The organism is Actinoplanes sp. NPDC051537, from assembly GCF_055586105.1.
On record NZ_JBVJIU010000005.1, the window covers coordinates 228,847 to 284,990 of the forward strand.

Here is a 56,144-nt window from a genome sequence, read left to right on the forward strand (position 1 = left end):
CCGCCCCGTGCCTCCCGCCCCGTGCCTCCCGCCCCGCGCGCCGCACCCGCGCCACTCCGCCCTACGCCCTGGCGCCCCACGCCCTGGCGCCCCACGCCCGAGCTTGCGTCCGCGATCCTCGCCCTTCCCCCCGCCCGCGATCCTCGCCCATCCCCGCGCCCCGCGATTCTCACCCGCCGCACCTTGCGATCATCGCCCGCCGAGTGGATAGTGTAACTATCTGAAGCGGATAGTGCTGCTATCCACATTTCTCCGGGGGGCAAGAGATGTCGAAGGTCGTTCCGGGCTACATCACCGCCGAGATCGAGGGCGACTTCGTGGTCTTCCTGATCGGCATGCGCGTCAACAAGTGGTGGAAGCTGCACAAATGGGTCCCCGTCGCCCGCGCGATGGGGCCGATGCTGCGGGAGCTGATGCGGCGCAAGGAGCTGGGCCTGCTGCACTTCACCACGTGGGTGGGACCGCGCGGCCCGATTCTGGTGCAGTACTGGCGGTCGGTCGAGCAGCTGGAGGACTTCGCCAAGGACGCCCGCCTGCCGCACCGCCCGGCGTGGAAACGCTGGAACAAGGCGGTCGGCGACAGCGGCGACGTCGGCGTCTGGCACGAGACCTACGTCGTCCGCGAGGGCACGTTCGAGGCCCTCTACGGCAACATGCCCACGTTCGGCCTGGCGGCGGCGGGCAAGCCGGCCACGTTGAGCCGCTCCACCCGTACCGCCGCCGGCCGCCGCGCCACGAACGCCGCGTGAGGTTCTCTCGGAGCTGGCCTACCCGGTCGTCGGAATTTCGCCGGCCGCCGGCTCCGAAGGGGCCCGCCGGAGCGTCACCACCCACGCCGCCGCGCCCAGCACCAGGCCCAGGACGGTGAGCTGAAGCAACATCCAGGGCGTCGCGTACGTCCAATAGGGCGTCGCGTTGAGCGCACTGTGCACGGTGTTGACGATGTCGCCGCTCGCCCCCAGCACCCGCATCACGTTCACCCAGAACGCCAGCGCCGGCACCGCCAGCGCCACGATCGACGCGGTCGCGAGCCCGGCCGCGACCCGCCGCCGCCCGCCCGGCAGCGCCCGCACCCGATAGGCCCCCGCCGCCGCGATCAGCCACCCCCCGACGAGCCCGATCACCGCCCCCACGATCACCGCCGGCCGCAACACCCCCGTGTCGTCCGGCCACAGCATGATCGACACAGTCCCGTGCTCGGCCGAGACATATCCGGTGACCCGCATGAGAAGCCCGTCCCGGGTGGCGTCGAACGCACTGCCCCGCAACGGAATCCGCACCATGCCGCCGGAGTCGTCCGACCCGTAGGCGGCACCGCTCCGGTCCTGAATGTCCGCGACCCGCCACCCATCGGCCGCAAGCCGGCCGCGAGCCGCTTCCGGCGACCACCCCGGCGAGTCCATCACGCCCAGCACGGTCTCGGTCGACCAGGGCGAGCCCGACCGATCGAACGAGTAGTCCTTCCCCTCGCCGCCCGCCACCTGCCGCGTGAGCGCCGCCACCCGGTCGTTGCCCGGCAGATCGGTGAAGCTCTGCTCCGCCGCCCACGACCCCGCCGCCGCCCCGAACGCCCCACCGATCACCGTGACCAGCACCGCCGCGACGAGGGCCAGCGGCCGCCGCCCCGGAAGCCGGAACCGCTGCTTGATCCCGCTGACGACCAGATGCCAGGTATCGCTGACCCCCGGCCGGGTCTGCCCGTCGCCGGCCATCTCCATGAGGGTCGTCACAATCTCGACCCCGTGCCCGCGCCGATAACGCCCCGGATAAGCGAGAAGAAGCCGCCGATAGCGCCGCTCAAGCGTCAGATCGCGCCCCGCCCAAGCGACGCCGCTCACGCCGCACCACCCGGCATTGCCACGCCGAAGGAGAGCCCCGGCACGATGCCGCCGTCGCCGCGCCGGCGCAGTTGGCGTTCGGCGGCCGAGGCGTTCCGGCGAAGGCGATCGACCTCGGCCGACAGCGCCCCCGCGCCGCTGTCGGTCAGCCGGTAGTACCGCCGCAACCGCCCATCGACGGCCTCCTCCCGATCGACCTCGATGAGCCCCTGCTCGGAGAGCCGATCGAGCGCGCCATAGAGCGTCCCGGCGCGCAACTTCACCTCGCCGCCGGAGAGCTCGGCGACCGACTGGATCACGCCGTATCCATGCAGCGGCTGATCGGCCAGCGCCGCCAGGATCAGAAATGTAGGTTCCTGCATGCCCGGCACTGTACTGCCTCCGATATATATCGGCAACCGAGCTATGGGCGTAGGTGCGGATGCGGGTCGCGGCGGGAGGGGGCGGGCCCGGGTTGGGTGCGCGGAGAGCGACGCCCGGGGGTGAGGGGCGGTGCGAGACGCCGGCTGGAGGTGTCAGGCGCGGCACAGCGCAGGTGCCCACGAGGTCGCGCGATCGGAACGGAGACCGCGGCGCGGGGCGGATCGCGCGGCAAGGCGAGGTCACGCGGCAAGGCGGTGTTGCGCGGCGCGGGGCCGGGCCGGGCGGAGGCATGCCACGGCCGCTCCGGCTGCCTGGGCGGGCAAGCGCCGGAACGGCCGCGGACCAGGGGTGAAAGGCGGCGCGCCGGCATGGCCCGGCGCGCCGCCCGGGAGGAAGGTCTAGGCCACCGACGTCGACCACATGGCGGTGAAGGCGGCCGCCTCGCCGGTCAGCCAGCTCTCGATGTCGGAGGGCTTCACGCCGGGGTCGATGCGGTGGGTGACGCCCCGGCGGAGGTCGACCAGGACCGGCTCGGCGTTGGGCAGGATCTGGTCCATGTGGCCGGCCATCAGGTGCAGCGTGGCGGTCACGGCCTCGGCGGTCGGCGGGGCCTCGTCGAAGTGCAGGCGGACGGCCTCGCGGCGGCCGTTCTCGTAGCGCAGTCCGAAGTGGGGGTTGATTTTCACGGCCAGCGGACCGACCGAGGCCAGGGCGTCGCGCGTCTGGGCGAGGCTGACCTGCTCGGGGTCGCCCAGCGAGGCGAGATAGGTCAGGGCGCCGGCGCTGACCGCCTCGTACAGCGGCTTCCACCGATCTTTGACGAGATCGGTCACGCCGTTGAGATAGCTCCCGCCGGTGCGGAACGCGATGTCGGCCTTGAGCGCCTTCACCAGCTGGCCGTGCGGGTTGAAGCCGGAACGGCGCTCGCGGGCGCGCCGCAGACCGCCGACGAACGTGGCCTTCGCGGGGCCGGTGCGGGTCACGTAGCGGGTGAAGCCGAGCATGGTCGCGTACGGCGGGATCATGGGCAGAGATTCCGACAAAACAGGCGTGGTCACGATGATCTCCTCGCAGGTCACGGCCCCTTTTAGTACACACATTCTAATCGACGGATACGACATTCCCAAGCCGTCGGGGAACCGGAGAGCAGGTTCGAAACGATGATGTTGTCGTGGACCGGGAATCGAGCGACGCCGAACTGCTGACCGCGACCGCGGCCGGCGACCGGGCGGCGTTCGAGGCCCTCTACCGCCGCTACGGACCGTGGCTGGCGACCCGCCTGCGCTACCGCTGCCCGGACCCGTCGCTGGTGGACGACGTGGTTCAGGAGACGTTCCTGGCGATCTGGCGCGGCACGGCCCGCTACCGGGAACGCGGCGACGTCGCCGGCTGGCTCTGGCAGATCGGGTTCCGCCGGCTGGTCGACGCGATCCGCGGCCAGCGCGCCCGGGACCGGCTGCTGCACGCCCTGGCCGGTCGCCGCGGACGCACCGAGCCGAGCGCCGAGGAGGAGTTGCTGCTCGGCGTCGAGCACGGCGATCTGGCCGGCGCGCTGGCCCGCCTCTCGCCGGAGCTGCGCGCGGTGATGCAGGCGACGGTGCTGGACGGCCTGAGCACGCGGGAGGCCGCCGCCCTGCTGGGCATCCCGGTGGGCACGGTCAAGACCCGGGCCATGCGGGCCCGGCGGCAACTGCGCGGGGATCTGACGTGACAACCCCGGGAGGTGGGCGATGAGCGACTGGCACGTCGCGGAGGACGATCTTCGGGCGTACGCCGATGGCGCCGCCCAGCCGCCGTGGAGGTGGTCGACCGAGGCCCACCTGGCCTCCTGCCCGTCCTGCCGGGACCGGCTCGGCCGCCATGCCGCCGTCGACGAGGCCTGGGCCCGCCTCGACGCCGAGCTCGACGCCCCCCGTCCCGGCCCGGTCGAGGCGCTGCTCGTACGGCTGCGTCTGCCCCCGCACACCGCCCGCCTGCTCGCCTGCACCCCCGCCCTGCGCCGGTCCTGGCTCGCCGCGGTCGGCCTCACCCTCGTCATCGCCATCGCCGCCGCCCACCTGGGCCGGCCCACCTCGGCGCCGATCCCGCTGCTCGCGATCGCCCCACTGCTCCCGCTGATCGGCGTGGCGATCTCGTTCGGCCCGGGCGTCGACCCCAGCCACGAGCTGGCCGTCGTCGCGCCGCTGCACACGTTCCGGCTGCTGTTGCTGCGCTGCGCCGCCGTGCTGTCCGCGACCACCGTGCTGACCGGCCTGGCGAGCCTCGCCCTGCCGGAGTACGGCGCGGTCGTGCTCGGCTGGCTCGCGCCCGCGCTGGCGCTGACCCTGGTCAGCCTGGCGCTCACTCCCCGGCTCGGCCCGATCCGCGCCGCCTTGACCGTCGGCCTCGGCTGGGTCGCCCTGCTGGCGACCACGGTGCACGACCTGACCGGCCGACCGGTCGTCTTCACCGCCCCGGGCCAGATCACCGCCGCCGCCTGCGCCGCCGCCGCGGCGCTCGCCCTGTGGAGGGCACGCGCGGCCTTCGACACGACCACGAGGAGGACGATGTGACGACCGTACGGGCCGAGGGGCTCTCGCTGCGGTTCGGGCGCACGACGGCCCTGGACGACGTGACCTTCGCCCTCGACGACGGCGTCACCGGGCTGCTCGGACCGAACGGCGCCGGCAAGACCACGCTGCTGCGCATCCTGGCCACCGCGATCCACCCCGACGCCGGCCGCCTGCGCATTCTCGGCGAGGACCCGCGCGCCGCCGCCGGCCGGCTGGCGGTCCGCCGGCGGCTCGGCTACCTGCCGCAGAATCCCGGCTTCCACCCGCACTTCACGGCGTTCGAGTTCGTCGACTACATCGCGATCCTCAAGGAGATCGTCACCGGCCGGCACGCCGAGGTGCGCCGGGTGCTGCACGCGGCCGGCCTCGACGACCAGCGCGGCAAGAAGATCAAGGCGCTCTCCGGCGGCATGCGCCAGCGCGTCGGCCTGGCCGCGGCGCTGCTCGGCGACCCCGCGCTGGTCATCCTCGACGAGCCCACCGTCGGCCTCGACCCCGAGCAGCGGTTGCGGTTCCGGGAGTTGGTGGCGCACATCGGCGAGGACCGTACGGTGCTGCTCTCCACGCATCAGACCGAGGACGTCGCCACGGTCTGCCGGCGCGTGATCGTGCTCGACCACGGCCACATCCGGTTCGAGGGCGAGCCGCGGGCGCTGGCCGGGGTGGCCCGGGGCCGGGTGTGGACGAGCGAGGCGCGGGCCGAGGGCGTGCTCGCCGCCTGGCGGACCGGCGACGGCGACTACCGCAACATCGGGGAGCCGCCGCCGGGCGCGCGGCTGGTCGGTCCGACCATCGAGGACGGTTACCTCACGCTGGTCTCGGCGACCCTGGCGGACGCGGCGTGACCGCGGTGCTGGCGCCGGTGCGGCGACTTCCGGCCACCGGGGCCCTGGCCCGGCTGGAGACCGTACGCCTGGTACGCCATCCCGTGACGATGGCGGCGACCCTGCTGCTGGTCGCCACCTGGGTGTCGTCCTGGTTCGCGCTCGGCACCGGCCGCTTCCCGGTCCTGCAGGAGCTCGACCGCGACAGCGCGATCGCCGTGCTGGTGCTGCTCGGCGGCGCCGCCCTGATCGGCGGCAACCTGGCCGTGCTGCGCGCCCACCGCGACGGCACGACCGGCCTGAGCCAGGTGCTCCTGCTGCCGGAGCGGGCGCGTACGGTCGCCCACCTGGTCGCCCCGATCCCGCTGGCCCTGCTCGGCGCCGTCCTGCTCGCCGCCCGGATGGCGGTCCTGGCGATCGCCACACCCGCCGCCGGCCGCCCGAACCCGTTCGAGCTCGCCACCGGCCCCGCCGCCGTCCTGCTGCTCGGCGCCCTCGGTGTCCTGCTGGGCCGCGTGACCCGGTCGGCCGTCGCCGCGCCGCTGGCGTTGCTGGTGCTGCTCGCCGGCCTGGTCGCGCTCCAGCCGCTCACCGGCGGCGGCAAGCTCATGTGGCTGGCGCCGCAGGGCGGGCCGGCCCTCGCGATGCCCGTCCCGGTGTCGCTCCTGGGCCGCCCGGCCGCCGCCCATCTCGCGTACGTGCTGGGGCTTGCCGCCTTGGTCGCCGTTGCCGCCCTGAGAAGTGCGGGTGCCCGCCTGCTCGTGGCCGGCTCGCTGGCGCTGGCCTGCACCCTGGCCGCCGGCGTCGCCCAGCTGACCGCGCCGGGCCGGGAGACCGCCCGGGCCGATGCCATGAACCACCCGTCGCACTACCAGACCTGCCGGTCGCTGAGCGGCGTCCGGTATTGCGCCTACGAGGGGTTCGACCGCTGGATCCCGGCCTGGGACGAGGTCGTGCGGGCCGTCACCGCGCCGGCGCCGACCACCGTGGAGCTGACCGTCCGGCAGCGGTTCGTGTTCGCCGGGCTGACCGGCCAGGGCCGGGGGCCCGGTCCGGGCCGGGGGCCCGGTCAGGTGCTCGACGCCTGGCGGGCGGACGACGCCGAGGCGGTCGGCGTCGGCACCCGGTGGGGCGACCAGACCACCGCGCTCGCGCTGGCCGGCCAGGTCGCCTACCGGTTGGTCACCGGGCGCACCGCCGAGGCACACGTCGAGCGGGGCGCCGAACTGGCCGCCGAGACCGCGTGCGGCGGCCCCGGCGTGCTCGTCGCCTGGCTCGCCGGGCAGGCCGTCACGGGGGCGGCCCTGCACGGCGAGGTCTCGTTCGACCCGAACGAGCTGATCCCCGGCGTCGCGGTGCCCGAGCCCGAGGTGGCGGTGGCGGCCGCCGCCCTGGACCGCCCGCACGACGACATCGCCGCCCGGGTCCGTAGTTCATGGGCGACCCTGACCGCACCGACCACCACCACGGCCCGGGCGGCCCGGATCCTCGGCGTGCCCGCCCCCGCCGCCGAGGGCTGCCGATGACCGCCCGGACCCTGTTCCTGCTGCTGCGGCCCACCGCGCACGCCGTCCGGTGGCGCCCGCTCGCGGCCGGCGCGGTGCTCGGTCTCGCGGTCGTGCTGGTGCCGGCGGCGCTGACCACGCGACTCACCGAGGCCCAGCTGACGACCCTGACCCGCATCGCCGCGATCTGCCTGGCGGTCGGCGCCGCGTTCCTGCTCGACGACCCGGCCACGCGCAGCACGGTCGCGGTGCCGACGCCGCGGCTCGCCCGGAACCTGGTGCGGGTCGCCCTGGCCGTTCCGCCGGTGACCCTGTGGTGGGCCCTCACGATGAGCCGGGCCGGCGATCTGCCCGTCGCCGCCCTGACCCTGGAGACCGCGACCCTGATCGCCGCCGCGCTGGCCCTCTCCGCCGTCGCCCAGCGCCGAACCGCCGACGGCAACACCAGCGTGGTCGCGGCCCCCGCGCTGCTGGTGCTGGCCGGGGTGGCCTGGCTGCTGCCGCACCCGGTGGAACTGGTCCTGCGCCCGGCCGACCCCGGCTGGGCGGCGTCCCACCGCCACTGGGCGGCGGCGTTGGCGATCGCGCTGGTCGCGTTCCTGTGGGGCGGCCACGAGCGCGCCAACTAAAGTCTCGCGGGTGGAACGCCAGGATCCGATCGAGATCATCCCGTACGACGAGAGCTGGCCCGCGGCGTTCGAGCACCAGCGTCCGAGGGTCGCCGCGGCGCTCGGCAGGTGGCTGAGCGGCCCGGTCGAGCACATCGGCAGCACCGCGGTCCCCGGGCTGGCGGCCAAGCCGATCATCGACATGCTCGCGCGGATCCCCGATCACCACGCGGGCGACATCGCCGGGGCCATGGCCGCGATCGGATGGGTGCACGCGCCCGAGCCCGGCGACGACGAGACCCGCAAGTGGTCGTTCTGCTTTCCCGGCATCGCCCGCCGGTCACACCACCTGCACATCTACGAGTCGGGTGACGACCGCTGGCCGCCCCTGCTGTCCTTCCGCGACCACCTGCGCGACCACCCGGCGGACGCCGCCGCGTACGCGCGCGTCAAGCGGGAACTGGCCGCCGCCGACGCCCATGACCGTCCGCGTTACCGGGCCGGCAAGGCGCCGTTCATCGAGAGCCGGTCGCGGTGATTCGCGTGCGGCGGGGCGACGACCTCGACGGCTGTGTCGCCGCTCTGCGGGTCATCACCCGGCGGTACGTGCGCGGGCCGTGGTGCACGTGGACGCAGGCCGTGGAGACGACCTAGCGGCTGGTCAAGCTGATCGAGGCCGGCGCCTTCCCGTTCGACGGGACGAACACCGGCTTCCGGCCCGACCCGGAGTGGCCGCTAACGACCCTCCAGACGGAACTCCCAGCCCTCCGGCCGCCAGGTGAACTCGGCGGCGAGCAGGTCGGCCACGGTCACCGCGGTCGTGGCCAGCACCAAGGCCCGGTACGTCGCCAGGTGGCCGATCAGCATGACCCGGCGGCCGGCCCAGCGGCTCGGCAGGTCGGCCAGCATCCCGCCGACCCGGGCGATCGCCTGCCGGTGACTCTCGCCGCCGGGGTAGGGACTGTCCAGATAGCTCAGCCGGTTGCCCCGCACGTCGGCCGCCGCCGCGCCGTTCAGGGTGCCGAAATCGCACTCGCGCAGCCGCCAGTCGTACAGGATCGGGATCTCGCTCGTGCCGAAGGCGATCTCCGTGGTCTCCACCGATCGGCGCAGGTCGGAGCTGAACACCGCCGCGATGCCGTCCGCCCGCCGGCGCCGGCCCATCTCGGCCGCGTTGGCGCGCCCCAGCGCGGAGAGCCGCCCGGGCAGCCACCCGGTGGCGACGCCCTGCTCGTTGTCCTCGGTCAGCGCGTGGGTCTCGAAGACGATCTCGATCGGCATGGCCCCACGTTATTCGAAGCGCGCCGGGTCGAGCCGGGTCGCGGTGTCCAGGAGGTCCCGCGCGAGCTGGGCCGGCGTGCGGTAGACCGGCGGTGTGCCGAGTTCGGGAGCGATGGACGAGACTGGGCCGATGGCCATGATCCGGGTTAGCTTTTCGTCCGAGACGCTCGAGCTGGACACCGCGCTGACGGTGGTGCTGCCGGAGGAGGGTGACGGGCCGCCGCCGGTGCTCTACCTGCTGCACGGGCTCACCGACGACGACACGGCCTGGACGCGGTTCACGTCGATCGAGCGGTATGCGACCCGGCACCGGCTGGCCGTGGTCATGCCGCAGGTGCACCGCAGTTTCTACGCCAACGAGGCGTCCGGCATGCGGTTCTGGGACTTCCTGTCGAGCGAGCTGCCGGCCACGGTCGAGCGGTTCTTCCGGGTCTCCACGCGGCGGGCGGACACGTACGTCGCCGGACTGTCCATGGGCGGGTACGGGGCGCTGAAGTGGGCGCTGCGGCAGCCCGACAGGTTTGCGGCGGCCGCCAGCTTGTCCGGGGCGCTTGATCTCGCGTACATCCAGGAATTCGATCTGAGGCCGCACATGCGCGCATTGGTCTCGCGAGTGTTCGCGGACCGCAAGGTCGCGGGTGGCGAGGAAGATCTGCTGCACCTGATCAAGAAGGCGGACCCGGCCCGGCTGCCGCGGCTGATGCTGCGCTGCGGCACCGGGGACCACCTGGTCAAGCAGAACGAGCGGTTCGTGGCGGCGTGCGCGAGCGCGGGGGTGGCGCTCGATTCGGGCTTCGGGCCGGGCGAGCATGAGTGGGGCTACTGGGACGCGCAGATCCAAGTAGCCCTCGACTTCATGCTTCTTTGAAAATCAGGAGTCGTCGCGGGTCTGGTCGGCGAGGAAACGCTCGAGCTCGGCGCCCAGCTCGTCGGCCGTCGGCAGCGGGGTGTCGCCCTCGGCCAGCAGGTTGTTCTCGCGGCCGCGCAGGAACGCGTCGTACTGCTGCTCGAGCGACTCGACCAGGCGGGCGGCCTGCTCGTCCTCGGCGATCTGCTTGTCCACGTCGGCGCGGACCAGCTCGGCGGCCTTGCGCAGCTCGCCCGTCGGCAGGGCCAGGCCGGTGCTCGACGAGACCGAGTCGACCAGCAGCTCGGCGGCGGCCGGGAAGGTGGTCTGGGCCAGATAGTGGGGGACGTGCGCCGCGTACCCCATGGCGTTCTTGCCGGCCTCGCCCAGCCGGAACTCCAGCAGGTTGCCGACGCTGGCCGGCACCTGGACGCGCTGCAGCCACGACTCCCGGTCGCCGAGCAGGCTCTGGTCGGTGGCGTGCGCGGTGACGCTGACCGGCCGGGTGTGCGGCACGGCCATCGGGATCGCGTTGAGGCCGACGGTGAGCTTCACGCCGAGCCGCTCGATCAGGCCGGTGACAGCCGCGATGAACCGCTCCCACTGCAGGTCGGGCTCGGGGCCGGCGAGCATGTAGAACTGGGTGCCGAGCTGGTCGCGCAGCAGGTGCAGGGCCAGGCTGGGCTGCTCGTAGCTCTCCCAGTGGTCCTCCACGAAGATCATCGGGGGCCGGCGGGAGCGGTAGTCGAGAAGCTGGTCGAGGTCGAAGGTCGCGACGACGCGGCCCTCCAGGCTGTCCAGCAGATTTTCGCGGAACAGCTGGATCGCGCTGCCCGCGTCGACGAACCCGGTGAGGGCCTGGACGAGAACGGGCTCGTCCAGGGCCGGCAGGTCGTCGACCAGCTCGTAGAGCTCGTGTGGATCGAGCACGTCGAGGACCTCCTGTGCAGAAAAACGGGTAACTCCTGGAAACAACGGCGGCCCGCGGTTCATTCCGGTTCACGATCTTGCCAGAAGCGATCTAGGTCTCAGCCTGGACACAACCGATCTTCACCCCTCGCGTGCACGTGCATGTGCACGCCACAATGAGCGAGGATCCTTCACATCCCCCCAGGAGTGATCTGGTGAACGAAACCGCCATCCCCGTCACCGAAACACTCGCCCCGCCCGGCCCATTGTGGTCGCGCATGAAGTCCGACCCGCAGTACGCCCCCGAGCACCTCGCCCTGGAGGCCGTGCGCCGGCTCGGGCCCGAGGCCGCCCAGTGGGTCGAGCGCTGTCGCACGCAGAACCCCGGCATCACCTGTGACAGCCTCGCCGAGCTCGCCGTCAAGCGGTTCACCACGCTCGCCCGCATCTCCGGTTCCTTGTCGGGCGCGCCCGACCTGCCCGGAACGGTCCTCGACGTCGGCGTCCTGGCCTGGACGCAGTCCCGGATGGTGCTGCACGTCGCCGCCGCGTACGGCCACGACCCGGTGGCTCCCGAGCGCGCGACCGAGCTGCTGGTCCTGCAGCGCGTGCACAAGGCGGTCGAGCCCGCACGGGTGGCGCTCGGCGTCGCGGCCGGGCGCGATCGGGCGAGCCGGCTCTTCACCGAGACCGCGGCGCGGCCTCTCACCGGCGTGATGCTCAAGCTGGCCGTCCGGTTGCGGCACATGGCGGGCGTACGCGCGGCGCGCCGTGCCTGGGTGCACTCGGCGGCGACCCGCGACCTCGCCGTGCGCTCCCGCATCTGGTTCCGCACCGCCTAAGGCCCCGTTTGCTCCGGCCGATCTGATCCCCGAGAAACGCCGGATCGATACGGGGAGGCGGGCCGGTGCGCCGTCGTTGGCTGGGCATGTTGATCCTCGCGCCGCTGGCGCTGGGTGGTTGCGGCAAGGCGGCCGCGGTAGCGACCGCGATCCCGACCCCGAGCGGCTCGCCGTGGGTGGTCACGTCCCAGGGCAGCGCGACGCCGTCGCCGTCCCCGAGCGGCGTGACCGTGACGCCGAGCACGTTCCCCACCGGCTTCCTGCCGCTGCCGTCGGGCGGCACGACCCCCACCCCGGCCCCGACCGGGTCGTCCTGCGTGCCGGACGCCGCGCACGGCATCAACGCCGCCTCGGTGGTTCCCGGCCCGACCAGCGCCGCGGTGACGTTCTACAACCCCGGCGGGCTCTACCTGGTCGAGTACCGGATCACCGCGATCTCCCAGGACGTGCTCGTGGGCGCGCAACGCGACGTCGGCTGGACGGTCCTTACTCCGGGCTCCACCTGCGGTTACCTGACGGCGACCGTGACCGGCCTCGACCCGCTGACCCACTACGTCTTCTCGGTCGACGCCGTCACCACGGTCCTCGGCCGGGACGGGACGCAGGCCTCGACGGTGGCCCGATCGGGCGTGGTCCAGACGACGTGACCGGTCGCCAGCCGGCGCTCCTGGCCTTGGCGATGTCCAGCACCATCCCGTCGGTGACCTGGTCGACGCCGTACCGGGTGAGCGTGCCGCCCGGCAGCCGCGCGATCGCCCGGGCGAGCCCGACCGGCACGTGCCGCACCGGGACGCCGAGCACGGTCTCGATGGTCGCGTCCCGCCGGTAGACCCGGTCGTCGGCGATGTTGTAGGCGCCCGGCGGCCACGTCCGGCTCAGCGCGGCCAGGCAGGCGTCGGCGAGGTTCCCCACGGCGGTCAGGCTCAGCGGCACGTCCGGCCCCGGGAGCCAGGCGCGGCCGCCGCGGACGATTCGCCGCAGGCGCGGCACGAGGTGCGGGTCGCCGTCGCCGTAGACCGCGCGGGGCCGGAGCACGACGGCGCCGGCGGCGAGGGCGATACGCTCACCGGCGGATTTCGTACGGCCGTAAGCGGTCCGTTGCCGGTCGGCCGGGTGATCCTCTCTTACTGCCGCCGGATACGGGCCCGGCCGATAGACGCTGGCGCTGCTGACCCAGACGATCGGCTTGCCCGCCGCCGCCTCGAGGAGCCGCTGGGCGCCGTCCACGTTGACGCCGCGGAAGGCCGCTTCGGTTTTCGCCCCCGGCCGCGGGTCACCGACCGCCGCGGCGAGGTGCACCACCGCGTCCATTCCCGACAAATCGGGAATTTCGGTTTTTGTGGCGTCCCATTCGAGGTGCTGCCCGACCGGACCGGGGCGACGGCCCAGGCAGACGACCTCGTAGTCGTTCGCGGCGGCCAGCCGGGCGACCGCCCCGCCGCAGAAGCCGCCGCCCCCCGTGATCGCGATTCTCATGCGCCGCCCCGGTCGATCAGCGTGCGCCGACCCGGCAGTGCCGAGTCGCGTCTCATGCGCCGGCCCGGGGCGGTCAGCGTGCGCCGGCCCGGCAGTGCCGAGTCGCGTCTCATGCGCCGGCCCGGAGCGGTCAGCGTGCGCCGGCCCGGCGGCGCCGAGTCGCGTCTCATGCGCCGGCCCGGACGATCAGCGTGCGCCAGCCCGGCAGTGCCGAGTCGCGGTCCGGCCTGGCCCGCACCACGACCGGACGATGCGGGGCGAGGGCCGCGAGCAGGTCGCCGAGCTGCCGCCGGGCCAGCCGAGCCCCCGGACAGGCGTGCGGCCCGGCGCCGAAGACGAGCTGAGCGGTCCGGGCCGGCGCCGGCCGAACCGGGTCGGGATCCCGCCGATGCGCGTCGACGGCGTGCCGCGTGACCAGCAGCATCCGGTCGCCCGCGCGCACCGGGCACCCGCCGGCAAGCTGACCATCGGCGGCGGCCACGCGAGGCATCAGCGGCGTCGGCGAGGTGACCCGGAACAGCTCGTCGACCAGCAGGGGGTCCTGCGCGTACGCCCAGAGCCGGTCCCCGCACATCCAGGCCGCCGCGCGCGGCAGGGCAGCGATCGTCGTGTTGACCGCCGCGACGGCCAGCGTGGCGGCGAGGCCGGCGTTCGCCCGTCGGTCGTCGTTACTGTTCCCCACCCCGTTACTGGGTGGGGCGAGACTAGGCGAGGGGTACGACATTTCCGGGGCGGCCGTCCACAGCCCTCCGCCAACCAGGGCGACCAGCCTCTCCGCCGCCGCTTCCGCCCGCCCCGCCGCCGCCCGCCGCCGCAACCCGGGCAGATGAGCCCGCGCCGCCGTAACCCCCGCCTCCCGGGCCGCGCCCGCCAACTCCATCGGATCCACCCGCAGGTCGAGCAGCGCCGCCGCCGTGGCCCCCGCCATCTCCACCGCGAGCGGCACCAGATCCACCGAACCTCCACCCGCGAGCGGCGCCAGCCGTTCCTCCAGCAGGCCGGTCCACACCGGCCGCAACCGCTCGACCCCCGCCGCACCGAGCCGGTCCGCGAGGTCGCGGCGCGCCCGCTTGTGCGCCTCACCCTGCTGGTCGAAGAGCCCGCCCGCCCCGGCCAGCCGGTCGACCGCGCCGCCCGTCGTTCCCTCGGCGGTTCGGTCCAGCGGGATCCGGGTGAGCGCCGACAGCACCGCCTCGCGGTCGTTGACGATCAGGGTGCCGCCGAGGCGCTGGGCCGGTCGCGCCCGCAACGCCGCCAGCAGGGCGAACAGCACCGGGTGACTGCGCAGGTAAACGCGCCGATCCAAGGACCGGGCCGTCATGCGGACGCCGCCAGGCGAGCGGTCGCGGCGCGGTCCGGTTTCCGGGAACGGCCCGCCAGCGGGATCCGGGCGAAGACCACCGCGTCCGGTCGCGCCGCGCCCATCCGGTCCAGCGGACCCGTCAGCGCCGAGCGCACCGCGGCCGGGTCGGCGCCCGCGGCCGGCTGCACGACCGCGACCACGCGCTCGTCCCCGTCCCCGGCCGGCACCCCGACGAGCAGCGCCAGCTCGACGCCGGGCACGTGCAGGGAAGGCTCGTACAGGCCCGGATAGATGTTCTCGGCCCGGCGCAGAATCATGTCCTTCATCCGGCCGCCGAGGATCACACGGCCGGCGACGACCCGGCCCAGGTCGCCGGTCGCCACCCGGGTGAACGGCGGCTCGCCCAGATAGCGGTCGGCCGCCGCCGGGCCGCTCAGCAGCAACTGCCCGTCCGCGTCGGTCGCCGCCGACACCCCGGGCAGCAGCGAGCCGACCAGGTCGCCCTCGCCGGGAAAGCCGGCCTTCTCCGACGACTCGACCGCGGCCGCCGGGAAGATCTCGGTCAGGGCGTACACGCCCCACGCCTCCCGCGCCCCGGCCGCGCGCACCGCGCCGAGCAGGGCCGCGCTCACCGGTGCCGAGCCGCTGTAGACGCGGCCGGTGAACCGGACCTCCGAAGCCAGCGCGGCCCGCAACTGCGGTGGCGTCAAATACGTGGCTTGAGGCGTAAATTTCCGTATTTGCCCGGCCAGGGCGCGAGAAGGCAGCGCGACCGGCGCGCCCGCGGCCAGCGACGGTAACAGGACGAAGAAGGTCCCGCCGATGACCGGCAAACCCGGCTGAGGCCGGACCAGAGCGTGCACCGCGGACATCCCGGCCGACAGCGAGCGCCGCGTGTGCACGACCGCCCGCGGCCGGCTGGTCGTGCCGGAGGTGAAGACGATCACCGCGTCGCCGTCGCCGTCGCCGTCGAAAGCGGGCGGGGGCGGGCCGTCGAGAGGGCGCAGCGACGGCGGGGAGAAGGGCAGGCGGCGACCCACGGTGACGACCGGCGCCAGCGAGCCGAGCGCGGGCAGGGCGAGGTGGGCGCGGCGGGCGAGGGGCGCGAGCCATCCGGACACCGCCTGCGCGGCGGCGTCGGCCAGGATCAGGCGGGGCGGGGCGAGGGCGAGACGGGCCGAGAGAACGTCGGGGCCGGCGGTCGGGTCCAGCACGGCGATCCGGAGACCGAGGTGGTACGCGGCCAGCATCGTCGCCAGGGAGCGAGGCCCCGGGCGTACGGCCAATCCGATGGTCTCCCCGGCGACCAGCCCGCGCCGATGCAGCGCCCTCGCGTAGCCGAACGTGAGGCGGCCGAGCTCACCGCGCGTGACCTGCCCGATGAGTGCCGGCTGGGGACCGGTGAGCGACGCGATCAGTTCGTCGAGCATCAGCGCGGATCCGCCGTGAGCGTGCCGCTGCCGCGGTCGAGGTACCACTTCGCCGTCCCGGCCAGGCCGTAGGCACGCAGCCGCCGGGTCGAGTTGGCGACCACCATCGCGCGGCTGTGCACGATCGCGGGCGTGGTCCGGCGTACGCGATTGAGGAACGTCCGGTCGGTGGGCGACGGTCGCCGCGGCATGCCGCCGCAGGCCAGGTAGAGCTCCGCCGTGATCGCCATGTTGTTGCCCGCGTGCATCCGGTAGGGCGCCCGGAACCCGGCGCCGCGATGGGCCGGGCGCAACCGGCCGAAGAACGACGCCAGCCCGACCAGCACGCGGAAGAACGCCCGCCCGGCCGGGCCGTGCTCGTCGCGCCGGGCCACGATCCGGCCGGCCACGAACGCGCCGGACGAAAAACCGCGCCGGGCCGCCGCCACCCAGCCGGGGGCGGGCAGGCAGTCGGCATCGGTGCGCGCCAGCAACGTGGCGCCCTGAGCGATCGCATGCCGGAAGCCGGTGTCGACCGCGCAGCCCACACCCTTCGAGGGCTCGGACAGAACAACAGCATCAAAAGAGCGAGCGATGTCGACCGTACGGTCGGTGGAGCCGTTGTCGACGACCAGCAACGTGAAATCGCGGTCGGTCTGGGCACGCAGCGCGGCCAGGGTGTCGCCGATCCGGGCCTCCTCGTTGTACGCCGGGACGATCACCCACAGCGCCGTCACGAGACCTCCCAGACCATGGTCATCAGGCTCACGCCGCCGCCGAGGCCGACCAGCAGCACCCGGTCGCCGGACTCCAGCGCCGGCCGCACCCGGGCCAGCTGCACGCCGAGCGTCGCCGAGGCCATGTTGCCCAGCTCGCCGACGGTCACCTCGAGCTTCTCCCGGGGCACGCCGGTGACCCGGACGAACCGGTCGAGGTACGGCAGCGTCACCTGGTGCACCAGCACCTTGGCGTAGTCGTCCCAGCCGTACCCGGTGCGCCGCGCGACCCGCTCGATCAGCCCGGCCCCGATCCTCTCGAAGATCCGCCGCAGCCGGTGCCCGTCGCCGGTGAAGTAGGTGTGCTCGTCGCCGCGCGGATGCCGGGAGCCGCCGCCGAAGATGCCGCCCGCGTCCCAGTGCTCGGAGTGCGTCTCGGCGTCCACGTCCACGATCCCGCCCGTCGCCACCGGCTCGACCAGCACGGCCGCCCCGGCGTCGCCGAAGGTGTAGCCGGCGAACGCCGACCGCGCCTGCGCGAGGGAGGAGAGCCGCGGCCGCATCGCCCGGGTCGGCGTCTCGCCGGTCACCACCAGCGCCCGGCGCGCGCGGCCGGCCAGGATCATCGACCGGGCCAGGTCGATCCCGTTGAGGAAGCTGTTGCAGGCGTTGGTGACGTCCATCGCATGGGCCCGGCCGCCGAGCGCCGCCTGCACCACGTGGGCGGTGGCGGGCTCGGCCATGTCGCGGGTGGCGCTCGCGAACAGCAGCAGGTCGATGTCCAGCGGATCGGTCCCGGTGTCGGCCAGCACCTTGGTGGCGGCGTCGATCGCCAGGTCGGACGCGTACTCGCCGTCGGCCGCCATCCGGCGCCGGCGGATGCCGGTGGCCTGCTCGAACATCCGCGGCGGCAGCGTCAGGCCGCTCGCGACGGCCACGCTGCGCTGCAGCTCGGCGGTCGCCAGCTCGCGAGCCGGCAGGGCGTACGCGATCCCGGTGATCCCCACATTCATGCCCGACAGCCTCTCCTACCGTCCCCACCCGGCGCGTGAGTAGAAAGGCTCAATTTCGATCTTCAGTAAGCTTTCAGCATGAGCAGCATCGTCGACGTGGTGGTCCTGGTCGCGATCTCGGTGCTGGGAGCCGCCCTGGCCCGCCGGCTCGGGTTCGTGGCCCCGCTGGTGCTGCTGGTCGCGGGCCTGGGGCTGTCGTTCGTGCCGGGCTTCCCGGAGGCGCACCTCGACCCCGATCTGGTGCTGATCGGCATCCTGCCGCCACTGCTCTACGTGGCCGCGCTGCAGACCTCGATCCCCGCCTTCCGCCGCTGGCTGCGCCCGATCCTGCTGCTGGCGATCGGTCTCGTGCTGGTCACCGCGTTCGCCGTGGGCACGGTCGTGCACCTGATCCTGCCGAGCGTGCCCTACGCCGCCTGCGTGGCGCTCGGCGCGATCGTGGCCCCGCCCGACGCGGTGTCGGCCACCGCGATCGCCCGCCGGGTCGGGCTGCCGCGCCGGGTGGTGACGATCCTCGAGGGCGAGAGCCTGCTCAACGACGCGACGGCCCTGGTCGTGGTGCGCATCTCGGTGAGCGCCATGTCCGGCATCGCGGTCGGCTTCTGGCCGATCCTCGGCCAGGTCGCGCTCAAGGCCGGCGGCGGCGTGCTGATCGGCATGGTCGCCGCGATCGCCGCCGCCAAGCTGCACCGCAAGATCGAGGACCCGCTGCTGGACGACGCCGTGTCGTTGCTCACCCCGTTCGTGGTGGTGATCGTCGCGGAGGAGCTGAAGAGCTCGAGCGTCGTGGCGGTGGTGATCGCCGGGCTCTACCTCGGCCACCGCATCCCGTACCTGCTGTCGCCGACCTCACGACTGCAGATGGACGCGGTGTGGCGGCTCATCACGTTCCTGCTCGAGGGCATCGTGTTCCTGCTGGTCGGCCTGCAGTTGCGGGAGATCGGCGGCGGCATCACGACCAGCGTGGGCACGACGGTCGCGGTCACCGCCGCGGTCATCGGGACGATCGTGGGGGTGCGCTTCCTGTGGATGTATCCGGCGACCTATCTCGTACGGCTGATTCCCCGCATCCGGGAGCGCGAGGAGCGCCCCCCGATCGCCGTGCCGACCGTGATCGCGTGGGCCGGGATGCGGGGCGTGGTGACGCTGGCCGCCGCGCAGACGCTGCCCGATCACGGCGTCCCGCCGTACAACCGTGATCTGTTCATCTTCGTGGCCTTCGCGGTGATCGTCTTCACTCTGCTGTCCCAGGGCACGACCCTGCCCTGGCTGGCGGTCCGGCTCGGCGTGCGGCAGGACACGACGTCGGCGGACGCGCTGGCCGAGGCCGGCGTGCAGCACCAGGCCGGCCGGGCGGCGTTGCAGGCGCTCGAGGAGAACGCCGACGGCGCTCCGACCGAGGTGGTCGAGCGGCTCCGCACGCTGATCGACAGCCGGGCCAACAACGCCTGGGAACGGCTCGGCAATCAGCAGCAGGAGACCCCCTCGGCGGCGTACGGTCGGCTGCGGCGCGAGATGATTCTCGCGGAGCGGCACGTCTTCAAGATCGCCCGGAACGAGGGGCGGATCCCCGAAGAGGTGCTCACCCGCGCCCAGCGCGAGCTCGACCTGGAAGAGTCCCAGCTGCAACGGAGTGACGATTGACCTGCCAGCACCTGGCGGAGGCCGGCGACCCGGCGCCGCAGTCGGCATATGAGGACGGGTGCCCGCAGTGCGTGGCCGCCGGATTCACCCACGGATGGGTGCACCTGCGGGTGTGCCTCGATTGCGGGCTGGTGGCCTGCTGCGACTCGTCGCCGCGACGCCACATGTCCGCGCACCACGAGGAGACCGGTCATCCGGTGATGCGTTCCTACGAGCCCGGTGAGAAGTGGCGCTGGTGCTTCGCGGACGAGATGTTGGGTTAGATGGGGGAGTGCGAACTCTTTTCGTAGGGGCGGGGGCCACCGGCGGGTACTTCGGTGGGCGCCTCGCGCAGACCGGCAAGGACGTGACCTTCCTCGTGCGGCCCGGGCGGCGGGCCGTGCTCGAGCGGCGCGGGCTGCGCATCAAGAGCCCGGCCGGCGAGACGGTGGTGCAGCCGCGGCTGATCACCGCGGACTCGGTCGACGGGACGTACGACCTCGTCGTGCTGGCGGTGAAGAGCTACACCCTCGAGCAGGCGCTGATCGACATGGCGCCGGCGATCGGGCCGCGTACGGTCATCGTGCCGCTCTTGAACGGAATGCGGCACGTCGACGAGCTGGTCGGCGCCTTCGGGCCGGAGCGGGCCTGGGGCGGCGTCTGCATCATCCTGGCGACGCTCGACGCCGACGGCGACGTGGTGCAGATGAGTGGCCTGCACCGGATCGGCTACGGCCCGCTCGACGGCGGCGACGACGACCGGTTCGCCGAGGTGACCTACTCGCTCTCCGGCGAGGAGTTCGACTCGAACCCGTCGCACACGATCACGCAGGACATGTGGGAAAAATGGATCTTCCTGGCCAGCATGGCGGCCGCGACCACGCTGATGCGGGCGAGCGTCGGTGAGATCAACGCGGCGCCGGGCGGTCTCGACTTCGGCGCCCGGATCGCGGCCGAGGCGATGGCGATCGCGACGGCGGCCGGGCATCCGCCCCGCCCGGGCGCGATCTCGGTGGTGCAGTCCACTCTGGCCACCAAGGAGCCGATGACGTCCTCGATGTACCGCGACATGATGCAGGGACTGCCGGTCGAGGCGGACGCGATCCTCGGCGACTTCGTGGCCGAGGGGGCGAAGCACGACGTTCCCGTCCCGATGCTGTCGGCGGCGTACGCCAATCTCTCGATCTACTCGGCCAAGCGGACGTCGGCCTCCACCGCATAGCGAGGCCGAGTAGATCGGGAGCCTCAGATCAGCACTTCTTCCAGGCCACGTGGTAGACGGTCGAGATGCTGGTGTCGGTCGAGTCCATGGTCAGCTGGCTGTTGAGCTTCGGGTCGGAGGTGCCGCTGCCGACCCGCAGCTCGGTGTTGATGTTGAGGTAGCGCACGGCCGAGCACTTGCGCCACACCATCGACTCCAGCCCGACCACGTCGCTGACCTGCCAGTCGTTGTCGTAGTAGCCCTTGAAGTCGTGCCGCGACCGGGCGGTGTGCGAGTCGCCCTGGAAGTAGTAGTTGTTCTGCTCGTAACCCCACGCGCCGTTCTGGAGGCGGGCGTACCCGCGGTAGTCGGCCCGCGCGATCGCGAACGTGTAGCCGTGCGGCACCAGCACGTTCAGCGCGAGCTGGCAGTTGCGGCGGAACTCGTCCGACTTGGCGCCGGCGCCGACCTGCGCGATGTAGCTGTTGTAGGTCACCGTGAACGCGGTGTTGTCGGGCGAGGGCAGCACGTAGGCGGTGTCCTTCGGGCAGCCCGAGCCGTTCGCCATCACCACGTCGATGACCATCTTGTCCTTCGGCGGGGGCACGTGCGCGGGCGCGCTCGGCGACACCAGGGACGACAGGAACACCGCACCGGCGGCCAATGCCTGAAACATAGTTTCTCCTCCGCTAAAACCGGTCAAATCGCCAGTTAACGTACTTTCAGCGGGTGGCCGCCGTCGCGAAACGAGGCCGAAGAAAGCGGGTCCGGCCGGGACTTCCGTCCGACCGGGCGGTGGCGGCTCGGCTAACCGGACAAAAACGGACGATTACCCCAACATGCGGCGATGGAGAATGGTACGTGCGGGACGAACGGCACCACTTCCGTGTCGCGGATCGGTGGGTATCCGGACCGTCGCGCGAACGTGGTCGGTCGCATCAGTGAGAATGACCGCTGACGCGGGCCGCACAGGATTACGCCGGACCGAGGGCGGGCAAACTCCGTGCGCCGACGAGGGGTGGGAGCTCGACATGCAGGTTTGGCCTGGTCACCGGTACCCGCTGGGTGCCACGTACGACGGCACGGGCACGAACTTCGCGATCTTCTCCGAGGGAGCCGAGGCGGTCGAGCTCTGCCTGTTCGACCCGTCCGGGAACGAGCGCAAGGTCCAGCTGCACGAACAGGACGCATTCGTCTGGCACGCCTACCTGCCGGGCGTCGAGCCGGGCCAGCGGTACGGCTATCGCGTCTACGGCCCGTACGAGCCGTCCCGCGGGCTGCGCTACAACCCGCACAAGCTGCTGCTCGACCCGTACGCGCGGGCGGTCGACGCCGACATCCAGTGGCACCCGTCGCTGTACGCGTACGACTTCGCGAGCCCCGACCAGATGTCGGATCTCGACTCGGCGCCCTACATGGCCAAGGGCGTGGTCGTGAACCCGTACTTCGATTGGGGGAACGACCGTCGCCCGGACATCCCGTACCACCACTCGGTGATCTACGAGACGCACGTCAAGGGCCTCACCGAGCGGCACCCGGAAGTGCCCAAGGACATGCGCGGCAGCTACTCGGCGATCGGCCACCCGGCGATCATCGAGCACCTCAAGAGCCTCGGCGTGACCGCGGTCGAGCTCATGCCGGTGCACCAGTTCGTGCACGACAACCGGCTGCACGACCTCGGGCTGCGCAACTACTGGGGCTACAACACGCTCGGCTTCTTCGCGCCGTACCAGGGCTATTCGTCGACCGGCACGCTGGGCCAGCAGACCCAGGAGTTCCGCGGCATGGTCAAGGCCCTGCACAAGGCGGGCATGGAGGTGATCCTCGACGTCGTCTACAACCACACCGCCGAGGGCAATCACCTGGGACCGACGCTGTCGCTCAAGGGCATCGACAACCGCACGTACTACCGGCTCGTCGACGATCAGCCGCAGTTCTACATGGACTACACCGGCACGGGTAACAGCCTCAACGTGCGCAGTCCGCAGAGCCTCCAGCTGATCATGGACTCGCTGCGCTACTGGGTGACCGAGATGCACGTCGACGGCTTCCGCTTCGACCTGGCCTCGACGCTGGCCCGCGAGTTCTACGACGTCGACCGGCTCTCCACCTTCTTCGAGGTGGTGCAGCAGGACCCGGTGGTCGGCCAGGTGAAGCTGATCGCCGAGCCGTGGGACGTCGGTCCGGGCGGTTACCAGGTCGGCAACTTCCCGCCGAACTGGACCGAGTGGAACGGCAAATACCGGGACACCGTACGGGATTTCTGGCGTGGCGAGCCGGCGACGCTGGCCGAGTTCGCGTCGCGGATCACCGGCTCGGCCGACCTTTACCAGGACGACGGCCGCAAGCCCTTCCACTCGATCAACTTCGTCACCGCGCACGACGGGTTCACGCTCAACGACCTCGTCGCGTACAACGACAAGCACAACGAGGCGAACGGCGAGGAGAACCGGGACGGCGAATCGCACAACCGGTCGTGGAACTGCGGGATCGAGGGCCCGACGACGGACGCCGGCGTGCTCGGGCTCCGGGCCAAGCAGCGGCGCAACTTCCTGGCCACGCTGATGCTCTCGCAGGGCGTCCCGATGATCTCGCACGGCGACGAGCTCGGTCGCACCCAGCAGGGCAACAACAACGCGTACTGCCAGGACGACGAGATCTCCTGGATCGACTGGGAGAGCGCCGACGAGTCCCTGCTCGAGTTCACCCGCAAGCTCACCGCCTTCCGCCACCGGCACCAGGTGTTCCAGCGCCGCCGGTTCTTCACCGGTCTGCCGGTGACCGCGCGCGGCGGCGGCGACCCGCTGCCCGACCTCGAGTGGTTCACCCCGGACGGGCGGCAGATGGCCGGCGACGACTGGGGCAACGACTTCGGCCGGGCGGTCGCGCTCTTCGTCAACGGCGAGGGCATCCGCGAGCGCGGGCAGTACGGACAGCGGCACGTGGACTCGTCGTTCCTGCTGTTCTTCAACGCGCACGACGCGCCCATCGAGTTCGCCACTCCTCCGCCCGAATACGGGGAGAAGTGGGAGAAGGTCATCGAGACGGCCGAGCCGTCGCCCGATCGCCCGTCGGTCGTGGAGGCCGGCAGCAAGATCTGGGTGCCGGACCGGTCCCTCATCGTTCTCGACAGGACGGTCTGAATGCCCCCTTCCGGAACCTATCGAGTCCAGGTCCGCCCCGACTTCCCGCTGTCCGCCGCCGCCTCGCTCGCCGACTACCTGGCCGATCTGGGTGTCAGCCACCTCTACACGGCGCCGCTGCTCACCGCGACTCCCGGCTCCGAGCACGGCTATGACGTGGTCGACCACCGCTCGGTGAACCCGGCTCTCGGCGGCCCATCCGCATTGCGCAATCTGTTCGATGTGCTGTCCGCCGCCGGCCTCAAGCTGGTCGTCGACATCGTCCCCAACCACGCCGGGGTCGCCGTTCCCGCCGTCAATCCGACCTGGTGGGACGTTCTGCGGTCCGGGCAGAAGTCAGAATTCTCCGACTTTTACGACATCGACTGGTCGCGCGGCCGGGTGTTGCTTCCGATTCTGGCCGATGCGCCGGACGAGCTGGACAAATTGACCGTCGAAGGCGACGAGCTGCGCTACTACGACAAGCGCTTCCCGATCGCCGAGGGAACGGGCGGCGGCTCCCCGCGCGAGATCCACGACCGGCAGCACTACGAGCTGGTCAACTGGACCCGCGGCGACCGCGAGCTCAACTACCGCCGGTTCTTCTCGATCGTCGACCTGGCCGGCCTGCGGGTCGAGGACCCGGCCGTCTTCGAGGCCACCCACGCCGAGATCCTGCGCTGGTACGCCGAGGGCATGGTCGACGGCATCCGGGTCGACCACCCGGACGGCCTCCGCGACCCCGGCGAGTACCTCACCCGCCTGCACGAGGCCGCCCCCGGCGCCTGGCTCGTGGTCGAGAAGATCCTCGAGCCGGGCGAGGAGCTGCCGGCCTGGCCGGTCGACGGCACCACCGGCTACGACGCGCTCGCCGAGGTGTGCGGCGTCTTCGTCGACCCGTCCACCGAGGCGTTCTTCGACACCCTCCAGCATCACCTGACCGGCGGCGAGACCTCCTGGCAGGACCAGGTGCACGAGGCCAAGCTGGCGATCGCCACCACGCAGCTGGCGGCCGAGCTCGCCCGGATGTCCCGTCTCGTGCCGGAGATCGAGGCCGCTCCCAAGGCCCTGGCCGAGCTGGCCGCGTGCTTCCCGGTCTACCGCTCCTACCTGCCGCTCGGGGGCCGGCATCTGGCCAAGGCCCGGGCCGAGGCCGGGCGCCGCCGCCCGCAGCTGATCCCGGTGCTCGACCAGCTCACCGCCCGGCTGCGCGACCCCGCCGACGAGCTCGCGTTGCGCTTCGAGCAGTACACCGGCGCGGTCATGGCCAAGGGCGTCGAGGACACCGCGTTCTACCGCTGGACCCGCTTCACCGCGCGCAACGAGGTCGGCAACGACCCGGCCAAGTTCGGCGTCACCGCCGACGAGTTCCACGAGCTCAACGAGGAGCGCCGGCGCAGCTGGCCGCGGGCCATGACGACGCTGTCCACGCACGACACCAAGCGCAGCGAGGACGTGCGGGCGCGGCTGGCGGTGCTCTCCGAGGTGCCGGGGGACTGGACCGAGGTGGTGCGCCGGTGGGTCCGCGTCGCTCCGCTCCCCGACCCGGCGCTGGCCCATCTCATCTGGCAGGCCGCGGTGGGCGCCTGGCCGATCTCGCGGGAGAGGCTTCAGGCGTACGCGTTGAAGGCCGCGCGCGAGGCCGCGACCTCGACCACCTGGCAGCACCCCGACGAGCGCTTCGAGTTGCTCCTGCGCGAGATGGTCGACCGGGTCTTCGACGACCCGGCGCTGCACGGCGAGGTGGCCGGGTTCGCCGAGTCGATCACCGTGCCCGGCTGGTCGAACGCGCTCGGCCAGAAGGTCGTGCAGCTGACCATGCCCGGCGTGCCCGACGTCTATCAGGGCACCGAGCTGTGGGACCACTCGCTGGTCGACCCGGACAACCGCCGCCCGGTCGACTTCGAGGCCCGGCGCGAGCTGCTGGCCCGCATCGACGACGGCTGGCTGCCGCCGATCGACGAGTCCGGCGCGGCCAAGCTGCTCGTGACCGCCCGCACCCTGCGCCTGCGCCGGCAGCGGCCCGAGCTGTTCGCCGGTTACCGCCCGGTGTTCGCCCAGGGCCGGGTCGGCGAGCACGCCCTGGCCTTCGACCGGGGCGGCGTCGTGACGATCGCCACCCGGCTGCCGGTCGGATTGTCACGCCACGGCGGCTGGGGCGACACCACCCTGTCACTCGACGGCCACAGCTGGACGGAAGTGTTCACCGGGACGAGCTACGGCGGGAACCGCTTGGCACTGGCCGAAATTCTGCGTACTTATCCCGTCGCTCTCCTGGTGAAAGAATGAACTTCGAAGTCTGGGTCCCCGAGAAGACGGTCAAGCTTCTCGTTGCGGGTGAGGAGCGCGCGATGGAGCGCGGCGACGACGGGTGGTGGCGGCTCTCGTTCGATGCCGCTCCCGGCACCGACTATGCCTACGTGCTTCCCGACGCTCCCTCGCCCCTGCCCGACCCGCGTTCGCCCTGGCAGCCCGGCGGCGTGCACGGTCCGAGCCGGGTCTACGACCACGCCGCGTTCGCGTGGACCGACCAGGCGTGGACCGGCCGGCAGCTGCCCGGCTCGATCCTCTACGAGCTGCACATCGGCACGTTCACGCCGGCCGGCACCTTCGACGCGGCGATCGAGAAGCTCGACCACCTCGTCTCGCTCGGCGTCGACCTGGTCGAGCTGCTGCCGGTGAACGCCTTCAACGGCGAGTACAACTGGGGCTACGACGGCGTCTGCTGGTACGCGCCGCACGAGCCGTACGGCGGTCCCGACGGCCTGAAGCGCTTCGTCGACGCCGCCCACGCGCGCGGGCTGGGCGTGGTGCTCGACGTGGTCTACAACCACTTCGGGCCCAGTGGCGCGTACGCCCCGATGTTCGCCCCGTATTTGAGCAAGCACGGCTCCAACCCGTGGGGCGACTCGATCAACCTGGACGGGCCGTTCTCCGACGAGGTCCGCCGCTACATCGCCGACAACGTGCTGATGTGGCTGCGCGACTACCACGTCGACGGCCTGCGGCTGGACGCCGTGCACGCGCTCGTCGACCACTCCGCGATCACCCTGCTCGAGCAGCTGGCGGTCGAGGTCGAGTCGCTGTCGGCGCACGTCGGCCGGCCGCTCTCGCTGATCGCCGAGTCCGACCTCAACGACCCCAAGCTGATCACCCCGCGCGAGGCCGGCGGTTACGGGCTGACCGCGCAGTGGGACGACGACGTGCACCACGCGCTGCACACGCTGCTCACCGGCGAGCGGCAGGGCTACTACGGCGACTTCGGCTCGCTGGACTGCCTGCAGACCGTGCTCGAGGGCGCGTTCTTCCACGCCGGCACCTGGTCGAGCTTCCGGCAGCGGCGGCACGGCCGGCCGGTGAACCGCTCGTTCACGCCCGGCCACCGTTTCGTCGCCTTCCTGCAGAACCACGACCAGATCGGCAACCGCGCGGTCGGCGACCGGCTCTCCGCGCAGCTGTCGCCCGGGCTGCTCAAGGTCGGCGCCACCCTGCTGCTGACCGCGCCGTTCACGCCGATGCTGTTCATGGGCGAGGAGTGGGCGGCCGGCAGCCCCTGGCAGTTCTTCACCAGCCACCCCGAGCCCGAGCTGGCCGAGGCCGTGCGCACCGGCCGCCGCCGCGAGTTCGCCGCGCACGGGTGGGCCTCGGAGGACGTGCCCGACCCGCAGGACCCGGCCACCTTCGAGCGCTCCAAACTCGACTGGGCCGAGCCCGGCAAGCCCGGCCACGCCGAGATCCTCGACCTCTACAAGCGGCTGATCGCGCTGCGCCGCGCCCGGACCGACCTCTCCGACCCATGGCTCGACAAGGTCGACGTCTGGCACGGCGACCAGTTCGTGGTGATCCGCCGAGGCGGCACGGTCGTGGCGGCCAACCTGGCGTCGTTCGCCCAGACGGTGAGCCTGCGGTCGACGCCGTCGAAGGTGCTGATCGCGACCGAGCCCGGGGTCGTGCTGCAGCGTGACCGGGTCGAGCTGCCCCCGGAGAGCGCCGTGGTGGTCGCCGCCCGCTGAGCTTCGCGGGCGACCCTTCGCGGGCGGCCTCTTCCGGCCGGCCCCTTCCGGCCGGCCTCTTCCGGCCGGCCCCTTCCGGCCGGCCCCTTCCGGCCGGCCTCTTTCGGGCGGCCCCTTCCGGGCGGCCCCTTCCGAGCGGCTCCGGACGGCTTACCCGGGGTGGGCGATACCAAGCCGTCGCATTCATGCGGCACCATGGCCTTTCCGGCTCTGTGGACGGCCCGCGATTTTTGTCGTAGGTGGTTCGTAGAGTCCACCCCCACCCATTCACGGGTGGGGGAGGGATAACGGGGTCAGCGGGATGGCCATGGTTCGCTTGGGGGGCACATGACGGAACGCGGTACTGGCCGATTCACGTGGCCGGTGCGGCGGCGCGTGCCGGGGCCGGAGGGCACCGCGGAGGACATCGCGGTGCAGGACATCGCCGAGCGTGAAGCGGCGGATCGACGCCTGCCCCCGCCCGAGCCCGAACCGATCCTCAACCCGCCGCCGCGGTTCAACCTGGCCGCGTTCCGGCTGGCCGCGCTCGGCCTCGCCCTGGTGCTGGCACTGGCCCTGGCGATCACCAAGGTGTTCGTCGGTGGGCCGCCGTCGGTGGCCCAGCTGCGCGCCGAGGCCGGCGTCGACGGCTGGGCGGTGCTGACCGTCGGCGTCAAGGACGACCAGCCGGGAGTCGCGTTCTACGACAAGGACACCAAGGTCTGGAGCGGTTTCGACATCGACATCGCGTACATGATCGCGGAAGATCTTGGTTTCCGGCGCTCCGAGGTGCAGTTCTACGGCATGGAGAGCGAAGACCGGGCCCGCATGCAGGCGTATAACACCAAGGGCGAGCGCGTGCCGGTCAAGATGGTCATCGCCAGCTACAGCATCACGACCACCCGGGAGAGCATGGCCGGCGTGACGTTCTCGGCGCCCTACCTCTACACCGAGCAGTCGGTGCTGACGCTCAAGGGTCATTCGCCGGTCGCGACCTTCAAGGACCTCACGAGCAAGCCGGTGTGCACGCTGTCCGCCTCGACCAGCCAGCTCGCGCTCGACCAGGCCAAGGTCGACTGGCGCAGCAAAAACAAGATCAGCGAGTGCATCACCGAGCTGCGCGCGCACCGGGTCGACGCGATCAGCACCGACGCCGCGATCCTGGCCGGCTTCGAGGACCGCTTCCCGGACGAGTTCGACCACTGGGACCTGGGCTACGACGCGACCGAGGCCTGGGGTGTGAACGTGGGGGAGAACCAGGCGCTCAAGAAACTGGTCGACCTCACCCTCTACCGCTCGCTCAAGGACCCCAAGGACTCCCGCTGGGAGGAGGCCTTCCAGAATCACTTCCAGGCCGAGGTGGCGAAGAACGGCAAGACGCCGATCGCCGTCGCCGCCCAGCCCGACGTGCCCAAGCCGGACGTGCGTGACCTGCCGTGGGAGGACGTCTTCCCGTGACGGACATCTTCGTCAAGGGCGGACCGATCCCGCCGCGCCGCCGCCGGGCCCAGCTCAACTGGATGCTCACCGTCCTGCCCGCGTTCCCGCTGGTGCTGCTCGTGCTGCGGCTGTGGTACCTCAGCCGGCAGGACCTGCCGACGATGCTGCTGCTGGTGCAGTACATCAGCCCGCTCGGCATGATCAGCGCGCTGTTCATCACGCTGATCTGGACCGTGCCGGCGATCATCCTGGTGCTGCGCATGCTCGGCGGGATCCTGCTGGTCAGCGCGCCCGACGACGCCGGCCGGTCGCTGCTGGCCGTCACCGCGCTGCGCATGCCCGACTGGGTCGTGCTGCTGGCCACGATGCTCGCCGCGTTCACCTGGCAGCTGCGGCTGCTGCCCACGCTCGGCATGCTGGTCGTCTCGATCCTCGGGCTCACCGCCGTGCTGCGGTTCCGCACCGAGCGCTGGCTGATGCTGTGGATCACGGTCGGCGTGCCGGTGCTGGTCGGCCTGCTCGTGCTGATCTTCGTGTGGCCCGGCATCGTCTCCGCCCTGCGCGCCGGCGAGATCACCACGGCGCTGCTGCTCGCCGTGCCGCCGCTGCTCGGGCCGCTGCTCACCGGCCCGGTGCCGGTCTGGTCGGCCCGGCTCGTCACGCACTGGCCGGCGGTCGGCGCCGCGATTCTGGCCCCGCTCGCGGTCGGCGTGATCTTCCTGCGCGCGCCCGTGCTGCCGAACAGCGCCATCGAGGTGGGATCGCCAAGCGGACCGATCACGGTCGTCCGCGGTCAGCTGATCTCGGTCGACGACACCTCGACGACCGTGCTGCACGGCGACGGCGACGTTCAGTTCATCCCGAACGAGCAGGTGCGCTCCAAGACCCTCTGCCCGGAACCGGTCCGGCCGCCGGGCAGTGCGGTGAGCGTACGGGATTGGCCGGTGGAGGAGTCCGCGCTCTCCTGGATCGCGCCCACCCACCGTGACACCGCAGTTGATCCGCGATGCCTCGGACGCCCGCTGAACCCCAGTTAAGAGCCTTTTTGGGCGACGCGCCGCCGCCCACGTGCAGACAGGGTTGCAGTGATCTGGGAAGCTACCCGCCATGACCTTGCACCTCCGGTGGGCGGCAGTCACCGACCAAGGACATGTCCGCAGCAACAACGAGGACTGTTACTACGCCGGTGACCACCTTCTCGTTGTTGCCGACGGGATGGGCGGGATGGCCGCCGGCGATGTCGCCAGCCGCCTCGCGATCGAGTCGATGTGCGTCCTCGACGTGCCGATCGACAACGAGCACCAGATGGACTCGTTGCACCGGGCGCTCGAGATCGCCAACGGCCGGATCGCCGAGCAGGTGGTGGCCGATCCCGAGCTGCAGGGCATGGGAACCACGCTCACCGCGGTCATCTTCTCCGGCAGCCGGGCCGCGATGGCGCACGTCGGCGACTCGCGCGCCTATCTGCTGCGCGACGGGCGTCTCAACCAGCTGACCAAGGACGACACGTACGTGCAGATGCTCGTCGACCAGGGTCTGATCCGTCCCGAGGAGGCCGCCGGCCACCCGCGCCGCTCGGTCGTCACCCGGGTGCTGCAGGGCGAGCCGGTCAGCCCGGCGTACGTGATCGTCGAGCCCGAGCCGTCCGACCGCTGGCTGCTGTGCAGCGACGGGCTCACCGCCGTGGTCAGCAACGAGACCATCGAGCAGGAGATGCTCGGTGCGGCCGACCCGAAGTCGTGCGCCGAGCGCCTCGTCGACCTCGCGCTGCGCGGCGGCGGGCCGGACAACGTGACGGTGATTGTCGCCGATCTGACAAGCGCCGACTGAAGCCGACCTTCGAAAGTCGTCACCCGCGCCGACCTGCGGTACCTTACTCCGGTCGCGGATCAGGGGGCCCGCGGCACATTTCGCGGGTGGTGAATGGATGACAGCGCGACTGTTCGTCACGCTGACGCTCGTCCTGGGTTCCGTGGCGCTCGGCGAACTGGTCGGGGCGCACGGTTGGCGGCTGTACGACGATGCCGCGCAAGCGGTCGCGGGGGCGGCCGCGGCCTGGGTGTGCCTCGCGGCGGCATCGCGGCGGACGGGCGTCCAGCGACGATGGCGGCTGCTTGCGGGCGTCGGCCTGGCCGGCTGGGCGGTGGTCCGGCTCTGGTGGGTCGTACGCGACATCGCCGATCCCGATCGAGTCGCCGGCTCGATCGGCGACATCGGCTTCTTCGTGCTGCCCCTGTGCATGCTGCTGGCGCTGCTCAGCATCCCGTACAGCCGGCCGCGCCCGGTGCCGACCTCGGCCCGGCGCGACCAGATCGCCCTGCTCATCGACAGCGTGCTGATCGCCGGCTCGCTGGTCGCGCTCGCCTGGTCGGCGGTGCCGCAGCGGGTGCTCGGATGGGCCGGCGAAGATCCGTTGCTGGTCGGCGTCACGGCCGCGTACCCGATCGCCGACCTGCTGCTGCTCACCATGGTGGTGCTGCTGCTCGCCACCCGTACCGGATCGCCCGTCGGCCGTCATCCGTTCCAGCTGGCCGCCGTGGCGTTGATCGGCTTCGGCGTCAGCGACACCCTGCGCCTGATCCACTTCGGCGACGGGCCGCTCACCCCGCTCCAGTCCGCGGGCTACCTGATCGGCTGCGGTTTCATCGCGCTCACCGCGGTCAGCCGGCCCAGCGTTCCGGAAACCCCCGACCTGGGCGTGGCCGAGCGCGACTGGCTCCATCTCCTTCTCCCGTACGTGCCGGTGACCGCGACCGGCGTCGTGATCGCGATCAGCACCGGGGCCGGCAATCCGCTGTCGCCGTTCGAGGCCTACCTCGGCTGGCTCGGCCTCGGCCTGGTCGTGGCCCGGCAGATGTTCACCATCGTGGACAACACCGTCCTGCTCGACCGGGTCTCCGAGGGGCAGCAACGGCTGCACCATCAGGCGTACCACGACCCGCTGACCGGCCTGGCCAACCGCGCGCTGTTCCGCGAGCGGCTGGTGCTGGCGCTCGACGCCCACCGCCACCGGGGCAAGCCGCTGGCCCTGCTCTTCGCCGACCTCGACGACTTCAAACTGATCAACGACAGCTTCGGCCACGCCATGGGCGACCGCGTGCTGCGCGCCATCGCCGAGCGCCTCCAGGGCTGCGTGCCGCCCGACGACCTGGTCGCCCGCCTGGGCGGCGACGAGTTCGCGGTGGTGCTCGACCACCATCCGGCCGACGCCGAGCCGACCGGCCACCGCATCCTGGCCGCGCTGCGCGAGCCGTTCGTGATCGACGGCCACCGCATCGGGGTCGGCGCCAGCATCGGCCTGGTCTCGCCCGAGACCGGCGAGCCGCTCTCCGCCGATGCGCTGCTGCGCCGCGCCGACGCCGCGATGTATTCGAGCAAGCGCCGCGGCAAGGGCGCGCTGGCCCGCTACGCCGGCACGGCGGAGGGAGCGCCCAACGCCGACCTGCCGCACCTGCTGGCCCAGGCCCTGGGCCGCCCCGCCGCGGCCGGCTTCGAGGTCTACTACCAGCCGATCGTCCAGCTCACCGACGGCGCGACGGTCGCGGTCGAGGCCCTGGCCCGCTGGACCCTGCCCGCGGCCGGCGGCCCGGTGCACCCCGACATCTTCGTGACGGTCGCCGAGCGCACCGGCCAGGTGGCCGCCATCGACGACTTCGTCCTCGACCAGGCCTGCGCCGACGCGTCCCGCCTGGCCCTGATCTTCGGCCGCCCGATCGACGTGCACGTGAACGTCTCGGCGGCCCGCCTCGGCCGGCCCGGCCTGGAGGATGCGGTGCACGCGGCCCTGTCCCGCCACAGCCTCCCGCCGTCCCGCCTGATCATCGAGATCACCGAGACCCACCGCATCCAGGACATGCCCGCCGCCGCGGCCGCCGCGACCCGCTTGCGCGCCCTCGGCCCGCGCATCGCCCTCGACGACTTCGGCAGCGGCTTCAACGCACTGGCCCAGCTGCACTCCCTGCCGGTCGACATCGTCAAGCTCGACTCCACCCTGACCGACGTCGACGTGGCCCCCGAACGAGCCGGCGCCCTGTGCCGCTCGGTCCTGGCCATCTGCGACGAGCTGAACATCACCGTCGTAGCCGAGGGCATCGAAACTGCCGCGCGCGCCGCCGGCCTGCTGGACCTGGGGTGTCCCCTCGGCCAGGGCTATCTCTTCGGCCAGCCCGGTCCGCTGCATCGCCTGAAGCCCCCCACGGTCCCCGCCCAGCCCGGCGCCCAGCCCATCCAGCAGCTCACCAAGTAGCGTTCGCGCCGCTCACGCCCTGGCCCCCTGCCGTTCCCGCCCGCTGCCCGGCCGCTGCGTTGTCGCACACCCCGTAGCGCTCGCGCCGCTCATCCCCTGGGGTTCCCGCCCGCTGCCCGGCCGCTCACCCAGTGGCGCTCGCGCCTCCCGGGATCGTCGTCGTTCCCGGTCGCTCGCCCGTGTAGCGGGTGTTCGTCCCGAAGGTCTCGTCGCGCAGCTGGACAAAAGCCACCTGCGGCAACCTTCTCGCCAGCTCACCGTGAAGATGCCAGGCCACCACCTCGAACGTCGGCCGAAACGGAAACAACTCCGCCCACGGCCGTCCCTCGAGCGCCGCGCAGGCGTCGGCCAGCTCTTCCCCGACCGCATCCGTATCCACGAACCGCCCTCGCTCGTCGAGCTGGTCGTCACCGAACGCGATTCCCACCGTGACCAGCACCGAGACGCCGTCACCGGCCGGTATCAGCGGCAGCCCGCGCCGAGCCCGCACCGGCGACGCCAGCCCCTGGACCACCTTGATCCGATGCTCGATCTCGACCGTGAAGCTCACAATTCCTCCAAGGTGGGGGTCGGCGGCTCGGCCGGGTCGGGCTGGCGGGGCGCGGGTTCGGGAATTGGCGGGCCGTGGCCGGCTCGGCCGGGTTCGAGCTCGCGGGGCGCAGGTTGGAGTCGGCGGGCCGTAGCCGGCCTTGGCGGGGTTGGGTCAGCGGGAGCGCGGATTGGTGCGCCGGGTCGGTTCGGCCGTTGTCGGGTCCTCGGGCCACGGATGTCGCGGATATCGCCCCCGCAGCTCGGCTCGCACCTGCGGATATCCCTGCCGCCAGAACGACGCCAGATCCCGCGTGACCGCCACCGGCCGCCCCGCCGGCGACAGCAGATGCAGCAGCACCGGCACCCGCCCGTCGGCCAGCCGCGGCGCGTCCTTCCACCCGAACGCCTCCTGCACCTTCACCGCCAGCACCGGCGCCGCCGCATCCGAGTAGTCCACCCGAACCCGCGACCCGCTGGGCACTGGAAGCCGCTCGGGTGCCACGTCGTCCAGGCGTCCCGCCACCGACCACGGCAACAGCCGGCGCAGCCCCGCGGCCATGTCGAGCTTCGCCAGATCGGCCCGCCGCCGCGCCGCCCCGAGCCACTCGTCGGCCCGTTCGATCAGCGCCTCGTCGCCGACGTCGGGCCACGGCTCGCCGAGCGCCGCGTGCGCGAACCCCAGCCGTTCCCGAAGCTCGACCGCACCCCGGCTCCACGTGAGCAGCCCCAGCCCCTCCCGCCGAAGCCCGTCGAGCAGCGCCGCCCGCACCAGCGCCGGGTCGGGCCGGTCGATCCGCCGCTCGACCAGCGTGATCGCCCCGAGCCGCAGCACCTTGCGCGCCACGACGTCCCCGTCGACCCAGCCGATCTCGGTAGCCTCACCCACCATCGCGGCCGCGGCCTCCTTGGCCGTCTCCTCGTCGAGCGGCGCGGCGCTCCGGATCCGCGCGGTGCGGGCGCCCGCATCCCGGTCGGCGGCCGCCACCGCCAGCCAGGTGACGCCGGCCAGACCGCTGCCGGCCCCGAGCTCGGCCGCCGTCCCGCCGGCCATGAGATAGGCCCGGCCGCCGGCCTCGCGAACCCGCGCCACCCGTTCCGGATAGGCCATCCCCACGATCAATCCCGCCGCGAGGTCGTCGGGCAGCCGCGCCGACGATGTATCCGCCCTGGCGTGCGTCGACCGGCCGGGCGACAAATCCGGTATTTCGGCCGGACGCGAGGAGGTGGGGGCATCCGCTGAGCGTCCGTCCCTCCTTCCGCTCCCGTCGACGACGGTCGCGGCGGTCGCAGCGTTTGCGGTGGCGTTGCTCGCGCCGGTCTGCCCGGCCTGCCCCGCCGGGTCGGTCTGCCCCGCCGGGTCGGTCTGCCCGGCCGGGTCGGTCTGCCCGGCCGAGTCGGTCTGCCCGGCCGAGTCGGTCTGCCCTGCCGGGTCGGTCTGCCTTGCCGGGTCGGTCTGCCTTGCCGGGTCGGTCTGCCCGGACGGGTCGGTGGCGAGGTCGTCGTCGTCCGCGGCGGCCGCGTCGGTCACGTCGGGGACCTCGACGTCGGGGGCGGGCCCGGGGGATCGGTTGACCGCCGCCGTGAGGCGGCGCACCTCGGTGCGCCAGGACGGGTCGCCCGTCGAGCGCGCCCGCCGCCACGCCGTCACCAGGTCGTCGGGCGCCGCGCGGGTGTCGTCGAGCAGCGCCACGATCTCGGCCGCCCGGCGGGCGCCGACCAGCGGAGCCCCGTCGAGCAGGGCGCGGGCCAGGCGGGGGTGCAGGCCGGCGTCGGCCAGGGCGCGGCCTCGGGGCGTCACCCGGCCGGACTCGTCGACGGCGCCCAGGTCGTGCAGGGTGGCGACGGCCGTTTGCAGGGCGCCGGCGGGCGGTGGGGACGGCAGGGCGAGGCCGGCGCCGTCGGGGTGGCCCCACAGTGCCAGGTCGAGGGCGAAGCCGGTCAGGTCGGCGGAGGCGATCTCGGGGCTCGGCTGGGCCGGCAGTCGCTCGTGCTGCGCCTCGGACCAGCAGCGGTAGACCCGGCCCGGCGCCTCGCGACCCGCGCGCCCGGCTCGCTGGGTGGCGGCAGCCTGCGACACCGGCACGGTGACCAGCGCGCCGAGCCCGCGGGCGTGGTCCATGCGGGGCACCCGGCTCAGGCCGGCGTCGACCACGGCCCGCACCCCGGGCACGGTCAGGCTGCTCTCGGCCACCGCGGTCGCCAGCACCACCCGGCGACGGCTGCCGGGGCGCAGCGCCGCGTCCTGAATGGAGGCCGGCTGCCGGCCGTGCAACCGCAGCACCTCGACGCCGGACAGCTTGCCGGCCACCTGGTCGATCTCGCGGGCGCCGGGCAGGAAGACCAGCACGTCGCCGAACTCGAGGGCCCTCCTGGTCGTCGCGGCCACGTGGTCGAGCAGCTTCGGGTCGACGCGCAGGCCGAGCGGTGGCTTGATCGGGCCGGGTGGGGGACTCCAGTGCACCTCGACCGGGAACATGCGGGCCTCGGCGCTCACCGTCGGCGCCCCCTCGCCCAGCACCGTGGTGTCGGCCGTCGCCGAGGCCGCCAGCAACCGCAGGTCGGGCCGCAGCGCCGCGCGCACCTCGGTCAGGAACGCGAGCGCCAGGTCGGTGTCGAGGTGGCGCTCGTGGCACTCGTCGATCATCACGACGGCGGTGCCGGCCAGCTCGGGATCGCGCTGTAGGCGACGGACCAGGACGCCGGTCGTCACCACCTCGACCAGCGTCTGCCTCGAGACGCGGCGCTCACCGCGTACCGAAAAACCGACCCGGTGACCCACCTCCTCGCCCAGCAGAGACGCCATGCGCCGGGCCGCGGCTCGCGCCGCGAGCCGGCGTGGCTCGGCGACCACCACCCGGCCCTGCGGACCGGCGAGCGCGAGCGGCACGAGCGTGGTCTTGCCCGTGCCGGGCGGCGCCACCAGGACCGCGACGCCCGCACCGGACAGCGCCTCCCGCAGGCGGGGGAGGATCGGCCGGATGGGCAGATCGGGAAGGGAGGCGTCGGTGATGAGCACGGGACCATCCTGGCCCACGGGTACGACAGAAACGGAGTTGTCCACAGGCCCAAGAAAACTGTCGGCCCTCCGTGGCAGGGTGTCAGCCAACCGGAACGCGCCAAAGGACTGCATCGGCACGACCGGGCCTGCTTGACTGATCGACACCAGGAGGGGGTTGCCGGATGGACGCGGTCGAGGTCTTCAACTCGCTGCCCGCCGCTCGCCTCGAGCAAGATCTCCTAGCGTGCTGCGCCGCGCCGGGTTGGGGCGCCGCGATCACGGCGAAACGGCCCTATCGCGAGCGAGGGGAGATCGTCTCCGCGGGCGATGCCGCGGCCCGCGCCCTGAGCTGGGACGAGGTGCTGCTCGCCCTCTCCGCGCATCCGCGAATAGGCGAGCGCGCGGCCGGCGACTCGCAGGAGGCCGCCTGGTCGAGGCGCGAGCAGTCCGCGGCCGCCCGGAGTGCCGACGAGCCGACCAGAGCCGCGCTCTTCGACGCCAACCAGGCGTACGAGAAACGCTTCGGTCATGTGTTTTTGATCTTTGCCAGTGGGCGGACGCAGGAGGAGATCTTGGCCGAGGCGCGGGAGCGGCTGGCGAACGACGAGGACACCGAGCGGGTCATCGTCGCCGGCGAGCTGCGCAAGATCGCGCTGCTCCGGCTGGAGCGGGTGCTCGATGCCCTCTGACAACGGCACGGAGGCCGAGTTCCACGCCAAGATCTCGACGCACATCCTCGACACGGTGACCGGCGAACCGGCCCGCGACGTCTACGTGCGGCTCGAGCGGCGCGACGCCGACGGCTGGCGCATGATCGCCGAGGACCGCACCGACCAGGACGGACGGCTGCGCTACCGCGTGCCCATGCACGAGTGGCAGGCCGGCGGCTACCGGCTGTTCTTCTACGTGGAGCCCTACCTGGGCGACGAGGGCTTCTTCCCCGAGGTCACCGTCGCGTTCCACGTCCGCGACCCCGAGCGGCACTACCACGTGCCGCTCCTGCTCAGCCGCTATGGCTACACCACATACCGAGGGAGCTGACGTGGCGATCGTTCTCGGACCCAATCGTTACGGCAAGGCGGAGACGCGGCTGGTCCGCGTGGTCCGCGACGGCGACACGCACTCGCTGACCGACCTCAATGTCAGCGTGTCGCTGTCCGGCGATCTCGCCGCGACCCACCTGACCGGCGACAACTCGGGTGTGCTGCCGACCGACACCATGAAGAACACGGTGTACGCGTTCGCGAAGGAGCACGGCGTTGGCGAGCCCGAGGAGTTCGCGCTGCGGCTGGCTCGCCATTTCGTGACCACGCAGGGGCAGATCCGGGCGGCGCGGGTGACCATCGAGGCGTACGGCTGGGAGCGTCTCGGCCCGCATTCGTTCCGGAAACAGGGCGCCTGCACGCGGATCGCCTCGATCGTGGTGACGGCCGAGCAGGAGCAGGTCGTCTCCGGCGTCACGGGCCTGACCTTGATGAACACGACGGCGTCCGAGTTCCACGGGTACCCGAAGGATCGATACACGACCCTGCCCGAGACCCGCGACCGCATCCTCGCCACCGCCGTCGACGCCCGCTGGCGGCATCTGAGCGCCGGTGGCGACTGGGCCAAGTCGTTCGAGGGCGCGCTCGACGCCCTGGTCAACGCGTTCGTGAACACCTACAGCCACTCGCTGCAGCAGACCCTGTTCTCGATGGGCAGCCTCGCCCTGTCGCAGCGGCCCGAGATCGCCGAGATCCGGCTCACGCTGCCCAACAAACACCACTACCTGGTCGATCTGTCGGTCTTCAACCTGGAGAACGACAACGAGGTGTTCATCGCCGGCGATCGGCCCTACGGGTTGATCGAGGGCGCCGTGACCAGGGACGACGCGCCGCCGGCGGTCGCGGAGTGGTACCTGTGATCGTCATCGAGAACGCGGCGGTCGCCACGGTCGACGCCGAGGACACGTATCACGAGAACGGTCACGTGGTGGTGGGCGACAACGGCCGGATCGTGGCCGTCGGGGCGGGCCCGGCGCCGGAAATGTCCGGCCGAGCGGTCAACGGCGAGGGTTGCCTGATCACGCCCGGGCTCATCAACACGCACCACCACCTCTATCAGTGGGCGACCCGGGGCCTGGCCGTCAACGACACCCTCTTCGGCTGGCTCACGACGCTCTACCCGATCTGGGGCCGCCTCGACGCCGAGATCGTCGGCGCGGCGGCCGGCGCCGGGCTCGGCTGGCTCGCGCTCTCCGGCTGCACCACCACCATGGACCACCATTACGTCTTTCCCCGCGGCGGCGGCGACGTGCTCGCGGCCGAGATCGAGGCCGCGGCCGGCATCGGCGTGCGTTTCCACCCGGCCCGCGGCTCGATGGACCTGAGCCAGAAGGACGGCGGCCTGCCGCCCGACAACGTGGTGGAGGAGACCGACGAGGCGCTCGCCGCCACCGAGCGCGCGATCGACCGCTGGCACGACCCGGGACCAGACGCGATGCTGCAGATCGCGGTGGCGCCGTGCTCGCCGTTCTCGGTGACCGAGACATTGATGAGCGAGGCCGCGACGCTGGCCCGGCGCAAGGGCGTCCGCCTGCACACGCACCTCGCCGAGACCGACGACGAGGAAGACTTCTGCCGCGAGCGCTTCGGCCGCACCCCGGTGGAGTACGCGGAAAGCCTCGGCTGGCTCGGTGGCGACGTCTGGCTCGCGCACGGCGTCCACCTCGACGACCAGGCGATCGCGCGACTGGGCGCCACGGGCACCGGCGTCGCCCACTGCCCGAGCTCGAACGCGCGGCTCGGCGCCGGCATGGCCCGCGTCCGGGAGTTGCTCGATCACCGCGTCCCGGTCGGGCTCGGCGTCGACGGCGCGGCCTCGCAGGAGGCTTCCCACCTGGGCGGGGAGTTGCGGCAGGCGCTCTACACGGCCCGGCTCCGGGGCGGGCCGACGGCGTTGACGGCCCGGGAGTCGCTGCGGATGGCGACCATGGGCGGCGCGAAATGTCTCGGTCGCGAGGGGCACCTCGGCTCCCTCGAAGCGGGTAAGCTCGCCGATCTGGTGATGTGGCGGCTGGACGGCCTGGGCCACGACGGCATCGACGATCGTGTCGCGGCCCTCGTTCTCGGCCCGCCCGCGCCGGTTGAGCTGTCGCTCGTCGGCGGCCGGCCGATGGTCGAGCGCGGCGAGCTGGTGCACGCCGACGCGGCGACGCTGACCCGCGAGGCGCGACGGGCCCACGCCAAGATCTTAAAGAAGACTTAAGGTTCCGACTCCCAAAAAGCGTTATCGAAAAGGGAGATCACGTCTACCAGGAGGCTTCGGAAAAGCAATTCATAAGTCTTTCTCCACGCGTTGAATCATGGGTCTGAGCTGTGCATACTCTTTTCGATCCGACCCCACCGGTCAGCGAAAAGGTAGATATAAATGCGCAGCGATGCACAACACGTCGCCCCGGTCACCTCGCGCTCCCGGCGCCGCCGAACCGGCGTCATCCTCGCCTCGGCCGTCGCCGTGGCGGTCGGCGGCAGCGCCGTCTACATCGCCACCGCCGACGCGGCCGAGACCGTCGTGGCCGGCCGGCTTCAGGCCGAGGCGTACAACGCCCAGAACGGCGCCCGCACCGAGAAGACCTCCGACGCCGACGGTGGCCGCAACGTCGGCTGGCTCCGCGGCGGCGACTGGATGCGGTACGACAACGTGCAGATCGGCACGACCGTCACCGCCCGGATCGCCTCGAACAGCAGCGCGACCGGCGCGGTCGAGCTGCGCCTCGGCGCGCCGACCGGCACGCTGGTGGCGAGCTTCCCGGTGGCCGGCACCGGGGGCTGGCAGAAATGGGTCACCAAGACCGCGACCGTCAAGCAGCCGCCGGCCGCGAGGCAGACGCTGTTCGCAGTCATGAAAAGTCAGCAAAATTCGGACTTTGTCAATATCAATTGGTTCACGCTGAGCGCAACCCCAGCCGGCACCGGCCCGACAAATCCGACAAATCCGGGAAGCCCGACGGCGACGACCCCGGCCACCACGGCCACGGCGACAGCTACGGCCACCGCCACGGCCACGACAGCCGCCCCGACCACCCCCGCAACCGGCAACGGCTGGATCACCATCGACCAGGCGAAATGGGCCAAACAACTGGCCGACTTCAAGGCCATGCCCTTCCGCCCGATCACCAACAACCCGGTCCGGGTCTCGGAGTTCAACGCCTCCTGCACGGTCAGCCACGACAAAACCGACGATCCCATCGTCTTCCCGAACATGCCGGGCGCCTCGCACATGCACTCGTTCCTCGGCAACGACAGCACCGACGCGTCCACCACGACCGACACCCTGCTCACGAACACGGGTTCCAGCTGCAAGCCGCTCGAGGACCACTCCGCGTACTGGATCCCCACCCTCTACGAGAACGGCAAGCCGATCGAGCCGCACGGCGTGACCGTCTACTACGGATCTCGCCTGCCCGACCCGACCAAGACGGTCCCGTTCCCGCAGGGCTTCCGCATGATCGCCGGTGACGCGAAGCGCCAGATCGACACCCCCAAGGGCGCGAACGGCCAGTTCTGGTGCGCCGGCCAGGGCGGCGAGACCGGCCGGAGCTCGGACGGAAACTGGCCGGTCTGCGCCAAGACCGCCGAGCTCACGTTCCAGTTGACCTTCCCCGACTGCTGGGACGGCGTCCACCTCGACAGCCCCGACCACAAATCGCACGTGGGCCCGGCCGACTCCAAGGGCGTGTGCAGCGGCAAGTTCCCGGTAGCGATCCCGTCGATCTCCTTCGTGATCGGCTACCCGACCTCGGGCGCGGCCGCCGGCTTCAAGCTCAGCTCCGGCAACGCGAGCTCCATGCACGGCGACGCGTTCCTCGCCTGGAACGACGACGCCCTTGGCCACCGCGTCAAGGACTGCGTGGTCCAACACGCCAAGTGCAACACCGCCGGGACTTTTTAAACCATTTGCAGGTACGCCCCGCCCGGCTCACCAACCGCACCAACCGCCACCCCCGCCTACGGCGGCTGCCACCCGCGATCCCCGCGCGGAGCAGCCGCCGTAGCGCGCCTTCCGCGCAAGGCGAAACGCAAGGACCGCCGCGGTCAGCCCATAACCACCCGCTCGCGCCCGTCCTCCGTCCCGCTCGAGGCCTCCGTCCCGCCCGAGGCCTCCGTCCCGCCTGAAGCCTCCGTCCCGCCTGAAGCCTCCGTCCCGCCTGAAGCCTCCGTCCCGCCTGAAGCCTCCGCCACGCCCGAAGCCTCCGTCACGCGCCGAGGAGCGTGCAACGCTGACGACTCGGCCGGGCTCCACTACGGTACGAAGGAGCACCCCAACCGCAGGAGGCCGTCGATGACCGAGATCCTCAGCGATGACGCTGTGGCTTTTGTTGCCGCATTGAACCGGCGATTTCGGGGGCGTCGCAACGAGCTTCTGGCCGCACGCGCCGCCCGGCGGGCCGAGATAGCCGCCGGCAAGTCGCTCGACTTCCTGCCCGAGACGGCCGATATTCGCGCCGCCGAGTGGTCCGCGCCGGCCGCGCCCGAGGACCTGAAAGACCGCCGGGTGGAGATCACCGGTCCCACCGAGCGCAAGATGACCATCAATGCGCTGAACTCCGGCGCCAAGGTCTGGCTGGCCGACCTCGAGGACGCGAACACCCCGCACTGGGCCAATGTCATCGACGGCCAGCAGAACCTCCACGACGCGATCCGGCGCACGATCACGCTCGAGACCCCGCAGAAGAAGTACGAGCTCAGCGGCGGTCCCTACCCGACGATCGTGATGCGGCCGCGCGGCTGGCACCTGGACGAACGGCACCTCCCGGTGGACGGCGAGCCGGCCGTGGGCGCGCTCGTCGACTTCGGCCTCTACTTCTTCCACAACGCGGCCGAGCTCATCGACCGAGGCAGCGGCCCGTACTTCTATCTGCCGAAGATGGAATCGCACAAAGAGGCCGCCCTCTGGAACGACGTCTTCGATTTCGCCCAGGACGCCCTCGGCATTCCGCGGGGCACGATCCGGGCGACGGTGCTCATCGAGACCATCCCGGCGGCGTTCGAGATGGAGGAGATTCTGCACGCGTTGCGGCCGCACATCTCCGGGCTCAACGCCGGCCGCTGGGACTACCTGTTCAGCATCATCAAGTACTTCCGCGACAACCCGCAGATGATCCTGCCCGACCGGGCCTCGGTGACGATGACCGCGCCATTCATGCGCGCCTATACCGAGCTGCTGGTCTCGACGTGTCACCGCCGCGGCGCGTTCGCGATGGGCGGCATGGCGGCGTTCATTCCGAGCCGCCGCGACCCGCAGGTCAACGAGGTCGCCCTGGCCAAGGTCCGCGACGACAAGGAGCGCGAGGCCGGCGACGGCTTCGACGGCTCCTGGGTGGCCCACCCCGACCTCGTGCCGGTCTGCCAGGAGATCTTCGACCGGGTGCTCGGCGACAAACCCAACCAGCTCGACAAGCAGCGCCCCGACGTCACGGTGACCGCCGCCCAGCTGCTCGACGTGGCCGCGACACCGGGCGAGGTCACCGAGGAGGGCCTGCGCAACGACGTCTCGGTCGGCCTGCAGTACCTGGAGGCGTGGCTGCGCGGCAACGGCGCCGTCGGGATCAACAACCTCATGGAGGACGCGGCGACGGCGGAGATCTCACGCTCGCAGGTCTGGCAGTGGATCCACAATGACGTACGCCTGCCCGACGGCACCCCGATCACGTCCGAGCTCGTGAAGAAGATCGAGGACGAGGAGCTGGCCGCCATCCGGAAGTCCGTGGGCGACGAGGCCTGGGCGAGTTCCCGCTTCGACGACGCGCGCAAGCTGTTCGAGCGGGTCGCCCTCGCGGATGATTTCGCCGACTTCCTGACCACCGCGGCGTACGACTCGATCGACTGATTGCATGGGGTTGAGCGAGGAAGATTACGCGGAGTTCGACGTCCTGCTGGCCGGTCACGATGCGTTCCTGCGGAGTCGTTACCCGGGGGAGCGGCCCGGCCGGCAGCCGGTGCACACCGTGTACATTCCCGCCGACAAGGCCGGCGACTTCCGGGAATGGGGCGAACGGGCCGCCGGGTCGATGGCCGGCTTCCCGTGGCCCGAGCTCGCCGGCGATGTCGAACGCAAGCTCGCCCGCGAACCGATCGAGGACCTGCGCGTCGACTTCGAGGACGGCTACGGCGTGCGCTCCGACGACGAGGAGGACGCCGCGGTCCGGCGGGCCGCCGAGATCCTCCGGGCCGGGCCGCTGCCGCCGTTCGTCGGCATCCGGATCAAGTCGCTCGAGGCGGCCACCCGCCGGCGTTCCCTCCGCACGCTCGACCTGTTCCTCGAGTCCTATCAGGACACATTCGCGATCACGTTACCCAAGGTGAGCGGCGCGGATCAGGTGAGCGCGATGGTCACGCTCTGCGAAAAGCTCGAGAAGTCGTACGGGATGACGGCCGGCACCCTGCGTTTCGAGATCCAGGTGGAGCTGCCCGCCGCGGTGCTGGGCGCCGACGGCACGGCCACGGTCGCCCGGCTGATCACCGCGGCCGGTGGCCGGTGCATCGGCCTGCACTACGGCACCTACGACTACAGCGCCGCGGCCGGTGTCGCCGCCGCCTACCAGTCGATGGAGCACCCGGCCGCCGACTACGCGAAGGCCGCCATGCAGGCCGCCGCCGCGCAGACCGGCGTGCGGCTCTCCGACGGCTCGACCAACATCCTGCCGGTCGGCTCGCCCGCCGACGTCCGGGCCGCGTGGCAGCTGCACTACCGCCTGGTGCGCCGATCCCTGGAACGCGGCTTCTACCAGGGCTGGGACCTGCACCCGGCCCAGCTGCCCACCCGCTACGCGGCGACCTACGCCTTCTTCCGGGAGGGTCGCGACGCCGCCGTCGAGCGTCTGCACCGCTACCTGGCCCGCCAGGAGTCCGGCATCGCGGATGAGCCGGCCACCGCCCGCGCGCTGGCCGGCTACCTGCTGCGCGGCCTGGACTGCGGCGCCCTCACCGACGCCGGCCTCCCGCGAAGCGACTTGCTCGAGCTGACCCGATAGGCCGGGTCGCGGCGGACCTCCGCCGGCCGCGAGCAACGGCCCCGGAAAGGCGCCGGCCGGTCGACCAGCGTGCCGGCCGGTCGACCAGCGTGCCGGCCGGTCGACCAGCGTGTCGGCCGGTCGACCAGCGTGCCGGCCGGTCGACCAGCGTGCCGGCCGACCGGCGCGGTGGCCGGCACGAGCGTGACCGACGCGCTAACCCGACAGCGCGGCGCTCACCGGCCGGCGGCCGCCGAGGCGGGCCGGGATCGCGGTCAGCGCCGCGACCGCCAGCACGATCGCCACCACGACCGCGAGCAACTGCCAGAGGGCCGGCCGCGCGGCCCGCGACCCGTCACCCCCGGTGATGCCCATGATCGCCTGGAACAGGACGAACCCGGCCGGGATGCCGAGCAGCGCGCCGGCCAGCGCGGGGAGCACCTGGGCGAACGCCAGCGCCGAGCTCATCGCGGCCGGGGTCGCGCCCAGCGCGCGGGCCAGCGCCGAACCGTGCCGGTTGTCGACCGCGGTGGCCCAGGCGATCACCACGGCGTTCACGGCGGCCAGCGTGAGCAGGATGACCGTCCAGACCGCGAGCACGTGCCGCAGGACCGCCACCTGCGCGGGGGCGTACCCGCCGGTGAAGTTCTGCGCGGAGAGGAATCCGTCGAGCACCAGCAGCACGTAGATGCCGCTGACCGTCACCGCGATGCTGACCACGGCCAGCACGATCCGGCGCGGGCGCCGGGCCGCGACCCGCAGGGCGAGCAGCAGCGGGACCGGCAGCCGCGCCGACAGTGTGATCAGCCAGCCGACCCGGCGCGGCGGCCGGGCGGCGTCGGACAGCGCGCGAACCGTGCTGGAACGGGCGGCGCGCGGGGCGGGCACCAGCGTCGCCGCGACCGCGACGCCGATGGCGACCGCGAACACCAGGCCGATCGTCGAGGCGGACAGGGCCGGCGGCCGTACGGCGCCGACCAGACCGGCCGATCGTTCGGTCAGCAGGGGCGCGGTGAGTGTGCCGACCGCCAGGCCGCCGATCGCCGCCACGACGGCCACCAGCACGTACTCGGCCAGCAGCACGGCCGCGACCAGCCCGGGAGTGCCACCGACCGCCTTGAGCAGCCCGACCCGCCGGGTCTGGTCCGCGATCCGGCCGCCGACCAGCACGGACAGGCTCGCGACGGCGAGCAGCCCGAGCAGCCAGGCGCCGATCAGCAACAGGATCTGCGAATCGCGGGCGACCTCGGTGGCGTCGGCCTCGATGTTCTGCCAGCTCTCCATCATCACGCCGCGGTCCCGGGCGGCGAATGCCCCGGCCGCCGTCGGATCGGCAAGCTTCAAGCTCATCGCGTACGCGCGGGAACTGCTCGAAAGCGCGAGGGAATCCGCCCGGGTGAGCCAGACGAGTCCCGGATTGTGCAGCACGCCCGGCGGGAGGTCCGGCGCCGGGCCGACCGCGCACGGGAAATAGCAGGCGGCGTGGGGATAGGGCGGCGCGCCGGCCGTGACCGCGAGCCCGGCCACGACGAACGACCGGTCGTTCAGATCGACGCGATCGCCGACGCCCACGCCGAGCGCCCCGGCGAAGGCCGATTCGAGCACGACGCCGCCGTCCCGCACCCAGTCGCCGCGCACCACGCGGGGCTGATCGACCGAGGTGGGCGCCGCGTCGCGCCCCACCGCCTGCACGTCCGAGGTCCGGCCGGCCGCCTCGATCTTCGCGGCCGCCACCGGGAACGGCCCGCTGTGGTCGACGACGCCCGGCTCATCGGCGAGCTTGGCGACGTCGGGCCGGGCGGAGGACGCGATCACGTCCGGGCCACGGGTCGCGGCGCGCGTGCTCTGAAAAGGATCACGCGCCGCATCGCGCAGCACGAGCCCGAGCGTCAGCGTGGTGGTCGCGGCCATGACGGCGAGGAGCAGCAGGACCGCCTCGGTGCGGCGACGGCCCAGATCCCGTACGGCGAGACGCCCGACCAGCAGCAGCCGGCCCATCAGAGAGGTCCCAGCAGCGCCCCGAGCTGCCCGGTGGTGCCGCCGGTCAGCCGGGTCTCGTCCACGAACGCGCCGTCCCGCATCGAGATCATCCGGTCGGCGGTGGCCGCGATCCGCGCGTCGTGGGTGACGATCACCAGCGTCTGACCGGCGTCGTGCAGCCCGTCGAAGAGCTGGAGCACGTCGAGCGTGGCGGCACTGTCCAGATTGCCGGTCGGCTCGTCGGCCAGCACCACCGCCGGCTCGTTGGCCAGGGCCCGCGCCACCGCGACCCGCTGCCGTTGACCGCCGGAGAGCGCGGACGGCAGGAACCGTGCCCGGCCGGCCAGCCCGACCCGGTCCAGCAGCTCGGCGGCCCGGCGCCGGGCGGCCCGCGGCGAGCGCCCGGCCAGCAGCGCCGGCAGCTCGACGTTCTCGACCGCGGTCAGCTCCTCCATGAGATGGAAGGACTGGAAGACGAAGCCGATCTCGGTGCGCCGCATCCGGGCCAGCGCCTTCTCGCCGATGTCGTCGACCCGCCGCCCGTTCAGCGACACCTCGCCGGCCGAGGGACGGTCGAGGCCGCCGAGCAGGTGCAGCAGCGTGGACTTCCCGCAGCCGCTCGGCCCCATGATCGCGACCGTCTCGCCGGCCGCCACGTCGAGATCCACCTCGTCCACGGCGCGCACGAGCCCCGTACCCCGGCCGTATTCCTTTCGCACCCCGCGGGCCCGCAGCACGCTCACGTCGCGCTCCGCCGATGGATCCAGCTCTTCTCGCAGGCCTCGAGCCAGCGCAGGTCGGCCTGCAACCGCAGCACGACCCCCTCCAGCAGCAGTGCCGCGTCGGAGTTCGCGGGTTCGGCCAGGGCGGCCCGCTGGGCGTCGCGCAGCCGGCGCAGCAGCTCACGCCGCTGGGCGTCGACGATCGTGATCGGATCGGCCAGACCCGAGGTGGCGGCCGCGATCAGTTTGAGGTGGAACTCGGCGAGGTCGGGCCGGGGCCAGCTCACCTCGGTGATCCACTCGGCGACCCGCTGCTGCCCGTCGGCCGTCAGCGCGTAGACCTTCTTGTCCGACTGGACACCCTCGACGGTGAGCAGACCGGCCTTTTCCAAACGGGTCAGCGTCACGTAGACCTGCCCGTCGTTCATCGCGTCGCCGAGCGGTCCGAGCGCGTCCCGCAGCCGGGCGCGCAGCTGATAACCGTGCGAGGGCTCCTTGGCCAGCAGGGCCAGGAGGACTTCCTGCCGCATGACACCTCCGAGGGCTAACCGTTAGCTGAACCCTCTAACGGTTAGCCCTCGCTGTCAAGCCCGATCAAACCTGGTGCATCACGGGTAGAAGCGGTTCGCGAACCACCACTGGTCGTCGTACTCGGGGTGGCACGGATACTGGATCAGCTGGACGCCGTCGTTGGTGTTGCCACCCGGCACGGCTAGGCACATCCCGCTGTTGCGGTTGGCCAGCATCCAGCCGGCGTGACCGGCGCGGGACCGGAAATCCCATTGCTGGTCGAAGAGCGAGGATGTCAGGTCGTACTGGATCGCGCCCGCCCCGGCGTCCTTGCGGCCGTTGGGAATCGCCACCGCTTTGCCGGATTTGTCGTTCTGGATGTTCCAGTAGCCGGCCGCGTTCTGCCAGAGCACCCATGACTGGTCGGTGATCGGCCGGGTGGCGTCGGGTGTGTTGAGGAAGTGGTACTGGATGATCTTGGCGCCGTTCTGCGTCTGACCGCCGTTCACCGCCATGCGTTTGCCGGTCGAGTAATTCCAGAGCTCGAAGTAGCCGCCGTTCGCGAGGGCGTCATCGGCCTGTGCCGGCGCCTGCACGGCGAGAGTGGCGAGAAGGACGGCGACGGAGCTCATGCCGAGCATGCGTCTGATGCGCATATGGCCTCCACTGTGGACTCGTCAGGCCATCTAAGGCTCGCCACCCAAAAGTGTCAAGACCTTCACTTTCCGTTAATCGGCCGGCGCCGGTCGAGGCCTATGAAGCCTGGCGTTCGGGCATCTCGGCCAGCCACACCTCGGCCAGGTCGGCGAGGGGCACCTCGAGGGCCTGGCTGAGGCCGACCACGGTGCCGAACGCGGGCGCCGGCAGGCGGCCCGCCTCGATCTTGCGGAGCGTCTCGGGGGAGATGCCGGCCGCCAGCGCCACCTCGACGAGACTGCGGCCGGCCCGCGCGGCCCGGAGCGCGACCCCGAGGCGCTGCCCGGCGGCGATCTGTTCGGCGGTGAGCGGCTGGCGAACCATGCCCCGCAGGATAGCCCCACAACGACGTGGTATAAAAATACCGCATCGGGAGAGGGAGGCTGTCGTGATCGAGCTCAAGTCCGCCGACGAGATCGACCGGATGGCGGTGGCCGGCCAGTTCGTCGGCGAGTTGCTCGCCGAGCTGAGCGGCGTGGCCGCGGTCGGGGTCAATCTGCTGGACATCGAGCACCACGCCCGGCGCCGGATCGCCGAGCGCGGCGCCGAGTCCTGCTACTGGGACTACGCCCCCTCGTTCGGCCGCGGCCCGTTCCGCAACGTGCTGTGCCTGTCGGTCAACGACGCGGTGCTGCACGGCCTGCCGCACGACTACGTCCTGCGCGACGGCGACCTGCTCAGCATCGACATGGCGGTCGGCATCGACGGCTGGAACGCCGATTCCGCGCTCTCCTTCGTCGTCGGCACGCCCGACCCGGCCGACCTCAAGCTGATCGAGGCCACCGAGGTCGCTCTCGAGGCCGGCATCGCCGCCGCCCGGCCCGGCGGCCGCATCGGCGACATCTCGGCCGCGATCGGCGAGGTCGCCCACTCCTACGGCTACGGCGTCAACGGCGAGTTCGGCGGCCACGGCATCGGCCGCACCATGCACGAGGCGCCGCACGTCGCCAACAGCGGCCGCGCCCGCCGCGGCATGCGGCTCGACCCGGGACTCACGATCGCCATCGAGCCCTGGTTCTGCCGCACCACCGACAAGATCAGGTTCGATCCGGACGGCTGGACGATCCGCTCCGCCGACGGCTCCCGCACCGCGCACTCCGAGCACACGATCGCGATCACCCCGGCCGGCCCGCGGGTGCTGACCGGTCGCCCCGCCCCGGTCAGCACCGGGCGACCGGACTATTCGGACGACCGGAACTCGTAGATCTGCGTACCGGCGACCTCTTCACCGTTGTCGGGCGCGGCCCACATGGTGAGCGACTTTCCGTGCGCCTCGAACTTCAGCGGGTTCCGGGTCATCACGTGGCCCGCGGCCGACCATTGCTGGAACGGGAACTCATTGACGATGGTGCGCCGATGGAGGTCGATGAGCGTGACGCCGCCGAGCTCGTAGGAGCCGGCGACACCCGGCGCCTGCGGCAGACCGGTGATCCCGCCGCACGCCATTTTCCCGTACGGCAGATATTGGCAGTCCTGGAAGTCGAGGACGTTGGTGGGATTGGCCCACCTGGCCAGCCGGCGGCCGTCCGGCGCCCACTCGTAGAACGTGCGCGAACCCCAGCTGTTGCCGACCAGCCGCCCCCGGGTCGGGTCGAAGACGATGCCGCCGATGTGGTCGCCGACGCCGAAGAGGCGCGTTACCCGCAGCGTACGGATGTCGATGCGATAGATGTCGGCGGAACTGTTCGGCCGGTACTGCGCGACCGGCACCCAGAGGCTGTTCCCGCTGAGGTCGATGCCGCCCGGGTGATACACGATGTCGTGGCCGAGAACGACGTCCTTGATGAGCTTCCCGGTCGCCCGCTCGATGACGAAGAGGTGGCCCACGCCCTTTCCGGGCGTCCGGTCGTAGCCGTCGACCGGCACCGGGTATTTGACGGTCGGCTCGATGATCTCGGTCGAGCTCAGATAGAAGCGATCGGCCGTCACGACCAGGCCCTCGGGGTGGAAGGTCGGGAAGTTCAGCTTGAGGGCCGAGACCGGCGTCCAGGTCGTCGATCGGGTGACGGCCCGCAGATTCGTGGCCACCGCCGCGTCGCGCGGAGTGGCGTTCGCGGCGCGCGGAGTGGTGCTCGCGGCGGGCAGAAGCAGGATTGCCGCGGCAGCGAGTACTGGCATGAGCTTCATGCCTGCAGTATGGACGCCGGTGGATGTGTCGGCCCTTAACGGCGATCGAACAGCGGCTCAGCGGCTCTCGACATGCCGGCGGAACTTCTCCTCGAGGAAATGGCGGTCGGGCCGGCCGACGACCCGCAGCCGGGCCATTCCGCCGTCCGGATAGATGTCGAGCCGCACCCGGTCGGCCGGCCCCTCGGGCTGCACGGCGAACCGGTGCGGGGTGTCCGGCGTGAGCGCGACCCGCGGCAGCACGTCGAACCACGGCCCGGCGTCGAGTGAGCCGCGCACCGAGGCGGCGCCGGGCGCGTTGCCCTTGAAATGGCTGGTGTCGAGGTCGACGAAGGCGATCTCGGTCGGCGCCGCGAGCGTGACCTCGGCCCACTCGTTGCCGTCGGCGCGGCGGCGGGCCGTCTCCCAGCCGTCGCCCATGTGCTGCGCGAGGCCGGGCATCAGCATGTTGTGCGGGCGGCCGAAGAACATGTTCGAGCAGCCGGAGATCTGCCCGCCGTGGGCGAGCGCGGCCACGTCGACGACCTCGGGCAGCAGCGACGGGTCGGGCACCACCTCGCCGTGCACGCGCAGCCGGGCCACGCCGCCGTCCGGATAGATCGTCAGGCGCACGTGGGTGAAGCGGCGGCGGTCGCCGACGGGGAACAGGTTACGCGTGTCGCCGTCGAGCGGGGACCTCGGCACGAGCGGCACCCAGTCGGCGGCCTCCAGCGCGGCCGGCGTGGGGTAGCCGTCGACGGCGAGGGCGTCGACCGATGCGTGCGTGGGGTAGTTGCCCACGAAGAACGCTGTGTCGATGTCGACGCCCCGGATCACGCCGGGCGCCCCCAGCCGTACGATCGCCGTGTCCTGCCCGGCCGAACGCCGGCGCCGGGTCTCCCAGCCGTCGTAGACCTGGCCCTTCTGGTCGAAGGTCCGTGGCGTGAAGGTCGGCGCCGAGGCCAGGACCAGGTGGTCGGCCGCCGCGAAGAACTCGTCGTTGGCGAAGACGACGCCGCCGCCGAGCGCGCGCGACGCGAGGTCGGGCCAGGTGGTGAACTCTTCCACGATCAGACCTCCCGGGTCAGAAAACGGCCGCCGGCTGCGTCGGTGGTCACGGTGCGTCCGCGCAGCCAGGTCGTGCGGACTACTCCGTGCAACTTCCTTCCCGCGTACGGGGTGACCGGGTTCTTGTGGTGCAGACGGCTCGCGTCGACGACGAACGTCTCCTCGGGGTCGAACGCGACGAGGTCGGCATCGGCCCCCGGCTCGATCCGGCCCTTCCGCGACAGCCCGGCCAGCCCGGCGGGGCGCCGCGCCATCCAGTCCACCACGTCGGCAAGCGCGTAACCACGGTCGCGGGCCGCCGTCCAGATCACCGGCAGGCCCAGCTGCACCGACGCGATGCCGCCCCAGGCCGCCGCGAAGTCGCCGGTGTCCCGCCGTTTCAGCTCGGGCGTGCAGGGCGAGTGGTCGCTCACCACGCACGTGATCAGCCCGTCGGCGAGCGCCCGCCAGAGCCGGTCGGCGTTGGCGGCGTCCCGGATCGGGGGGCAGCACTTGAACTCGGTCGCGCCGTCGGGAATGCGGTCCGCGTCCAGGGTCAGATAATGCGGGCAGGTCTCGGCGGTGACGCGTACGCCCGCCGCTTTTGCCTCGGCGATGAGCGGAAGCGCGCCGGCCGCCGAGAGATGCAGGATGTGCAGGCGCGAATGGGTTTCCCGGGCCGCGTCGATCGCCGTGGCGATCGCCGCGCTCTCCGCCGCCGGGGGACGCGAGGCGAGAAAGTCGGCATAGGCGGCGGACGATGCCGCGTCGTGCAGGTGGCCGGGGTCCTCGGCGTGCACCACGAACAGCGCGCCGACCGTTCTCATCGCCGTTCTCAGCTCGGCCGCGGAGACCGGCGGGAACTCGGGCACGCCCGAATCGGCGAGGAACGCCTTGAAGCCGAAGACGCCGGCCGCGTGCAATGCCGGAAGCGCCGCCGCGTTGCCCGGAATCGCGCCGCCCCAGAATCCGACGTCGACGTGGATCTGCCCGTTCGCGGCCGCCTGCTTCACCCGCAACGCCTCGACGTCGACGGTCGGCGGCAGGCTGTTCAGCGGCATGTCGATCATCGTGGTGACCCCGCCCGCCGCGGCCGCCTTCGTCGCGCTGGCAAAGCCCTCCCATTCGGTGCGACCGGGCTCGTTGACGTGCACATGCGTGTCCACCAGTCCCGGCAGCAACGCGGTGTCACCGAGGTCGATCTGCGCGGCGGCGTCGATGGTCGCGTCGTAGTTCTCGACCGCGGCGATTCTTTCGCCGTCGACCACGACGGCCGCCGGGCGTTCCCGGTCACCGGCGACCACGCGGCGGGAGCGGATGACGAGATCGGCCATGACTCCGACCCTAGACGCCATTCGGGACCGGCAGATCTCTTCCGCCGTGGCAGGCTTGCGCACATGGATCAGCCCGTGAACCTGACGTCGGCATTGGCCTCCTTCGACGAGGTCTACAGCCCGCGAATCGTGACCCGGATGAACGACTACGACGTGCGGATCGCGCACACCCGCGGCGAGCACCTGTGGCACGTGCACGAGAACACCGACGAGTTCTTCCTGGTGCTGGACGGCCAGTTCGACATCGCGCTGCGCGACCCGGCCGAGCGGACGGTCACCCTGCAGAAGGGGGACGTCTTCGTCGTGCCCAAGGGCATCGAGCACAAGCCGTCCTCGCCGGGCGGCGCGATCCTGATGTTCGAGCCGACCGGCACGGCGACCACCGGCGACCGGCACGAGGGCGAGATCCCGGCCCACGTCGACTCGACCGTGGGGCACGAGCTCGCGTGATCCGTACGGTGACCGTGGTTCTTGTCTCCCCGGCGGGGGAGGTGCTCGGCGCATTGCCGCCGCGGGCCGTCTCCACCCCGTGGTGGCAGGAGGTGAGCGAGTTCGCCTCGCCGTCCTGCCAGATCCTGCGGCTCGTCGGCGGGGACCGGCCGGCCCCACCCGGCGGGAACGTCACCTACCTCGCCGAGTGGTCCGCGGCCGTCTTGCCGCGCGCCGAGCTTTCGCCGCCCGTCTCGCCGCGTCCCGATCTCGCGGCGCATCCGTTGCGGGCGCCCTACGCCGAGGTGGGCGGCCCGGCCGCGTCGCTGGCGTGGGCATTCGGCGCGATAAATGCCGCGAAGGCCCACCAGAAGCGGACGTGGAACCTCTCGGCCATCTGGCGGCTCGACGACGCCGGCGACCGCCCGATCGCCTGGCTCAAGCAGGTCCCGTCGTTCTTCGCGCACGAGCCGGCGGCCATCCGCCTGGTCGCGGCCCTCGCCCCCGATCTGGTCCCGACGCTGCTGGCCGACGGCGAGCAGGGCCGGATGCTCCTCGGCCACATCGAGGGCGCCGACGGCTACGGCGCCTCCGCCGACCTGTGCGCCCGGATCGCCTCGGCATTCCATCCGATTCAGGTGGAGCTGGCGCTTGACTCTCCCCCTGGGGGAGACCCCAGGCTGAACGCGATCCCGGACGGGAGCATCGATCCACAACGGATCGCCCGCCTCGCGGAGCCGTTTCTTGACGAGATAAAAGGCTTGGGAGCGTTGGTCGACGGCTTGCCGGCACGGCTCGCCGCGGTCGAGGAGTGCGGGTTGCCCGACACCCTCGTCCACGGCGACCTGCACCCCGGCAACGTGCGCACCGACGATTCCGGCCGTCTGACCATCATGGACTGGGGCGACTGCGTGGTCGGCAACCCGGCGTTCGACATCCTGCGGATGACCGAGAGGCTCGAGGCCCCCGAGCCGGTGCTGCGTGCGTGGGCGCGGCGGTGGGAGCGAGACCGGCCCGGCAGCGATCCGGCGCGGGCGGCCGAACTGCTGCGCCCGGTCGCCCAGTTGCGCGCGGCCGCCACCTATGCGGGATTTCTCGACGCGATCGAGCCATCGGAGTGGCCCTATCACGCGGCGGACGTTCCGGCGTGCCTCGCGGCGGCCGTCTCCGCCTCTATCGTGGATCCGCCTCTATCGTGAAGGAGTGACGGACCCGCGCCGGAACTACCTCGATCAGATCCTGCACAGCGGCGTCTCGCTCCCGCCGGAGCTGGCCGCGGCGTTCGCGACCGTGCCACGGGAGGCCTTCGTGCCCGAGGGGTTCCAGCGTCGCGACGGCACCTGGGTGCACCCGGCCGACCCCGACTTCCTGCAGACCGTCTACCACGACGACGTGCTGATCACGAAGGTCGACGGCAAGGTGCCGATCAGTTCGTCCAGCCAGCCGTCGCTGATGGCGATCATGATCATGGCGTTGGGGGTCACGCCGGGCGTCCGGGTGCTCGAGATCGGCGCGGGCACCGGGTACAACGCCGCCCTGCTCGCTTCGCTCGGTGCGACGGTGACGAGCATCGACGTGCAGGAAGACGTGGCGGACCGGGCACGCTCGGCGCTGGCCCGGGCGGGAGCAGCGGGCGTACGCGTGGAGCACGCCGACGGTTATGCCGGGTGGCCGGGGGAGCGGTTCGACCGGGTGATCGTCACCGTCGGGGTGGGCGGCCTGTCCCCGCGCTGGCTCGAGCAGCTCGACCCCGGCGGCCTGGTGATCGCCCCGGTGAAGCAGGCCGGCACGCACCCGGTCCTCGCCGTCGCCGACCCGTCCGACGCCCGGGTGGTGTGCGCGTCCGGATTCATGGCCGCGTCCGGACCGCTCAACGCCGACCATCCGTACGCGTTCCCGCCCCCCGCCCCCGCCGGCGCGCTGGCCGACCTGGTGCAGGCCGCCCCGCCCCGCTTCGACCCACCCCTGACCGAGATCGCCTACCGCGACCTCTGGTTCGCCGCCGGGGCCTGGTCGCACCGCACCAGCCACACCGTCCTGCCCGGCGGCGCCGCCCCGCCCGGCCGAACTATTCCGCCCGGCCAAACCGTCGCCCCCGGCCGCGATCAGAGCTGCCTGGCCCTGCTCGACGAGCCCCGCACCGGCGGCGCCGTGATCCTCCCCGACGGCGCCGTCCTGGCCGGCGGCCCCGCCGCCCTCCGCTACGGCGCCATGGCCGTGGAGATCCTCGACCGCTGGACCGCGGCCGGCCGCCCACCCATGCAGGCCTGGCGGGTCGGCCTGACCCTCACCGGCGACGACAGGTCCCCGATCTGGGCCCCGCACACCTGGGAGCTACGCCCATGACCGACGCCGTTCTCTCCTGGCTCCGCGACCGGGGCGCCGAGTCGATCCCGCACGCCGGCGGGTCGCTCTACGAGCACCTGGGCCGGGTCGCCGACCGCCTGGCCGGCCACGGCGCCGCACCGGCCCTGCGGCTGGCCGCGCTCACCCACGCCGCCTACGGCACCGACGGCTTCGCGACCTCGCTGCTCGACGTCGCCCGGCGGGCCGAGCTGCGGGCACTGATCGGCGACGAGGCCGAGGAGCACGTCTACCGCTACGGCGGCTGCGACCGCGGCCGCACCTGGCGGGCGCTGCCCTCGTCCGGGCTGATCTGGAGCCGCTTCACCGGCCACAGCGAGGCGC

54 protein-coding genes (1 of these 54 running past the window's edge) are annotated in these 56,144 nt (G+C 72.1%); 32 read left to right on the forward strand and 22 right to left on the reverse strand.

What is annotated here, in order from left to right:
* Positions 1–266 precede the first annotated feature (266 nt).
* On the forward strand, positions 267–749 hold the full coding sequence (locus tag ACZ6TB_RS13610; protein WP_465554041.1) for a DUF4188 domain-containing protein: 483 nt from the start codon (positions 267–269) through the stop codon (positions 747–749).
* An 18-nt stretch (positions 750–767) separates the two neighbouring features.
* Here the strand turns inward: ACZ6TB_RS13610 and ACZ6TB_RS13615 are convergent, their stop codons facing one another.
* The 3 genes from ACZ6TB_RS13615 to ACZ6TB_RS13625 form a co-directional block, all read right to left on the reverse strand.
* Positions 768–1,730 carry a hypothetical protein gene (locus tag ACZ6TB_RS13615; RefSeq protein WP_465554043.1) on the reverse strand — a complete coding sequence of 321 codons (963 nt, stop codon included), beginning with the start codon at positions 1,728–1,730 and terminating at the stop codon, positions 768–770.
* Between the two features lie 104 nt (positions 1,731–1,834).
* Positions 1,835–2,200 carry a PadR family transcriptional regulator gene (locus ACZ6TB_RS13620; RefSeq protein WP_465554045.1) on the reverse strand — a complete coding sequence of 122 codons (366 nt, stop codon included), beginning with the start codon at positions 2,198–2,200 and terminating at the stop codon, positions 1,835–1,837.
* Positions 2,201–2,599: 399 nt separating this feature from the next.
* Positions 2,600–3,265 carry a hypothetical protein gene (locus ACZ6TB_RS13625; RefSeq protein ID WP_465554615.1) on the reverse strand — a complete coding sequence of 222 codons (666 nt, stop codon included), beginning with the start codon at positions 3,263–3,265 and terminating at the stop codon, positions 2,600–2,602.
* Between the two features lie 107 nt (positions 3,266–3,372).
* Here ACZ6TB_RS13625 and ACZ6TB_RS13630 point away from each other — a divergent pair, with 107 nt between their 5' ends.
* Genes ACZ6TB_RS13630 through ACZ6TB_RS13655 form a run of 6 tightly spaced genes read left to right on the forward strand, consistent with a single transcriptional unit; the run spans position 3,373 to position 8,228 of the window.
* Positions 3,373–3,912, forward strand: coding sequence for an RNA polymerase sigma factor (locus tag ACZ6TB_RS13630; RefSeq protein ID WP_465554047.1), 540 nt, complete (start codon positions 3,373–3,375; stop codon positions 3,910–3,912).
* A 19-nt stretch (positions 3,913–3,931) separates the two neighbouring features.
* Positions 3,932–4,753 carry an anti-sigma factor family protein gene (locus ACZ6TB_RS13635; RefSeq protein ID WP_465554049.1) on the forward strand — a complete coding sequence of 274 codons (822 nt, stop codon included), beginning with the start codon at positions 3,932–3,934 and terminating at the stop codon, positions 4,751–4,753.
* Positions 4,750–5,598 (forward strand): ABC transporter ATP-binding protein, encoded by an 849-nt coding sequence (locus ACZ6TB_RS13640; RefSeq protein ID WP_465554051.1) that lies wholly within the window; start codon positions 4,750–4,752, stop codon positions 5,596–5,598. Before ACZ6TB_RS13635 ends, ACZ6TB_RS13640 begins: the two co-directional genes overlap by 4 nt.
* Positions 5,595–7,103 (forward strand): hypothetical protein, encoded by a 1,509-nt coding sequence (locus ACZ6TB_RS13645; RefSeq protein WP_465554053.1) that lies wholly within the window; start codon positions 5,595–5,597, stop codon positions 7,101–7,103. The genes ACZ6TB_RS13640 and ACZ6TB_RS13645 overlap by 4 nt, the downstream gene beginning before the upstream one ends.
* On the forward strand, positions 7,100–7,711 hold the full coding sequence (locus ACZ6TB_RS13650; protein ID WP_465554054.1) for a hypothetical protein: 612 nt from the start codon (positions 7,100–7,102) through the stop codon (positions 7,709–7,711). Before ACZ6TB_RS13645 ends, ACZ6TB_RS13650 begins: the two co-directional genes overlap by 4 nt.
* Before the next feature lie 10 nt (positions 7,712–7,721).
* Entirely contained in the window at positions 7,722–8,228 is a 507-nt protein-coding gene (locus ACZ6TB_RS13655; protein WP_465554056.1) for a GrpB family protein, read from the forward strand.
* A gap of 197 nt (positions 8,229–8,425) precedes the next feature.
* On the opposite strand, the gene ACZ6TB_RS13660 is transcribed toward ACZ6TB_RS13655, so the two are convergent.
* Both ACZ6TB_RS13660 and ACZ6TB_RS13665 read right to left on the reverse strand, forming a co-directional pair.
* Positions 8,426–8,971, reverse strand: coding sequence for a histidine phosphatase family protein (locus tag ACZ6TB_RS13660; protein WP_465554058.1), 546 nt, complete (start codon positions 8,969–8,971; stop codon positions 8,426–8,428).
* Between the two features lie 9 nt (positions 8,972–8,980).
* Positions 8,981–9,109 carry a hypothetical protein gene (locus ACZ6TB_RS13665; RefSeq protein ID WP_465554060.1) on the reverse strand — a complete coding sequence of 43 codons (129 nt, stop codon included), beginning with the start codon at positions 9,107–9,109 and terminating at the stop codon, positions 8,981–8,983.
* On the opposite strand from ACZ6TB_RS13665, the gene ACZ6TB_RS13670 reads away from it, so the two are divergent.
* A complete protein-coding gene (locus ACZ6TB_RS13670; protein WP_465554062.1) occupies positions 9,102–9,839 on the forward strand; it encodes an alpha/beta hydrolase in 738 nt (245 codons plus the stop codon). The two genes, ACZ6TB_RS13665 and ACZ6TB_RS13670, sit on opposite strands and share 8 nt — an antisense overlap.
* A 3-nt stretch (positions 9,840–9,842) precedes the next feature.
* Here the strand turns inward: ACZ6TB_RS13670 and ACZ6TB_RS13675 are convergent, their stop codons facing one another.
* Entirely contained in the window at positions 9,843–10,748 is a 906-nt protein-coding gene (locus ACZ6TB_RS13675; RefSeq protein WP_465554064.1) for a proteasome assembly chaperone family protein, read from the reverse strand.
* A gap of 257 nt (positions 10,749–11,005) precedes the next feature.
* Here ACZ6TB_RS13675 and ACZ6TB_RS13680 point away from each other — a divergent pair, with 257 nt between their 5' ends.
* Both ACZ6TB_RS13680 and ACZ6TB_RS13685 read left to right on the forward strand, forming a co-directional pair.
* A complete protein-coding gene (locus ACZ6TB_RS13680; RefSeq protein WP_465554066.1) occupies positions 11,006–11,569 on the forward strand; it encodes a hypothetical protein in 564 nt (187 codons plus the stop codon).
* Positions 11,570–11,634: 65 nt separating this feature from the next.
* Positions 11,635–12,216: a hypothetical protein gene (locus ACZ6TB_RS13685; RefSeq protein ID WP_465554068.1), complete on the forward strand. Its 582-nt coding sequence runs from the start codon at positions 11,635–11,637 to the stop codon at positions 12,214–12,216.
* On the opposite strand, the gene ACZ6TB_RS13690 is transcribed toward ACZ6TB_RS13685, so the two are convergent.
* The 5 genes from ACZ6TB_RS13690 to ACZ6TB_RS13710 form a co-directional block, all read right to left on the reverse strand.
* Positions 12,143–13,045, reverse strand: a complete 903-nt coding sequence (locus tag ACZ6TB_RS13690; RefSeq protein ID WP_465554070.1) for an NAD-dependent epimerase/dehydratase family protein — start codon at positions 13,043–13,045, stop codon at positions 12,143–12,145. The two genes, ACZ6TB_RS13685 and ACZ6TB_RS13690, sit on opposite strands and share 74 nt — an antisense overlap.
* Before the next feature lie 166 nt (positions 13,046–13,211).
* Positions 13,212–14,351 (reverse strand): cytochrome P450 family protein, encoded by a 1,140-nt coding sequence (locus ACZ6TB_RS13695; RefSeq protein WP_465554072.1) that lies wholly within the window; start codon positions 14,349–14,351, stop codon positions 13,212–13,214.
* Positions 14,352–14,362: 11 nt separating this feature from the next.
* Positions 14,363–15,778 carry a class I adenylate-forming enzyme family protein gene (locus tag ACZ6TB_RS13700; RefSeq protein ID WP_465554074.1) on the reverse strand — a complete coding sequence of 472 codons (1,416 nt, stop codon included), beginning with the start codon at positions 15,776–15,778 and terminating at the stop codon, positions 14,363–14,365.
* Entirely contained in the window at positions 15,778–16,494 is a 717-nt protein-coding gene (locus tag ACZ6TB_RS13705) for a glycosyltransferase family 2 protein (RefSeq protein WP_465554076.1), read from the reverse strand. The genes ACZ6TB_RS13700 and ACZ6TB_RS13705 overlap by 1 nt, the downstream gene beginning before the upstream one ends.
* Entirely contained in the window at positions 16,491–17,486 is a 996-nt protein-coding gene (locus ACZ6TB_RS13710; RefSeq protein WP_465554078.1) for a 3-oxoacyl-ACP synthase III family protein, read from the reverse strand. Before ACZ6TB_RS13710 ends, ACZ6TB_RS13705 begins: the two co-directional genes overlap by 4 nt.
* A gap of 78 nt (positions 17,487–17,564) precedes the next feature.
* Between ACZ6TB_RS13710 and ACZ6TB_RS13715 the strand changes: the two genes are divergently transcribed.
* The 3 genes from ACZ6TB_RS13715 to ACZ6TB_RS13725 are packed head-to-tail and all read left to right on the forward strand — an operon-like array spanning position 17,565 to position 20,331.
* Positions 17,565–19,130 (forward strand): Na+/H+ antiporter, encoded by a 1,566-nt coding sequence (locus ACZ6TB_RS13715; RefSeq protein ID WP_465554080.1) that lies wholly within the window; start codon positions 17,565–17,567, stop codon positions 19,128–19,130.
* A complete protein-coding gene (locus ACZ6TB_RS13720) occupies positions 19,127–19,393 on the forward strand; it encodes a UBP-type zinc finger domain-containing protein (RefSeq protein WP_465554082.1) in 267 nt (88 codons plus the stop codon). The genes ACZ6TB_RS13715 and ACZ6TB_RS13720 overlap by 4 nt, the downstream gene beginning before the upstream one ends.
* Positions 19,394–19,401: 8 nt before the next feature.
* Positions 19,402–20,331, forward strand: a complete 930-nt coding sequence (locus ACZ6TB_RS13725) for a ketopantoate reductase family protein (protein ID WP_465554084.1) — start codon at positions 19,402–19,404, stop codon at positions 20,329–20,331.
* A gap of 28 nt (positions 20,332–20,359) precedes the next feature.
* On the opposite strand, the gene ACZ6TB_RS13730 is transcribed toward ACZ6TB_RS13725, so the two are convergent.
* Complete coding sequence (locus ACZ6TB_RS13730) at positions 20,360–20,986, reverse strand: DUF4360 domain-containing protein (protein WP_465554086.1); 627 nt, start codon at positions 20,984–20,986, stop codon at positions 20,360–20,362.
* 355 nt (positions 20,987–21,341) lie between these two features.
* On the opposite strand from ACZ6TB_RS13730, the gene glgX reads away from it, so the two are divergent.
* The 7 genes from glgX (at position 21,342) to ACZ6TB_RS13765 (ending at position 33,110) form a co-directional block, all read left to right on the forward strand.
* Positions 21,342–23,453 carry a glycogen debranching protein GlgX gene (gene glgX, locus ACZ6TB_RS13735; RefSeq protein WP_465554087.1) on the forward strand — a complete coding sequence of 704 codons (2,112 nt, stop codon included), beginning with the start codon at positions 21,342–21,344 and terminating at the stop codon, positions 23,451–23,453.
* Positions 23,454–25,721, forward strand: a complete 2,268-nt coding sequence (gene treY / locus ACZ6TB_RS13740) for a malto-oligosyltrehalose synthase (RefSeq protein WP_465554089.1) — start codon at positions 23,454–23,456, stop codon at positions 25,719–25,721.
* A complete protein-coding gene (treZ, locus tag ACZ6TB_RS13745) occupies positions 25,718–27,445 on the forward strand; it encodes a malto-oligosyltrehalose trehalohydrolase (protein WP_465554091.1) in 1,728 nt (575 codons plus the stop codon). Before treY ends, treZ begins: the two co-directional genes overlap by 4 nt.
* Positions 27,446–27,772: 327 nt before the next feature.
* The gene (locus ACZ6TB_RS13750; RefSeq protein WP_465554093.1) at positions 27,773–28,882 is read left to right on the forward strand and encodes a transporter substrate-binding domain-containing protein; all 1,110 of its coding nucleotides are present in this window, start codon (positions 27,773–27,775) and stop codon (positions 28,880–28,882) included.
* Positions 28,879–29,901 carry a hypothetical protein gene (locus tag ACZ6TB_RS13755; RefSeq protein ID WP_465554095.1) on the forward strand — a complete coding sequence of 341 codons (1,023 nt, stop codon included), beginning with the start codon at positions 28,879–28,881 and terminating at the stop codon, positions 29,899–29,901. Before ACZ6TB_RS13750 ends, ACZ6TB_RS13755 begins: the two co-directional genes overlap by 4 nt.
* Before the next feature lie 70 nt (positions 29,902–29,971).
* The gene (locus ACZ6TB_RS13760; protein ID WP_465554097.1) at positions 29,972–30,694 is read left to right on the forward strand and encodes a PP2C family protein-serine/threonine phosphatase; all 723 of its coding nucleotides are present in this window, start codon (positions 29,972–29,974) and stop codon (positions 30,692–30,694) included.
* A 97-nt stretch (positions 30,695–30,791) separates the two neighbouring features.
* Positions 30,792–33,110: a putative bifunctional diguanylate cyclase/phosphodiesterase gene (locus ACZ6TB_RS13765; protein ID WP_465554099.1), complete on the forward strand. Its 2,319-nt coding sequence runs from the start codon at positions 30,792–30,794 to the stop codon at positions 33,108–33,110.
* Positions 33,111–33,234: 124 nt separating this feature from the next.
* Here the strand turns inward: ACZ6TB_RS13765 and ACZ6TB_RS13770 are convergent, their stop codons facing one another.
* Entirely contained in the window at positions 33,235–33,660 is a 426-nt protein-coding gene (locus ACZ6TB_RS13770) for a hypothetical protein (RefSeq protein ID WP_465554101.1), read from the reverse strand.
* Between the two features lie 153 nt (positions 33,661–33,813).
* Entirely contained in the window at positions 33,814–36,657 is a 2,844-nt protein-coding gene (locus ACZ6TB_RS13775; protein WP_465554103.1) for an ATP-dependent RNA helicase, read from the reverse strand.
* A gap of 164 nt (positions 36,658–36,821) precedes the next feature.
* On the opposite strand from ACZ6TB_RS13775, the gene uraD reads away from it, so the two are divergent.
* The 7 genes from uraD (at position 36,822) to ACZ6TB_RS13810 (ending at position 44,653) form a co-directional block, all read left to right on the forward strand.
* The gene (gene uraD, locus ACZ6TB_RS13780) at positions 36,822–37,328 is read left to right on the forward strand and encodes a 2-oxo-4-hydroxy-4-carboxy-5-ureidoimidazoline decarboxylase (RefSeq protein WP_465554105.1); all 507 of its coding nucleotides are present in this window, start codon (positions 36,822–36,824) and stop codon (positions 37,326–37,328) included.
* Positions 37,318–37,680, forward strand: coding sequence for a hydroxyisourate hydrolase (gene uraH, locus ACZ6TB_RS13785; protein WP_465554107.1), 363 nt, complete (start codon positions 37,318–37,320; stop codon positions 37,678–37,680). Before uraD ends, uraH begins: the two co-directional genes overlap by 11 nt.
* Before the next feature lies 1 nt (position 37,681).
* Entirely contained in the window at positions 37,682–38,542 is an 861-nt protein-coding gene (pucL, locus tag ACZ6TB_RS13790; protein ID WP_465554109.1) for a factor-independent urate hydroxylase, read from the forward strand.
* The gene (locus tag ACZ6TB_RS13795) at positions 38,539–39,885 is read left to right on the forward strand and encodes an 8-oxoguanine deaminase (RefSeq protein ID WP_465554111.1); all 1,347 of its coding nucleotides are present in this window, start codon (positions 38,539–38,541) and stop codon (positions 39,883–39,885) included. Before pucL ends, ACZ6TB_RS13795 begins: the two co-directional genes overlap by 4 nt.
* A 162-nt stretch (positions 39,886–40,047) precedes the next feature.
* Positions 40,048–41,571 carry a DUF1996 domain-containing protein gene (locus tag ACZ6TB_RS13800; RefSeq protein WP_465554113.1) on the forward strand — a complete coding sequence of 508 codons (1,524 nt, stop codon included), beginning with the start codon at positions 40,048–40,050 and terminating at the stop codon, positions 41,569–41,571.
* A gap of 390 nt (positions 41,572–41,961) precedes the next feature.
* The gene (gene aceB, locus ACZ6TB_RS13805; protein WP_465554115.1) at positions 41,962–43,509 is read left to right on the forward strand and encodes a malate synthase A; all 1,548 of its coding nucleotides are present in this window, start codon (positions 41,962–41,964) and stop codon (positions 43,507–43,509) included.
* 4 nt (positions 43,510–43,513) lie between these two features.
* A complete protein-coding gene (locus ACZ6TB_RS13810) occupies positions 43,514–44,653 on the forward strand; it encodes a DUF6986 family protein (RefSeq protein WP_465554116.1) in 1,140 nt (379 codons plus the stop codon).
* Positions 44,654–44,848: 195 nt separating this feature from the next.
* Here ACZ6TB_RS13810 and ACZ6TB_RS13815 read toward each other — a convergent pair whose 3' ends face one another.
* From ACZ6TB_RS13815 to ACZ6TB_RS13835, 5 genes are all read right to left on the reverse strand, one after another.
* Positions 44,849–46,630: an ABC transporter permease gene (locus ACZ6TB_RS13815; RefSeq protein ID WP_465554118.1), complete on the reverse strand. Its 1,782-nt coding sequence runs from the start codon at positions 46,628–46,630 to the stop codon at positions 44,849–44,851.
* Positions 46,630–47,355, reverse strand: coding sequence for an ABC transporter ATP-binding protein (locus tag ACZ6TB_RS13820; RefSeq protein ID WP_465554120.1), 726 nt, complete (start codon positions 47,353–47,355; stop codon positions 46,630–46,632). The genes ACZ6TB_RS13815 and ACZ6TB_RS13820 overlap by 1 nt, the downstream gene beginning before the upstream one ends.
* The gene (locus tag ACZ6TB_RS13825; RefSeq protein WP_465554122.1) at positions 47,352–47,864 is read right to left on the reverse strand and encodes a PadR family transcriptional regulator; all 513 of its coding nucleotides are present in this window, start codon (positions 47,862–47,864) and stop codon (positions 47,352–47,354) included. Before ACZ6TB_RS13825 ends, ACZ6TB_RS13820 begins: the two co-directional genes overlap by 4 nt.
* 78 nt (positions 47,865–47,942) lie before the next feature.
* On the reverse strand, positions 47,943–48,500 hold the full coding sequence (locus ACZ6TB_RS13830) for an RICIN domain-containing protein (protein ID WP_465554125.1): 558 nt from the start codon (positions 48,498–48,500) through the stop codon (positions 47,943–47,945).
* 97 nt (positions 48,501–48,597) lie between these two features.
* The gene (locus ACZ6TB_RS13835; protein WP_465554127.1) at positions 48,598–48,864 is read right to left on the reverse strand and encodes a helix-turn-helix domain-containing protein; all 267 of its coding nucleotides are present in this window, start codon (positions 48,862–48,864) and stop codon (positions 48,598–48,600) included.
* A gap of 64 nt (positions 48,865–48,928) precedes the next feature.
* Between ACZ6TB_RS13835 and map the strand changes: the two genes are divergently transcribed.
* Positions 48,929–49,744 carry a type I methionyl aminopeptidase gene (map, locus tag ACZ6TB_RS13840; protein WP_465554129.1) on the forward strand — a complete coding sequence of 272 codons (816 nt, stop codon included), beginning with the start codon at positions 48,929–48,931 and terminating at the stop codon, positions 49,742–49,744.
* Here the strand turns inward: map and ACZ6TB_RS13845 are convergent.
* Genes ACZ6TB_RS13845 through allB form a run of 3 tightly spaced genes read right to left on the reverse strand, consistent with a single transcriptional unit; the run spans position 49,720 to position 53,027 of the window.
* On the reverse strand, positions 49,720–50,667 hold the full coding sequence (locus ACZ6TB_RS13845) for a DUF6454 family protein (protein ID WP_465554131.1): 948 nt from the start codon (positions 50,665–50,667) through the stop codon (positions 49,720–49,722). The two genes, map and ACZ6TB_RS13845, sit on opposite strands and share 25 nt — an antisense overlap.
* 57 nt (positions 50,668–50,724) lie before the next feature.
* Complete coding sequence (gene alc / locus ACZ6TB_RS13850) at positions 50,725–51,714, reverse strand: allantoicase (protein WP_465554133.1); 990 nt, start codon at positions 51,712–51,714, stop codon at positions 50,725–50,727.
* Positions 51,715–51,716: 2 nt separating this feature from the next.
* On the reverse strand, positions 51,717–53,027 hold the full coding sequence (gene allB, locus ACZ6TB_RS13855; protein ID WP_465554135.1) for an allantoinase AllB: 1,311 nt from the start codon (positions 53,025–53,027) through the stop codon (positions 51,717–51,719).
* 63 nt (positions 53,028–53,090) lie between these two features.
* Between allB and ACZ6TB_RS13860 the strand changes: the two genes are divergently transcribed.
* The 4 genes in view from ACZ6TB_RS13860 to ACZ6TB_RS13875 are tightly spaced (at most 4 nt apart) and all read left to right on the forward strand, a layout consistent with a single transcriptional unit that may run on beyond the window.
* Positions 53,091–53,477 (forward strand): cupin domain-containing protein, encoded by a 387-nt coding sequence (locus ACZ6TB_RS13860; RefSeq protein ID WP_465554137.1) that lies wholly within the window; start codon positions 53,091–53,093, stop codon positions 53,475–53,477.
* A complete protein-coding gene (locus tag ACZ6TB_RS13865) occupies positions 53,474–54,655 on the forward strand; it encodes a phosphotransferase family protein (protein ID WP_465554139.1) in 1,182 nt (393 codons plus the stop codon). The genes ACZ6TB_RS13860 and ACZ6TB_RS13865 overlap by 4 nt, the downstream gene beginning before the upstream one ends.
* A gap of 4 nt (positions 54,656–54,659) precedes the next feature.
* Positions 54,660–55,802 (forward strand): protein-L-isoaspartate O-methyltransferase family protein, encoded by a 1,143-nt coding sequence (locus ACZ6TB_RS13870; RefSeq protein WP_465554140.1) that lies wholly within the window; start codon positions 54,660–54,662, stop codon positions 55,800–55,802.
* On the forward strand, positions 55,799–56,144 hold the 5' portion of the coding sequence (locus tag ACZ6TB_RS13875; protein ID WP_465554142.1) for a DUF6817 domain-containing protein. 182 nt of this gene lie beyond the right edge of the window; 346 of the gene's 528 nt are visible here — the first part of the coding sequence; it begins with the start codon at positions 55,799–55,801; its stop codon lies off the right edge, out of view. The genes ACZ6TB_RS13870 and ACZ6TB_RS13875 overlap by 4 nt, the downstream gene beginning before the upstream one ends.

Coding starts and splice junctions, on each gene's coding strand:
- ACZ6TB_RS13670 (WP_465554062.1), top strand. CDS start 9,102: ATGGCCATGATCCGGGTTAGCTTTTCGTCCGAGACGCTCGAGCTGGAC.
- ACZ6TB_RS13650 (WP_465554054.1), top strand. CDS start 7,100: ATGACCGCCCGGACCCTGTTCCTGCTGCTGCGGCCCACCGCGCACGCC.
- glgX (WP_465554087.1), top strand. CDS start 21,342: ATGCAGGTTTGGCCTGGTCACCGGTACCCGCTGGGTGCCACGTACGAC.
- ACZ6TB_RS13765 (WP_465554099.1), top strand. CDS start 30,792: ATGACAGCGCGACTGTTCGTCACGCTGACGCTCGTCCTGGGTTCCGTG.
- ACZ6TB_RS13680 (WP_465554066.1), top strand. CDS start 11,006: ATGAAGTCCGACCCGCAGTACGCCCCCGAGCACCTCGCCCTGGAGGCC.
- ACZ6TB_RS13665 (WP_465554060.1), bottom strand. CDS start 9,109: ATGGCCATCGGCCCAGTCTCGTCCATCGCTCCCGAACTCGGCACACCG.
- ACZ6TB_RS13760 (WP_465554097.1), top strand. CDS start 29,972: ATGACCTTGCACCTCCGGTGGGCGGCAGTCACCGACCAAGGACATGTC.
- ACZ6TB_RS13620 (WP_465554045.1), bottom strand. CDS start 2,200: ATGCAGGAACCTACATTTCTGATCCTGGCGGCGCTGGCCGATCAGCCG.
- ACZ6TB_RS13810 (WP_465554116.1), top strand. CDS start 43,514: ATGGGGTTGAGCGAGGAAGATTACGCGGAGTTCGACGTCCTGCTGGCC.
- ACZ6TB_RS13710 (WP_465554078.1), bottom strand. CDS start 17,486: ATGAATGTGGGGATCACCGGGATCGCGTACGCCCTGCCGGCTCGCGAG.
- ACZ6TB_RS13730 (WP_465554086.1), bottom strand. CDS start 20,986: ATGTTTCAGGCATTGGCCGCCGGTGCGGTGTTCCTGTCGTCCCTGGTG.
- ACZ6TB_RS13610 (WP_465554041.1), top strand. CDS start 267: ATGTCGAAGGTCGTTCCGGGCTACATCACCGCCGAGATCGAGGGCGAC.
- ACZ6TB_RS13750 (WP_465554093.1), top strand. CDS start 27,773: ATGACGGAACGCGGTACTGGCCGATTCACGTGGCCGGTGCGGCGGCGC.
- ACZ6TB_RS13635 (WP_465554049.1), top strand. CDS start 3,932: ATGAGCGACTGGCACGTCGCGGAGGACGATCTTCGGGCGTACGCCGAT.
- ACZ6TB_RS13835 (WP_465554127.1), bottom strand. CDS start 48,864: ATGGTTCGCCAGCCGCTCACCGCCGAACAGATCGCCGCCGGGCAGCGC.
- ACZ6TB_RS13830 (WP_465554125.1), bottom strand. CDS start 48,500: ATGCGCATCAGACGCATGCTCGGCATGAGCTCCGTCGCCGTCCTTCTC.
- ACZ6TB_RS13860 (WP_465554137.1), top strand. CDS start 53,091: ATGGATCAGCCCGTGAACCTGACGTCGGCATTGGCCTCCTTCGACGAG.
- treZ (WP_465554091.1), top strand. CDS start 25,718: ATGAACTTCGAAGTCTGGGTCCCCGAGAAGACGGTCAAGCTTCTCGTT.
- allB (WP_465554135.1), bottom strand. CDS start 53,027: ATGGCCGATCTCGTCATCCGCTCCCGCCGCGTGGTCGCCGGTGACCGG.
- ACZ6TB_RS13845 (WP_465554131.1), bottom strand. CDS start 50,667: ATGAAGCTCATGCCAGTACTCGCTGCCGCGGCAATCCTGCTTCTGCCC.
- uraD (WP_465554105.1), top strand. CDS start 36,822: ATGGACGCGGTCGAGGTCTTCAACTCGCTGCCCGCCGCTCGCCTCGAG.
- ACZ6TB_RS13815 (WP_465554118.1), bottom strand. CDS start 46,630: ATGGGCCGGCTGCTGCTGGTCGGGCGTCTCGCCGTACGGGATCTGGGC.
- ACZ6TB_RS13700 (WP_465554074.1), bottom strand. CDS start 15,778: ATGCTCGACGAACTGATCGCGTCGCTCACCGGTCCCCAGCCGGCACTC.
- ACZ6TB_RS13690 (WP_465554070.1), bottom strand. CDS start 13,045: ATGAGAATCGCGATCACGGGGGGCGGCGGCTTCTGCGGCGGGGCGGTC.
- uraH (WP_465554107.1), top strand. CDS start 37,318: ATGCCCTCTGACAACGGCACGGAGGCCGAGTTCCACGCCAAGATCTCG.
- ACZ6TB_RS13715 (WP_465554080.1), top strand. CDS start 17,565: ATGAGCAGCATCGTCGACGTGGTGGTCCTGGTCGCGATCTCGGTGCTG.
- aceB (WP_465554115.1), top strand. CDS start 41,962: ATGACCGAGATCCTCAGCGATGACGCTGTGGCTTTTGTTGCCGCATTG.
- ACZ6TB_RS13825 (WP_465554122.1), bottom strand. CDS start 47,864: ATGCGGCAGGAAGTCCTCCTGGCCCTGCTGGCCAAGGAGCCCTCGCAC.
- treY (WP_465554089.1), top strand. CDS start 23,454: ATGCCCCCTTCCGGAACCTATCGAGTCCAGGTCCGCCCCGACTTCCCG.
- ACZ6TB_RS13800 (WP_465554113.1), top strand. CDS start 40,048: ATGCGCAGCGATGCACAACACGTCGCCCCGGTCACCTCGCGCTCCCGG.
- ACZ6TB_RS13660 (WP_465554058.1), bottom strand. CDS start 8,971: ATGCCGATCGAGATCGTCTTCGAGACCCACGCGCTGACCGAGGACAAC.